This window comes from Thioalkalivibrio sp. ALE9 (assembly GCF_000377445.1).
Classification (GTDB): Bacteria; Pseudomonadota; Gammaproteobacteria; order Ectothiorhodospirales; family Ectothiorhodospiraceae; genus Thioalkalivibrio.
Window position 1 is genome coordinate 1 of record NZ_KB898129.1, and the last position, 57553, is coordinate 57553.

50 protein-coding genes, 3 tRNA genes, 1 other RNA gene and 1 pseudogene (1 of these 55 cut by a window edge) are annotated in these 57553 nt (G+C 68.4%); 13 read left to right on the forward strand and 42 right to left on the reverse strand.

What is annotated here, in order from left to right; genetic code table 11:
* The 4 genes from tuf to D106_RS0110300 all read right to left on the reverse strand — a co-directional run.
* Positions 1-1181, reverse strand: a 1181-nt coding sequence (tuf, locus tag D106_RS0110285) for an elongation factor Tu (RefSeq protein ID WP_018879975.1), incomplete at its 3' end; no start/stop codon positions are given.
* A gap of 66 nt (positions 1182-1247) precedes the next feature.
* A tRNA-Thr gene (locus D106_RS0110290) sits at positions 1248-1323 on the reverse strand.
* Between the two features lie 75 nt (positions 1324-1398).
* Positions 1399-1472: transfer RNA gene (locus D106_RS0110295), tRNA-Gly, on the reverse strand.
* 56 nt (positions 1473-1528) lie between these two features.
* A tRNA-Tyr gene (locus D106_RS0110300) sits at positions 1529-1613 on the reverse strand.
* A 216-nt stretch (positions 1614-1829) separates the two neighbouring features.
* Here D106_RS0110300 and pilB point away from each other — a divergent pair.
* The 5 genes from pilB to zapD are packed head-to-tail and all read left to right on the forward strand — an operon-like array spanning position 1830 to position 7148.
* Positions 1830-3545 carry a type IV-A pilus assembly ATPase PilB gene (gene pilB / locus D106_RS0110305; protein ID WP_018865668.1) on the forward strand — a complete coding sequence of 572 codons (1716 nt, stop codon included), beginning with the start codon at positions 1830-1832 and terminating at the stop codon, positions 3543-3545.
* Between the two features lie 43 nt (positions 3546-3588).
* Positions 3589-4800: a type II secretion system F family protein gene (locus D106_RS0110310; protein WP_018865667.1), complete on the forward strand. Its 1212-nt coding sequence runs from the start codon at positions 3589-3591 to the stop codon at positions 4798-4800.
* A 3-nt stretch (positions 4801-4803) separates the two neighbouring features.
* Positions 4804-5667, forward strand: a complete 864-nt coding sequence (locus D106_RS0110315; protein ID WP_018879976.1) for an A24 family peptidase — start codon at positions 4804-4806, stop codon at positions 5665-5667.
* A gap of 9 nt (positions 5668-5676) precedes the next feature.
* Complete coding sequence (gene coaE / locus D106_RS0110320; RefSeq protein ID WP_018865665.1) at positions 5677-6321, forward strand: dephospho-CoA kinase; 645 nt, start codon at positions 5677-5679, stop codon at positions 6319-6321.
* Positions 6322-6377: 56 nt separating this feature from the next.
* Positions 6378-7148: a cell division protein ZapD gene (gene zapD / locus D106_RS0110325; protein WP_018865664.1), complete on the forward strand. Its 771-nt coding sequence runs from the start codon at positions 6378-6380 to the stop codon at positions 7146-7148.
* A 33-nt stretch (positions 7149-7181) separates the two neighbouring features.
* Here zapD and D106_RS0110330 read toward each other — a convergent pair whose 3' ends face one another.
* The 4 genes from D106_RS0110330 to D106_RS0110345 form a co-directional block, all read right to left on the reverse strand.
* Complete coding sequence (locus D106_RS0110330; RefSeq protein ID WP_018865663.1) at positions 7182-8159, reverse strand: Nudix family hydrolase; 978 nt, start codon at positions 8157-8159, stop codon at positions 7182-7184.
* On the reverse strand, positions 8140-9351 hold the full coding sequence (gene argJ / locus D106_RS0110335) for a bifunctional glutamate N-acetyltransferase/amino-acid acetyltransferase ArgJ (RefSeq protein WP_018879977.1): 1212 nt from the start codon (positions 9349-9351) through the stop codon (positions 8140-8142). The genes D106_RS0110330 and argJ overlap by 20 nt, the downstream gene beginning before the upstream one ends.
* A gap of 12 nt (positions 9352-9363) precedes the next feature.
* Entirely contained in the window at positions 9364-12162 is a 2799-nt protein-coding gene (gene secA, locus D106_RS0110340) for a preprotein translocase subunit SecA (protein WP_018865661.1), read from the reverse strand.
* A gap of 429 nt (positions 12163-12591) precedes the next feature.
* A complete protein-coding gene (locus tag D106_RS0110345) occupies positions 12592-13482 on the reverse strand; it encodes a M23 family metallopeptidase (RefSeq protein WP_026280645.1) in 891 nt (296 codons plus the stop codon).
* A gap of 45 nt (positions 13483-13527) precedes the next feature.
* On the opposite strand from D106_RS0110345, the gene D106_RS0110350 reads away from it, so the two are divergent.
* Positions 13528-13968: a DciA family protein gene (locus D106_RS0110350; protein ID WP_018879979.1), complete on the forward strand. Its 441-nt coding sequence runs from the start codon at positions 13528-13530 to the stop codon at positions 13966-13968.
* A gap of 16 nt (positions 13969-13984) precedes the next feature.
* On the opposite strand, the gene lpxC is transcribed toward D106_RS0110350, so the two are convergent.
* The 19 genes from lpxC to rsmI all read right to left on the reverse strand — a co-directional run bounded on the left by lpxC (position 13985) and on the right by rsmI (position 34403).
* Complete coding sequence (gene lpxC, locus D106_RS0110355) at positions 13985-14905, reverse strand: UDP-3-O-acyl-N-acetylglucosamine deacetylase (RefSeq protein ID WP_231372871.1); 921 nt, start codon at positions 14903-14905, stop codon at positions 13985-13987.
* A 124-nt stretch (positions 14906-15029) separates the two neighbouring features.
* Positions 15030-16187, reverse strand: coding sequence for a cell division protein FtsZ (gene ftsZ, locus D106_RS0110360; RefSeq protein WP_017942791.1), 1158 nt, complete (start codon positions 16185-16187; stop codon positions 15030-15032).
* A 97-nt stretch (positions 16188-16284) separates the two neighbouring features.
* Positions 16285-17520, reverse strand: a complete 1236-nt coding sequence (ftsA, locus tag D106_RS0110365) for a cell division protein FtsA (protein ID WP_018879981.1) — start codon at positions 17518-17520, stop codon at positions 16285-16287.
* A gap of 23 nt (positions 17521-17543) precedes the next feature.
* Complete coding sequence (locus D106_RS0110370) at positions 17544-18266, reverse strand: cell division protein FtsQ/DivIB (RefSeq protein WP_026280317.1); 723 nt, start codon at positions 18264-18266, stop codon at positions 17544-17546.
* A gap of 65 nt (positions 18267-18331) precedes the next feature.
* The gene (locus D106_RS0110375; RefSeq protein WP_018865655.1) at positions 18332-19270 is read right to left on the reverse strand and encodes a D-alanine--D-alanine ligase; all 939 of its coding nucleotides are present in this window, start codon (positions 19268-19270) and stop codon (positions 18332-18334) included.
* Entirely contained in the window at positions 19267-20229 is a 963-nt protein-coding gene (gene murB / locus D106_RS0110380; RefSeq protein ID WP_018879982.1) for a UDP-N-acetylmuramate dehydrogenase, read from the reverse strand. Before murB ends, D106_RS0110375 begins: the two co-directional genes overlap by 4 nt.
* Positions 20226-21656 (reverse strand): UDP-N-acetylmuramate--L-alanine ligase, encoded by a 1431-nt coding sequence (gene murC, locus D106_RS0110385; RefSeq protein WP_018876475.1) that lies wholly within the window; start codon positions 21654-21656, stop codon positions 20226-20228. The genes murB and murC overlap by 4 nt, the downstream gene beginning before the upstream one ends.
* Positions 21653-22747 carry an undecaprenyldiphospho-muramoylpentapeptide beta-N-acetylglucosaminyltransferase gene (gene murG / locus D106_RS0110390; RefSeq protein WP_018879983.1) on the reverse strand — a complete coding sequence of 365 codons (1095 nt, stop codon included), beginning with the start codon at positions 22745-22747 and terminating at the stop codon, positions 21653-21655. The genes murC and murG overlap by 4 nt, the downstream gene beginning before the upstream one ends.
* Positions 22744-23949, reverse strand: a complete 1206-nt coding sequence (gene ftsW, locus D106_RS0110395; protein ID WP_019583714.1) for a putative lipid II flippase FtsW — start codon at positions 23947-23949, stop codon at positions 22744-22746. Before ftsW ends, murG begins: the two co-directional genes overlap by 4 nt.
* Complete coding sequence (murD, locus tag D106_RS0110400) at positions 23946-25289, reverse strand: UDP-N-acetylmuramoyl-L-alanine--D-glutamate ligase (protein ID WP_018876477.1); 1344 nt, start codon at positions 25287-25289, stop codon at positions 23946-23948. The genes ftsW and murD overlap by 4 nt, the downstream gene beginning before the upstream one ends.
* A 4-nt stretch (positions 25290-25293) precedes the next feature.
* Positions 25294-26376 (reverse strand): phospho-N-acetylmuramoyl-pentapeptide-transferase, encoded by a 1083-nt coding sequence (gene mraY / locus D106_RS0110405; protein WP_018879984.1) that lies wholly within the window; start codon positions 26374-26376, stop codon positions 25294-25296.
* Positions 26357-27727: a UDP-N-acetylmuramoyl-tripeptide--D-alanyl-D-alanine ligase gene (gene murF, locus D106_RS0110410; protein WP_018865648.1), complete on the reverse strand. Its 1371-nt coding sequence runs from the start codon at positions 27725-27727 to the stop codon at positions 26357-26359. The genes mraY and murF overlap by 20 nt, the downstream gene beginning before the upstream one ends.
* Positions 27724-29265 carry a UDP-N-acetylmuramoyl-L-alanyl-D-glutamate--2,6-diaminopimelate ligase gene (locus tag D106_RS0110415; RefSeq protein WP_018879985.1) on the reverse strand — a complete coding sequence of 514 codons (1542 nt, stop codon included), beginning with the start codon at positions 29263-29265 and terminating at the stop codon, positions 27724-27726. Before D106_RS0110415 ends, murF begins: the two co-directional genes overlap by 4 nt.
* The gene (locus D106_RS0110420; protein ID WP_018879986.1) at positions 29262-30977 is read right to left on the reverse strand and encodes a penicillin-binding protein 2; all 1716 of its coding nucleotides are present in this window, start codon (positions 30975-30977) and stop codon (positions 29262-29264) included. Before D106_RS0110420 ends, D106_RS0110415 begins: the two co-directional genes overlap by 4 nt.
* On the reverse strand, positions 30965-31249 hold the full coding sequence (ftsL, locus tag D106_RS0110425) for a cell division protein FtsL (protein ID WP_018879987.1): 285 nt from the start codon (positions 31247-31249) through the stop codon (positions 30965-30967). Before ftsL ends, D106_RS0110420 begins: the two co-directional genes overlap by 13 nt.
* Positions 31249-32175 carry a 16S rRNA (cytosine(1402)-N(4))-methyltransferase RsmH gene (gene rsmH, locus D106_RS0110430; protein WP_018879988.1) on the reverse strand — a complete coding sequence of 309 codons (927 nt, stop codon included), beginning with the start codon at positions 32173-32175 and terminating at the stop codon, positions 31249-31251. The genes ftsL and rsmH overlap by 1 nt, the downstream gene beginning before the upstream one ends.
* Before the next feature lie 5 nt (positions 32176-32180).
* On the reverse strand, positions 32181-32621 hold the full coding sequence (gene mraZ, locus D106_RS0110435) for a division/cell wall cluster transcriptional repressor MraZ (protein ID WP_017942776.1): 441 nt from the start codon (positions 32619-32621) through the stop codon (positions 32181-32183).
* 287 nt (positions 32622-32908) lie between these two features.
* Positions 32909-33254: RNase P RNA component class A (gene rnpB, locus D106_RS14430), an RNA gene on the reverse strand.
* Positions 33255-33566: 312 nt separating this feature from the next.
* Positions 33567-34403, reverse strand: coding sequence for a 16S rRNA (cytidine(1402)-2'-O)-methyltransferase (gene rsmI / locus D106_RS0110440; RefSeq protein ID WP_018876483.1), 837 nt, complete (start codon positions 34401-34403; stop codon positions 33567-33569).
* Positions 34404-34481: 78 nt separating this feature from the next.
* Here rsmI and D106_RS0110445 point away from each other — a divergent pair, with 78 nt between their 5' ends.
* The 3 genes from D106_RS0110445 to D106_RS0110455 are packed head-to-tail and all read left to right on the forward strand — an operon-like array spanning position 34482 to position 38120.
* Entirely contained in the window at positions 34482-36353 is a 1872-nt protein-coding gene (locus tag D106_RS0110445) for a penicillin-binding protein activator (protein WP_038045869.1), read from the forward strand.
* Entirely contained in the window at positions 36354-36710 is a 357-nt protein-coding gene (locus D106_RS0110450; RefSeq protein ID WP_018878160.1) for a YraN family protein, read from the forward strand.
* Between the two features lie 30 nt (positions 36711-36740).
* Complete coding sequence (locus D106_RS0110455; RefSeq protein WP_018879990.1) at positions 36741-38120, forward strand: FAD-binding oxidoreductase; 1380 nt, start codon at positions 36741-36743, stop codon at positions 38118-38120.
* Between the two features lie 67 nt (positions 38121-38187).
* On the opposite strand, the gene D106_RS0110460 is transcribed toward D106_RS0110455, so the two are convergent.
* From D106_RS0110460 to D106_RS0110485, 6 genes are all read right to left on the reverse strand, one after another.
* On the reverse strand, positions 38188-38616 hold the full coding sequence (locus D106_RS0110460; RefSeq protein ID WP_018878159.1) for a ClpXP protease specificity-enhancing factor: 429 nt from the start codon (positions 38614-38616) through the stop codon (positions 38188-38190).
* Positions 38613-39239: a glutathione S-transferase N-terminal domain-containing protein gene (locus D106_RS0110465; RefSeq protein WP_017942770.1), complete on the reverse strand. Its 627-nt coding sequence runs from the start codon at positions 39237-39239 to the stop codon at positions 38613-38615. The genes D106_RS0110460 and D106_RS0110465 overlap by 4 nt, the downstream gene beginning before the upstream one ends.
* Before the next feature lie 106 nt (positions 39240-39345).
* Positions 39346-40089, reverse strand: a complete 744-nt coding sequence (locus D106_RS0110470) for a cytochrome c1 (RefSeq protein ID WP_018876488.1) — start codon at positions 40087-40089, stop codon at positions 39346-39348.
* Positions 40089-41498: a cytochrome b N-terminal domain-containing protein gene (locus D106_RS0110475; protein WP_018865637.1), complete on the reverse strand. Its 1410-nt coding sequence runs from the start codon at positions 41496-41498 to the stop codon at positions 40089-40091. Before D106_RS0110475 ends, D106_RS0110470 begins: the two co-directional genes overlap by 1 nt.
* Positions 41499-42101, reverse strand: a complete 603-nt coding sequence (gene petA / locus D106_RS0110480; RefSeq protein ID WP_026279149.1) for a ubiquinol-cytochrome c reductase iron-sulfur subunit — start codon at positions 42099-42101, stop codon at positions 41499-41501.
* 322 nt (positions 42102-42423) lie between these two features.
* Positions 42424-43173, reverse strand: a complete 750-nt coding sequence (locus D106_RS0110485; RefSeq protein ID WP_018876489.1) for a Nif3-like dinuclear metal center hexameric protein — start codon at positions 43171-43173, stop codon at positions 42424-42426.
* 42 nt (positions 43174-43215) lie between these two features.
* On the opposite strand from D106_RS0110485, the gene D106_RS0110490 reads away from it, so the two are divergent.
* Positions 43216-44337 (forward strand): S1C family serine protease, encoded by a 1122-nt coding sequence (locus D106_RS0110490; RefSeq protein WP_018879991.1) that lies wholly within the window; start codon positions 43216-43218, stop codon positions 44335-44337.
* Between the two features lie 26 nt (positions 44338-44363).
* Here the strand turns inward: D106_RS0110490 and D106_RS0110495 are convergent, their stop codons facing one another.
* From D106_RS0110495 to pepN, 6 genes and pseudogenes are all read right to left on the reverse strand, one after another.
* Positions 44364-45272: a copper resistance D family protein gene (locus D106_RS0110495; protein ID WP_018879992.1), complete on the reverse strand. Its 909-nt coding sequence runs from the start codon at positions 45270-45272 to the stop codon at positions 44364-44366.
* 3 nt (positions 45273-45275) lie between these two features.
* On the reverse strand, positions 45276-45644 hold the full coding sequence (locus tag D106_RS0110500) for a copper resistance CopC family protein (protein WP_018879993.1): 369 nt from the start codon (positions 45642-45644) through the stop codon (positions 45276-45278).
* Between the two features lie 106 nt (positions 45645-45750).
* Positions 45751-47185, reverse strand: a pseudogene (locus D106_RS0110505) (multicopper oxidase family protein).
* Positions 47185-48735 (reverse strand): TolC family protein, encoded by a 1551-nt coding sequence (locus tag D106_RS0110510; RefSeq protein ID WP_018879995.1) that lies wholly within the window; start codon positions 48733-48735, stop codon positions 47185-47187. Before D106_RS0110510 ends, D106_RS0110505 begins: the two are co-directional and overlap by 1 nt.
* Before the next feature lie 146 nt (positions 48736-48881).
* Entirely contained in the window at positions 48882-49322 is a 441-nt protein-coding gene (locus tag D106_RS0110515) for a hypothetical protein (RefSeq protein ID WP_051077460.1), read from the reverse strand.
* Positions 49323-49564: 242 nt separating this feature from the next.
* Entirely contained in the window at positions 49565-52201 is a 2637-nt protein-coding gene (gene pepN / locus D106_RS0110520) for an aminopeptidase N (RefSeq protein WP_018879996.1), read from the reverse strand.
* Between the two features lie 164 nt (positions 52202-52365).
* On the opposite strand from pepN, the gene D106_RS0110525 reads away from it, so the two are divergent.
* Both D106_RS0110525 and D106_RS0110530 read left to right on the forward strand, forming a co-directional pair.
* Entirely contained in the window at positions 52366-53187 is an 822-nt protein-coding gene (locus D106_RS0110525; RefSeq protein ID WP_018879997.1) for a TatD family hydrolase, read from the forward strand.
* Positions 53188-53307: 120 nt separating this feature from the next.
* Positions 53308-53853 (forward strand): glycine cleavage system protein R, encoded by a 546-nt coding sequence (locus D106_RS0110530; RefSeq protein ID WP_018879998.1) that lies wholly within the window; start codon positions 53308-53310, stop codon positions 53851-53853.
* A gap of 39 nt (positions 53854-53892) precedes the next feature.
* Here the strand turns inward: D106_RS0110530 and D106_RS0110535 are convergent, their stop codons facing one another.
* The 3 genes from D106_RS0110535 to D106_RS0110545 all read right to left on the reverse strand — a co-directional run bounded on the left by D106_RS0110535 (position 53893) and on the right by D106_RS0110545 (position 57306).
* Entirely contained in the window at positions 53893-55377 is a 1485-nt protein-coding gene (locus D106_RS0110535; RefSeq protein WP_018879999.1) for a RimK family protein, read from the reverse strand.
* Positions 55370-56539, reverse strand: coding sequence for a GNAT family N-acetyltransferase/peptidase C39 family protein (locus D106_RS0110540; RefSeq protein ID WP_018880000.1), 1170 nt, complete (start codon positions 56537-56539; stop codon positions 55370-55372). The genes D106_RS0110535 and D106_RS0110540 overlap by 8 nt, the downstream gene beginning before the upstream one ends.
* Before the next feature lie 98 nt (positions 56540-56637).
* Positions 56638-57306: a haloacid dehalogenase type II gene (locus D106_RS0110545; RefSeq protein WP_018880001.1), complete on the reverse strand. Its 669-nt coding sequence runs from the start codon at positions 57304-57306 to the stop codon at positions 56638-56640.
* Between the two features lie 117 nt (positions 57307-57423).
* Between D106_RS0110545 and D106_RS0110550 the strand changes: the two genes are divergently transcribed.
* Positions 57424-57553 carry the 5' portion of an addiction module protein gene (locus tag D106_RS0110550; protein ID WP_018138966.1) on the forward strand. The gene runs 95 nt beyond the window's last position, so only the first 130 of its 225 coding nucleotides appear in the window; it begins with the start codon at positions 57424-57426; its stop codon lies off the right edge, out of view.

The following is a 57553-nucleotide window of genomic DNA, read 5'->3' on the forward strand; positions in this document are numbered from 1 at the left end:
ATCTTGGAGACGACGCCGGCGCCGACGGTGCGGCCACCTTCGCGGATCGCAAAGCGCAGCCCGTCTTCCATCGCGATCGGGTTGATCAGGGACACCGTCATCTTGACGTTGTCGCCCGGCATCACCATCTCGGTGCCTTCCGGCAGCTCCACCGAACCCGTCACGTCGGTCGTGCGGAAGTAGAACTGCGGACGATACCCGTTGAAGAACGGCGTATGACGACCGCCCTCGTCCTTGCCCAGGATGTACACCTCGGCCTCGAAATGCGTGTGCGGGGTGATCGAACCCGGCTTGCACAGCACCTGACCACGCTGCACGTCGTCACGCTTGGTGCCACGCAGCAGGATACCGACGTTGTCGCCCGCCTCGCCCTGGTCCAGCAGCTTGCGGAACATCTCGACACCGGTGACGGTGGTCTTCTGGGTGTCGCGAATACCGACGATCTCGATTTCTTCGCCGACCTTCACCACGCCGCGCTCGACGCGACCGGTCACCACGGTGCCACGACCGGAGATCGAGAAGACATCTTCCACCGGCATCAGGAACGCGCCGTCCACGGCACGCTCGGGCTCCGGAATCCAGCTGTCCATCGCCTCCACCAGCTTGTAGATCGCCGGGGCGCCCACTTCGCTCTCGTCACCTTCCAGCGCCTTCAGCGCGGAACCGGTGATCACCGGGGTGTCGTCACCCGGGAAGTCGTAGGAGGACAGCAGGTCGCGAACTTCCATCTCGACCAGCTCCAGCAGCTCCGGATCGTCGACCATGTCGGCCTTGTTCAGGAACACCACGATGTACGGCACACCGACCTGACGCGCCAGCAGGATGTGCTCGCGGGTCTGCGGCATCGGGCCATCGGCCGCCGACACCACCAGGATCGCGCCGTCCATCTGCGCCGCACCCGTGATCATGTTCTTCACATAGTCCGCGTGCCCGGGGCAGTCGACGTGCGCATAGTGGCGAATGTCGCTTTCGTATTCGACGTGCGCGGTCGCAATCGTGATCCCGCGCGCCTTCTCTTCCGGCGCATTGTCGATCTGGTCAAACGCACGGGCTTCGCTCCCGTACTTCTTGCCCAGCACCGCCGTCATCGCCGCCGTCAGCGTCGTTTTCCCATGGTCCACATGACCAATCGTCCCCACATTCACATGCGGCTTCTTACGCTCGAACTTTTCCTTGGACATTTCTCGCTTCCCCGGATCGTGACGCTAAAACTCAACAGCGACGCAGGTTGTACGCTGACATTAATATGGAGCTCATGACCGGATTCGAACCGGTGACCTCTTCCTTACCAAGGAAGTGCTCTACCGACTGAGCTACATGAGCCGGATAACTCTATTGCTATGGCTGCCAGGGCCTCGGCCGGGCCGCCCGCAAGGACGCACCACAACAGGCCAAACGTGGAGCGGGTGATGGGAATCGAACCCACATCATCAGCTTGGAAGGCTGAGGTTCTACCATTGAACTACACCCGCAGAACCCTGGCTTGCCTGACCACCGCCCACTATGGCCGCTGGCTTCAAAAACTCGATGGTGGAGGGAGGAGGATTCGAACCTCCGAAGGCTGAGCCAGCAGATTTACAGTCTGCCCCCGTTGACCGCTTGGGTATCCCTCCTCGATCAAGCCGCGTATTCTGAACCAGCGCGAAGCGCAGCGTCAAGCGCCTCGAGCATTCGCTTCCGGCCGCGGCGCAACAGCCTTGTCTTCTGCGGGGTTGATTCCTATGATCGGGGGCACAGCGGGGGGCGCCAGTGGTCCGCCAGGGCGTTTCCCTTCCGCCGCGGACGCACGTATTGTGTGGCCCATCACTGGTTTGTATACGCAGAGGCCCATGGCGAACACCACTACGGCACCGCGGCTCCCCGGGCTGGCCAAACGCCTGGTCGAGGCCGGCCTGATCGCGGAGGACATCGCCTCCCAGCTGGTCGAGGAGGCCCAGTCCCAGCAGACCCCCCTGATGACCCTGCTGGCCAGCAAGGGCCAGGTGGCGGAGGCCCGGCTCGCGGAGGCCGCCGCCGAGGAATTCGGGCTGCCGGTATTCGACCTCGCGACCTTCGAGCCGGAACTGCTGCCCAAGGATCATCTGAACGAGAAGCTGATCCAGAAGCATCACGCCCTCCCGCTGATGGTGCGCGGCAACCGGCTCTACATCGCCGTCTCCGACCCGACCAATCTCGGAGCCACCGACGAGTTCAAGTTCGCCACCGGCATGCCGGTGGAGGCCGTGCTGGTCGAGTCGCACAAGCTCGACCGCTTGATCGACAGCGCCCTGAGCGCCGCCTCGTCGCTGATGGACGACCTGGGGGACGACGGCCTCGACAGCCTGGCAATCGAATCGGGCGACGACGACAAGGACAGCTCGGACACCGCCGAGGGGGCGGACGATGCCCCGGTAGTGCGCTTCGTCAACAAGCTGTTGATGGACGCCATCAACCGCAAGGCCTCCGACATCCATCTCGAGCCCTTCGAGAAGGACTTCCGCGTGCGCTTTCGCATCGACGGCGTGCTGCACGAAGTGGCCCACCCGCCGAACTCCCTGGCACCGCGGATCACCGCGCGGGTCAAGGTGATGTCGCGCATGGACATCGCCGAACGCCGCGTGCCGCAGGATGGACGGATCAAGCTGAAGCTGTCGCGGACCCGGGCGATCGACTTTCGTGTCAGCACCCTGCCGACGCTGTACGGCGAGAAGATCGTGATGCGTATCCTCGACCCCAGCAGCGCGTCGATGGGTATCGACCAGCTGGGCTACGAGGAACATCAGAAGGAAGCCTATCTGCAGGCGCTCAGCCGGCCCTACGGGATGATCCTGGTGACCGGCCCCACCGGGTCGGGCAAGACCGTATCCCTCTATACCGGCCTCGGCATCCTGAACACCGCGGACCGCAACATCTCCACCGCCGAAGACCCGTCGGAAATCAACATGCCCGGGGTCAACCAGGTCAACGTGAACCCGAAGGTCGGCCTGACCTTCGCCAGCGCCCTGCGCGCCTTCCTGCGCCAGGATCCGGACGTGATCATGGTCGGGGAGATCCGTGACCTCGAGACCGCCGAGATCGCGATCAAGGCCGCGCAGACCGGCCACCTGGTGCTCTCTACCCTGCATACCAACGACGCGCCGCAGACGCTGACCCGCCTCGCCAACATGGGCGTGCCACCGTACAACATCGCGTCGTCGATCCTGCTGATCATCGCCCAGCGCCTGGCGCGGCGCCTGTGTCCGAACTGCAAGGAACCGGAACAGCTGCCGGAAGAGGTCCTGCGCAAGGAGGGCTTCACCGACGCCGATATCCAGGCCGGGGTGACTGCCTATCGCGCGGTGGGATGTGACCAGTGCACCAACGGCTACAAGGGCCGCCTCGGGATCTACCAGGTCATGCCCATCAGCGAGGAGATGCAGCGCGGCATCCTGGAGGGCTACAACTCCATGCAGCTGGCGGAACAGGCAGAAAAGGAAGGCATCGAGGACCTGCGCCGCGCCGGTCTGATGAAGGTAATGGCGGGGCTGACCAGCCTCGAGGAAGTCAATCGCGTGACCAAGGACTAGTGCCGCAAGGGGCACGGGTCACCAGCTACAGGGGGACAGGGGGATGGCCGATTCCGGGACGATCTACACCTGGGAAGGACTGAACAAGAACGGCGACCGGGTCAAGGGCGAGACCCCGGCCGACAACGAGGCCACCGCGCGCGCCGAACTGCGCAAGAACGGCATTAACGTCGTCAAGATCCGCAAGAAGCCGAAGTCGCTGTTCTCCGGCGGCAACAAGAAGATCGTGCCGGCCGACATCGCCTACTTCCTGCGGCAGATGACCACGATGCTGCAGTCCGGTGTACCTCTGGTGCAGGCGTTCGAGATCGTCGGCCGCGGGAACGAGAAACCCGCGATGCGCGACCTCGTTCTGAAACTGAAGGCGGACGTGGAAGGCGGCGAGACCTTTGCCAAGGCCCTGTCCAAGCACCCGCGTCACTTCGACGACCTGGTCACCAACCTGGTCGAGGCGGGCGAACAGGCGGGGACGCTCGAGACCCTGCTGGACAAGATCGCCACCTACAAGGAAAAGACCGAGGCCCTGAAGGCCAAGATCAAGAAGGCCCTGTTCTACCCCGCCGCGGTCGTCGTGGTGGCCATCGTGGTCACCGCGATCCTGCTGATCTACGTGGTCCCGCAGTTCGAGGCCCTGTTCCAGGGCTTCGGTGCCGACCTGCCGGTGTTCACACGGATGGTGGTGGACCTCTCGGAGTTCACCCAGAGCTGGTGGTGGGCGATCCTCGGGGTCATGGTGGCGATCGGCTTCGTCTTCGTGCAGGCCAAGCGGCGCTCGCCACGTTTCGCCCGCTTCCTCGACATCATCATCCTCAAGGCCCCGGCCTTCGGGCCGATCCTGCGCAAGGCCGCGATCGCGCGCTTCGCCCGCACGCTGTCGACCATGTTCTCCGCTGGGGTCCCGCTGGTGGATGCCCTGACCTCGGTCTCCGGCGCCACCGGCAACGCGGTCTACCGCGAGGCGACCCTGCGCATGCGCGACGAGACCGAGGCGGGTGGGCAGTTGCAATGGTCGATGCGCAACACCGGCGTGTTCCCCAACATGGTGGTGCAGATGGTCGCGATCGGCGAGGAATCCGGCTCACTGGACTCCATGCTGGCCAAGGTCGCGGACTTCTACGAGGACGAGGTCGACAACGCCGTCGACAGCCTGTCCAGCCTGCTGGAACCGCTGATCATGGTGGTTCTGGGCGTGCTGGTCGGCGGCCTGGTCATCGCCATGTACCTGCCCATCTTCCAGATGGGTCAGGTGATCTAGGGGATGCTGGCCGAGACCGGCGCGCAACTGGGCGCGTGGGCCCTGCCGATCGCCGGGGTCTTCGGGCTGCTGATCGGCAGTTTCCTGAACGTGGTCATCGCGCGCCTGCCGGTGATGCTGGAACGCGACTGGGAACGCGAGGCCCGCGCCATCCTCGAGCACGAACCGCCGGGCGCAGAGGAGCGTTTCGACCTGGTGCGCCCGCGCTCGCGCTGCCCGCAATGCCAGCGCCCGATCCGGGTGCTGGAGAACGTGCCCCTCCTCAGCTATCTGCTTTTGCGCGGGCGCTGCCCTGGCTGCGGCACCCGCATCAGCTGGCAGTATCCCTCGGTCGAGGCGCTCACCGCGCTGCTGTTCATCGTGACGATCTGGCACCTGGGGCCGACCGCCACAGGCCTCATGGCCCTGGTGTTCACCGGCGTGCTGATTGCGGCGGCCGGCATCGACGCCCGCACCACCCTGCTCCCGGACCAGCTGACCCTGCCCCTGCTCTGGCTGGGCCTGCTGGTCAATATCCCGGGGACCTTCACCGACCTGCAGTCGGCGGTCATTGGCGCCGTCGCCGGCTACCTGGTGCTGTGGCTGATCTTCCATGGCTTCCGCCTGCTGACCGGCAAGGAGGGCATGGGCTTCGGGGACTTCAAGCTGCTGGCCGCGCTGGGCGCCTGGCTGGGCTGGCAGGCCCTGCCGGTCATCCTGCTGCTGGCCTCGCTGGTCGGCGCCGTAGTCGGGATTGCGTTGATCCTGCTGCGCGGCCGTGATCGCAATATCCCGATCCCGTTCGGCCCCTATCTCGCCGCCGCCGGCTGGCTCGCGCTGATCTGGGGAGACGAGCTGCTGGCCCTCTACTTCCCCCAGGGATTCTAGGCGACGGGCATGCTGCGGGTCGGACTCACCGGGGGGATCGGCTGCGGCAAGAGCCGGGTCGCGGGGTTGTTCGCCAGCCTCGGCGTGCCGGTGCTGGATGCCGACGCCATCAACCGCGAGCTGCAGACACCGGGACACGACCTCTACGCTGCCATCGTGAACCGCTTCGGGCCCGGCGTCCTGGATGCCCGCGGGCACCTGGACCGCGGCGCCCTGCGCAGCCGGATCTTTGCCGACCCGGGGGAGCGCCAGGCGCTGGAGGCCCTGGTCCACCCCGCGGTGGAGGCCCGCATCGAGGAAGACCTCGCCGCGCTGCCATCCGACACGCCCTACGCCCTGATCGTGGTTCCACTGCTGTTCGAGGCCGGCTGGGAGAACCGCTTCGACCATGTGATCGTGGTCCACTGCGAGCCCCACGAGCAGATCGCCCGCGTCACCCAGCGTGACGGCCGCAGCAGCGCCGAGGTGGAGGCCATCCTGGCGGCCCAGATGAATCCCGAGGAGCGCCGCCTGCGCGGGGACAGCGAAATCCGCAATCGCGAAGCCACAACGGAGGCCGACTTGGCGAACCAGGTAGCAGAACGCGACGCCGCCCTGCGCGAGCTGTCCGCCACGACCGCCTCCCGGGTGGAAATCCGCCCCCCGAATACCTGATACTGCCGGGATTCCCGGGCCATGCACCTTCAGCCCTCCTGCCGAACGGGCACGCCGTGAGCCAGACCCTGACCTTCGAACAACCGCTGCATGAACGCGTGCGCCTCCTGCTGCGACTGGAGGCCCTGAACGCGCGCTTCGCCGACGCACTGGAGTCGGGGCGGCCGTTCGACCACCACGAGGCCCTGGTCTCCCTGGTCGATATCTACGCGCTGGTGACCCGCGTCGACATCAAACGCGAGCTGATGGGCGAGATCGAACGCCAGACGGTCAACCTGAACCGCCTGGCCAACCAGCCGGGCGTGGATGCCGAGCGCTTCCGCGAAACCATGGACACGCAGAAGCGGCTCCATGATGCGCTGGAGGAACAGGCCGGCGCCCTCGATCACCGCGTGCGCGGCAGCGAGTTCTTCTCCAGCGTACGCCAGCGCATGGCCCTGCCGGGCGGCGCCTTCGACTTCGACCTGCCGATCTACCACTACTGGCTCGCACAGCCAAGCCAGGCGCGCAGCGAACTCCTGCTGGAGTGGTTCGAGCCGCTCAATACCGTCGCCGAGGCGACCGCCCAGGTGCTGCGCTACATGCGCCGCTCGGGCCACGCGGAGCCGGTCACAGCGGAGGAGGGCTACTTCGAGCGCAGCCTGGACACCAGCCATGCCTGGCAGCTGATCCGGGTGACCGTCGACCCCACCCTCGGGGTCTATCCGGAGATCAGCGGCGGACGCCAGCGCTTTACCGTGCGCTTCTTCGCCCCGGGCGACTTCCGCGAGCGCCCGGTTCCGGCCAGTCGCGACGTCCCCTTCCAGCTCTGCTGCTGCGCGATCTGACACCGTGACCGGGCTCGTTGCCCGGCGACGGGATCAACCGTCCAGCAGCCCGCGAATGCCGGCAATCCCCTGCGCTCCCGCCCGGCGCGCCTGGGCCAGGTGCCCCGGGGTCATGCCTCCCAGCGCATAAACCGGTACGCCCGCACCGGCCGTCCAGGCAGTGAAGCGCTCCCAGCCCAGCACCTCGGCCCCGGGGTGGGTGGCGGTCACCTCCACCGGCCCGAGGACCACGAAATCCAGCCCCAGCGCGGCGACCCGCGCGAGCCCGGCCCGGTCATGCACCGACGCGCCGATCCAGCCACCCCGGTCCGGACGCGTCTCCAGTTCGCGCCAGCGCCGCTCCGGCAGATGCAGCCCCACCTCCGGGAACCCGGTCAGCCAGTCCGCCGGGGCGTTGGCCAGCACCGGGATACCCAGCGCGCCGGCGGGCCCGGCGATGGCCGCGAGGAAGTCGCGATAGGCCGACGCGTCCAGCGCCGGCGCCCGAACCTGGACCATGCCGGCCCGGCCCGCGCGCAGGGCCCGGACCACGCGCTCCGCGATCGCGTCGGCCTGGCCCGCATCGTCCGGGGACGGGGTGATCAGATAGCGCTCGGGGAGCCGCAGCGCGTTGAGCATCGCGCGGTTGGCCGCCGGGAAATCCGCCGGGTCGAGGGTGTCCGGGCGCAGCCACGCCATGGTCTGGCCCTCGCGCGGCGCGGGTTCGCCGGACCACGTGCTCACGCGAAACACGTGCAGGCGCACGGCGCGCTCCGAATAGCGGTGATCAATGGTCAGGCACTGAACCGCAGCGCCGACCCGGACGCCCAGTTCCTCATCCAGCTCGCGGGCCAGGGCCGTGGCCGGCGATTCCCCCGCGGCCACCTTGCCCCCGGGGAATTCCCGAAACCCGGCCAGGTGCTGCCCGCGCGCACGGCGCGTGACGAGCACGCGGCCCCGGGCATCCAGGATCAGCCCGATCGCGACCTCGACCGGCCGGGAGACAACCGGTTCAGGACCGGTATTCGGCATTGATGCGCACGTACTCGTGGGAGAAGTCGCAGGTGTACTTGCGCGCGCCCGCGGGGCCCCGGCCGAGGTCGATGCGCACATGAATCTCGTCCGCGCCGAAGGCCCGCTGGCCATCGGCCTCTGCATAGGCCGGGGCCCGGCCACCGTCGCGAACGATCTCCACATCATTCACGTGGATCGCGACCCGCTCGATCGCCAGGTCCGGCACACCGGCGCGCCCCACCGCCGCCAGGATCCGGCCCCAGTTGGGGTCCGAGGCGAACAACGCGGTCTTCACCAGCGGGGACAGCGCGACCGTCTCGGCCACCTGCGCCGCTTCTTCGCGCTCCCGCGCCCCGGTCACCTCCACGGTGACGAACTTGGTCGCGCCCTCGCCATCGCGCACGATCGCCTGGGCCAGCTCCAGACACACCGCCGCCAGCGCGGCGAGAAACGCCTCCCGATCCGCCGGCGTGGCGAGCCCAGCGCCGCTGGCGCCACTGGCCATCACCACGACCGCATCGTTGGTCGAGGTATCGCCGTCCACCGTGATCGCATTGAAGCTGTCGCGGTTGGCCACGCGCAGCAGGCCCTCGAGTTCGGCGGCGTCGATGGCGAGATCGGTCCCGATGAAGGCCAGCATGGTCGCCATGTCCGGGTGGATCATGCCGGAACCCTTGGCGATGCCCGTCAGGGTCACTTCGCCCTGCGACAGGGAGACGCGGCGGCTGCAGCCCTTGAGCACGGTATCGGTGGTCATGATCGCACGCCCGGCCTGCATCCAGGTATTGGGCGCCAACCCGGCGTACAGGACCGGCAGGGCCGCGACGATCCGCTCGACCGGCAGCGGCTCCCCGATCACGCCGGTGGAAAACGGCAGGACCGCATCCGCGACGGTCCCGGTAAGGCCGGCCACCGCCTCGCAGGAGGCGCGCGCGGCGGCCAGCCCGGGCTCGCCCGTACCGGCATTGGCGTTGCCGGCATTGATCAGCAGCCAGCGAGCGTGCCCCCGCGCCTGGTGCTCGGCGGCCACCACCACGGGCGCCGCGCGGAAGGCATTGGTGGTGTAGAGCGCGGCGATGGTCGCTTCCGGGCCGGCGTCGATCAGGACCAGATCGTCACGGCCGGCGTAACGGATGCCGGCTGCGGTCGCGGCCAGGCGGATGCCCGGCACGGGATGAAGGACCTCCGGGGCGATCAATCCAACGGCCATTGTGGGCGTCCCCTACAGCTTGCCGTGGCAGTGCTTGAACTTCTTGCCCGAACCGCACCAGCAAGGCTCGTTGCGTCCCAGCTTGGGCTCCTCGCGACGATAGGGGGCCTCGCCACTGGCGACCGGCTCGCGGCCCTCCGCCTCGCCTTCGGCATCGGGCTTCAGGGCGCTGTCGGGGTTCTGGTGCTGGAACTGCAGGTCGTCCTCGGCCGGCGCGGCCTTCTTCGGCTGTAGCGCCTCGACCTCCTCCGGCGACCGCAGCTGCATGCGCAGCAGGAACTTCACGACATCGTGCTTGATGCGTTCCAGCAGGGACTGGAACATGGCGAAGGCTTCCTTCTTGTACTCCTGCTTCGGGTTGCGCTGAGCGTAGCCGCGCAGCCCGATGCCCTGGCGCAGGTAGTCCATCGCGGCCAGGTGTTCCTTCCACTGGCTGTCCAGGACCTGCAGCATCACGTCACGCTGCAGCCGGTTCATGGTCTCGTCGCCCAGCTGCTCGCGCTTGCCGGCCAGCATCTCGCGGGCATGCCCCACGATGCGTTCGCGCAGCGGCTCTTCGTGGAGGTCGTCCTCGTCGTCCAGCCACTGCTGCACCGGCAGGTCCAGCCCGAACTCGCCGTTGAGGGCCTGCTGCAGGCCCTCAACGTCCCACTCGTCCTCGATCGAGCCCGGCGGGATGTACTGGCTGATCTGGGCGTTGACGACGTCCTCGACCAGGGTGTCGATGGTGTCGCTGATGTCTTCGGTGGTCAGTAGTTCGGCGCGCTGGTCATAGATCACCCGGCGCTGGTCGTTGGCCACGTCGTCGTATTCCAGCAGCTGCTTGCGGATATCGAAGTTGTGGGCCTCGACCTTGCGCTGGGCGTTCTCGATGGCGCGGGAGACCCAGGCGTTCTCGATCGCCTCGCCCTCCTTCATGCCCAGGCGCTGCATCAGCCCGCGCACGCGCTCGGAGGCGAACACCCGCATCAGGTTGTCTTCCAGCGACAGGAAGAAACGGCTGGAGCCCGGGTCACCCTGACGCCCGGAGCGCCCGCGCAGCTGGTTGTCGATGCGCCGCGACTCGTGGCGCTCGGAGCCGATGATGTGCAGACCGCCGGACTCGAGCACGGCATCATGGCGCTGCTGCCAGTCGGCCCGGATGGCCTCCTGCCGGGCCGTGTCCTCCGGATCCACCTCGGCCAGTTCGGCATCCAGCGAGCCGCCCAGGACGATGTCGGTGCCGCGCCCGGCCATGTTGGTCGCCAGGGTCACGGCTTTGGGACGGCCGGCCTGGGCAATGATCGAGGCCTCGCGCTCGTGCTGCTTGGCGTTCAGGACCTCGAAGGCGATGCCGGTCTTTTTGAGGGCCTGGGCCAGGCGTTCGGAGGCCTCGACGGATGCAGTGCCGACCAGCACCGGCTGGCCGCGATCCACGCACCACTGGATCTCCTTGATGATGGCGGTGTATTTCTCTTCCTGGGTCAGGAACACCAGGTCCTGCATGTCTTCGCGCACCAGCGGTTTGTTGCCGGGGATCACGACCACTTCCAGGTCATAGATGGTCTTGAACTCGTATGCCTCGGTGTCCGCGGTACCAGTCATGCCGGCGAGTTTGTCGTACAGCCGGAAGTAGTTCTGGAAGGTGATCGAGGCGAGCGTCTGATTCTCGCGCTGGATCGGCACGCCTTCCTTCGCCTCGATGGCCTGGTGCAGCCCCTCGGACCAGCGCCGCCCGGCCATGATGCGTCCGGTGAACTCGTCGATGATCTGGACCTTGTCGTCGCGCACCAGATAGTCGACGTCGCGATGGAACAGGGCGTGCGCGCGCAGGGCCGCGTTCAGGTGATGCAGGACCGCGATGCTCGCGGAGTCGTACAGGGTCTGGTGTTCTTCCAGCAGACCCGCCTGGCGCAGCAGTTCCTCGGCCTTCTCGTGACCCTCTTCGCTGAGGAAGACCTGTTTGGCCTTCTCGTCGACAAAGTAGTCGCCCTCGCTCTCCTCGTCTTCCTGACGAGTGAGCTGCGGCGGGATGGTGTTCAGCCGCTCGTAGAGTTCCGAGCTGTCGCCGCTGGGGCCGGAGATGATCAGCGGGGTACGCGCCTCGTCGATCAGGATCGAGTCGACCTCGTCCACCACCGCGAAGTTGAGCGCCCGCTGCACCCGCTGGTCGGCCGAGAAGGCCATGTTGTCGCGCAGGTAATCGAAGCCGAACTCGTTGTTGGTCCCGTAGGTGATGTCCGCCGCGTAGGCCTCCCGACGGGTGACCGGGCGCAGGTGCTCGAACCCGCCCTCCTCGGCGTGATAATCCGGATCGAAGAGATAGGAGGCGGAGTCCACGCCCAGGCCGCCGGAGCTGTTGACCACGCCCACCGAGAGCCCCAGCGCGTGATAGAGACGCCCCATCCAGGCGGCATCGCGCCGGGCCAGGTAGTCGTTCACCGTGACCACGTGCACCCCGTCGCCGGTCAGTGCGTTGAGATAGGCCGGCAGGGTCGCGACCAGAGTCTTACCCTCGCCGGTACGCATCTCGGCAATGCGGCCGTCGTTCAGGACCATGCCGCCGATCAACTGCACGTCGAAATGGCGCAGGCCCATCACCTGCGCGCTCATCGCGCGGCACACGGCAAAGGCTTCCGGCAGGAGCTTCTCCAGGTCCTCGCCCTCGCCCAGGCGGCGCTGGAATTCCCGGGTCTTGTGGCGCAGCTCGTCCCGCGACAGCGCCTCGGTGGAGTCGGCCAGGGCATTGATGCGTTCCACCGCGCGGGTATAGCGCTTGAGGATGCGATCGTTGCGACTACCGAAGATCTTCTGAACGAGCTGCTTGACCATGGGGATCCGTAAGGGTTGGCTGAAACCCGCCTAGGATAAACGATCCGCCGGGGAAACGCTGTGCCGGGAAAACGGCTTTCCGGGAGGCCACCGACGCCGAATCCCGCGCCGCGCAGCCACTAGGGAGACGCTGATTGAATCGCACGTCCGCATTGGTGCCCCCTGTTTTCCGAGACAAGGCGCGTCGTGCAGCGGGTAGTGGTTCTACCCGCAAGGGGCGCAACGCAGGGTCGGGGAATAGGGGGCACCAACCCCGCAAGCGATTGAATGCAGGGGCTCGGGCGCCCGTTGCTGATCAAAAACGGGCGCGCGCACGGCGTTGCGGTTGTTCCCTTGTGCAGAGTGACTGCACGGCAGTCACCGCGCCTTGTTCGCACGCAAAAGCGACTCGAGCGCGGACGTGCGATTCAATCAGCGTCCCCCTAGGTGTCAGTCCCGATCGGGAAGGAAGTTGTAGGGGTTGAGGGCCTTGCCGGCATCCACCACCTCGTAGTGCAGGTGGGTGTCGGTCGCGCGGCCGGTGCGGCCCATGGTCGCGATCACCTGGCCGGCCTCCACGCGCTCGCCAGCCTCGACCAGGATCTCCGCATTGTGGGCGTAGCGCGTGTTCAGGCCGCCGCCGTGGGCGATCTCGACCAGGTTGCCGAAGCTGCTGCGCCGCCCCGCGAACACCACCAGACCGCCACCCGCCGCGCGGATCTCGGAGCCGGGCCGACCGGCAAAGTCCATCCCTGAGTGGAACCGCCGATTGCCGGTGAACGGATCCTCGCGGTAGCCAAACGCCGAGCTGATCCAGGCATCATCCTCGACCGGACGAAGCCGCGGCGACAGGGCCTCGCGCGAGGCATCCAGGCGCAGCTCGGAGCCCACGAGGTCCACCGCGGCGCTGTGCCGGCCCAGCAGGTGCTCCAGCGCCTGCAGGCGGTCGTGCACCTCCAGCGGCGAATCCGGTCCTTCCAGCAGGGGCCCGCCCTGCCCCCCGGTCTCCGGCGCCAGATCGGCCACGTCGAGCCCGAGGGAGTCGCCCACCGAGCGGATGCGCAGATCCACACGCGACAACTGGCGTTCCAGCGCCACGACCCGTTCGACCAGATGATTCAGGCCCTCGCGGGCGGCTTCGCGCTCCACCGTCTCGACGGCCACAGGATCCAGGGTATTGGTCACCGGAATCCGGACCACCTCGCGCTGGCTCTGGCCGACCAGGTAGGCCGCCACCACCGCGGCCGCCATCAGCAGCACCAGCACGCCCCCCGACACGGCCATCGCCCACAGGGGCAGGCGTGCACAAAGGCCGTCCGGACGTAGTACGATCAACTGCATGCGAATCCTCTTGTTCTCTCCGCCTTGCGCCACCGGGTTACCGGGATGACACCGCAGCGGATCACCCGTTTCATCGCCCGCGACTGGTCCGCGCACTCCGGCCGCGACCGCGGCGTGGAGCGCGCCCTCGAGGGCCTCGCCGGCAATGCGCTGAAGGCGCGGCGACTGGCGTTCACCCTGCGCGAGGACACCCTGGTCGCGATCTGCGCGGACCGCGGCCTGGCGACCGAGCTGCGCTTCCAGCAACGCGAACTGCTCAAGACCCTGCGTGCCGCGGGCTTCGAGGGCATCGAGCAGATGCGCATCCGGCTGTCCCGGGTGCCCCGCCCTGCCGAACCGGCCGCGCGGCTGCAACGGCGCGAGATCCCGGAAGCCGCCCGGCAGATCCTCGCCGACACCGCCTCTCGCATTGAGGATCCCGAACTGGCCGGTGCGCTGGATCGGCTCGCCCGCGCGGCGCGCCCGTCCCCGCCGAAGCCGGACTGAACCGGCGCCGCGGTATTCAGCCTGCCGGCGTCGGTGCCAGCTGGCCGAAGGAGATCGGCAAGCGCTCGCTCGGGTCCTCGAAGGTGACCTTTTCCCAGGCCGTCTCGTCGGCCGCGAGTTGGCGGATCAGCTGATTATTCAGTGCATGCCCGGACTTGTGCCCGGTGAAGGCGCCGATCAGGCTGTGGCCGAGCAGGTACAGGTCCCCGACCACGTCGAGGATCTTGTGCTTGACCAGCTCGTTGTCGTAGCGCAGACCGTTCTCGTTCAGGATCTTGTAGTCATCGAGCACCACGGCATTGTCCAGGCTGCCGCCCAGCGCCAGCTGGTTGGCCCGCAGGGCCTCGATGTCGCGCATAAACCCGAAGGTTCGGGCACGCGAGACCTCCTTCACGAAGGAGGTGGACGAGAAATCCAGCTCGGCGCGCTGGCTCCCGTCGGTGAACATCGGGTGTTCGAAGTCGATGCAGAAACCGACCTTGAACCCCTCGTAGGGATCGAAGCGCACCCATTTGTCGCCCTCGCGGACTTCCACGCTGCGCTTGACCCGAATGAATTCCTTGGGTGCGTCCTGCTCTTTCAGCCCGGCGGACTGCAGCAGAAACACGAAGGGACCGGCACTGCCGTCCATGATCGGCACCTCGGCGGCGCTCACGTCGACGTGCAGGTTGTCGATGCCCAGTCCGGCTATGGCCGAGAGCAGATGCTCTACGGTCGAGATCCGGACATCACCATTGACCAGCGTGGTCGAAAGCCGTGTGTCGCCGACATTGTCGGCGCAGGCGCGAATCTCCACGAAGGGATCAAGATCGCAGCGATGGAACACAATCCCGGTGTTCACCGGGGCCGGCCGCAGGGTCAGCACCACCTTTTCTCCGGTATGCAGTCCTACCCCGGTCGCCCGAATGCTGTTCTTGAGCGTTCTTTGCCTGATCAACGAATTGAGCCTCTCTCTTTCAGGAGAGCGCATAAGGGGAGCCCGGGCCCTCCCGGGCTCCTCATGCACACAACGATTGCCGCATTATTGCAGGATTCCGCTCGTCCTGCATGTGCCGGCGCTCTCAGTCCGCCTGTTTGCGCAGAAAGGCCGGAATATCCAGCACATCAATGCCTTGCTGCTGGTTGTAGTCCACCGCCAGATTGTCGCCACCGCGGCGCTTGACGGTCGGCTGGTCGAGGTCGACTTCGACGTCGGAACCGACCGCCTTCTTCGGCTGGGCATCAACCACCCGCACCTGCGGACGTTCGGACTGCGAAGCCGGGGCCCCCAGGCCGGTCGCCACCAGGGTGACCCGCAGCTCGTCGGTCATCTCGGGGTCGATCACCGTCCCGACGACGACGTTGGCGTCTTCCGAGGCCAGGGCCTTCACCGCCTCCCCGACTTCCTCGAACTCGCCGATACCGACATCCATGCCGCCGGTCACGTTCACCAGGATGCCGCGCGCGCCGGAGATATCGATGTCCTCCAGCAACGGGCTGGCGATCGCGGCTTCGGCCGCCTCGCGGGCACGGTCCTCGCCGGAACCGGAGCCGGTCCCCATCATCGCCATGCCCATCTCGCGCATCACGTTGCGCACGTCGGCGAAGTCGACGTTGATCAGGCCCGGGCGGGTGATCAGCTCGGCAATGCCCTGCACCGCGCCGAACAGCACGTCATTGGCGGCCTTGAAGGCGTCCAGCAGCGTGGTGTTCTTGCCCAGCACCGTCAGCAGCTTCTCGTTGGGGATGGTGATCAGCGAGTCGACCTGCTCGGTCAGGGCCTTGATCCCGGACATGGCCACCTGCATGCGGCGCTTGCCCTCGAACGGGAACGGCTTGGTGACCACCGCCACGGTCAGGATGTTCATCTCCTTGGCGATCTGCGCCACCACCGGCGCGGCCCCGGTACCCGTACCACCGCCCATGCCGGCGGTAATGAAGACCATGTCCGCGCCCTGCAGCAGGTCCTGGATGCGCTCGCGATCCTCCAGCGCGGCCTCGCGGCCCACGGAGGGATCCGCCCCGGCCCCCAGGCCCTTGGTGATGTCGCCACCCAGTTGCAGCAGCGTCTTGGAATCCAGGCTCTTCAGGGCCTGGGCATCGGTATTGGCGCAGATGAAGTCCACGCCCTCAAGTTGCGAGTTGACCATGTGCTGCACGGCGTTGCCGCCGCCGCCCCCGACGCCGACGACCTTGATCGTCGCGTTCTGGCTATAGGTATCCATCAGTTCGAACGTCATGATTGCGTCCTCTCGTTGCGTGTGTACAGGTACTTCTGTTGGCCTGCGTCATGGCCGGAGAGCGGTCCGACCCCCAAAGATTCCGGTGTCCCGATCATCAGAACTGCCCGGAAAACCAGCGCTTCATGCGCGCCCATACGCCCTGGAACCCGCTGCTCACGGGCCGGGCCTCCTGCTCCGCACGCGACTCGCGGGCGTAGAGCAGCAGCCCCACTCCCGTCGCGTGGATCGGATTCTTCACCACATCCAGGAGCCCGGTGACGCGTTGCGGCACCCCCAGGCGTACGGGCATGTGGAAGACCTCTTCGGCGAGGTCCACCACACCTTCCATTCGAGACGATCCGCCGGTCAGCACGACCCCGGCGGCGATCATTTCCTCGGTGCCGCTGCGGCGCAGCTCCGCCTGCACCAGCTGCAGCAGTTCCTCGTAGCGCGGCTCGACCACGGAGGCGAGCGTCTGGCGCGACAGCCGGCGCGCGGCCCGATCGCCCACCCCGGGCACCTCGATGCTCTCACCCGGGTCGGCCAGCGAGCGCAGCGCGCAGGCGTACTTGATCTTGAGTTCGTCGGCGTACTGGGTCGGCGTGCGCAGGGCGACCGCGATGTCGTTGGTCACCTGATCCCCGGCAATCGGGATCACCGCGGTGTGCATGATCGCGCCATGGGCAAACACCGCGATGTCGGTGGTCCCGCCGCCGATGTCCACCAGGCAGACACCCAGGTCCTTCTCGTCCTCGCTGAGCACCGAATAGCTGGAGGCGAGCTGTTCCAGGATGATGTCGTCCACCCGCAGCCCGCAGCGCTCCACGCACTTGACGATGTTCTGCGCCGCGGACACCGCGCCGGTGACCAGGTGCACCTTGGCCTCCAGCCGCACCCCGGACATCCCGATCGGCTCGCGGATGCCCTCTTGCTCGTCGATGATGTATTCCTGCGGCAGCACGTGGAGGATGCGCTGGTCGGCCGGGATCGCGATCGCGCGCGCGGCGTCGATCACCCGGTCGACGTCGCCCGCGACCACCTCGCCGTCCTTGATCGCCACCACGCCGGTGGAGTTGTAGCTCTTGATGTGAGAGCCGGCGATCCCGGTGTAGACCGAGTGGATCTCGCAGCCGGCCATCAGCTCGGCCTCCTCGACCGCGCGCTGGATCGACTGGACGGTGGACTCGATGTTCACCACCACACCCTTCTTCAGCCCGCGCGAAGGGGAGGACCCGATCCCGATGATCTCGATCTCGCCTTCCTCGGTCAGCTCCCCGACCACCGCCTCGATCTTCGAGGTCCCGACGTCCAGGCCGACGATCAGACCGAGTTCCGACTTCTTTGCCATCATCTTTCTGCGTCCTGTCGTTCGTGTCATCGGGCGTCCCCCGCACCGTCATCCGCCGCATCCGCCCAGGCCACCGCGAGCCCGTGCGGATAGCGCAGGTCGATCCGTTCCACCGGGGCATCGCGATAATCGCGAATCGCCGGCACCGCGCGGACCAGCTGACCCAGGCGGCTCAGATCGGCATCCCGGCCCATCAGCACGCGCACGCCGTCCGCCAGGTGGATGCTCCAGTCATGGCGCGCCCCTTCCTGCAACCCGGTGACCTCCAGCCCGGCATCGGCCAGGCGCGCGGAGACCTCCAGGTAGCGATGCATCAGCACCACCTGCCGCCCATCCGTCCCTGCGAGGGCCGGCAGCCCCTCCCAGTCATCCAGCGCCACCGGCCCGAACAGCCGGCCGTGGCGGTCGACCAGGTGGTCGTCGCCCCATTGCGCCACCGGCACCGGCTCGCGGATCTCGACCACCAGCGTGTCCGGCCACTGGCGGCGCAGGCGCACCGTGTCCACCCAGGGCTGGGCCTCCAGCGCCGTGCGCAGGCGCTCCAGCTCGACCCCGACAAAGCCCGATGCATGGGCGCGGGCCAACTCCTGCACGGCCGCGACATCCGCGTGCTGCGGGTTGCCGGTCACCTCGATGCGCTCGATCGGCAGCCAGGCATCCGGGTCGAACTGCAGCCAGGCCAGCGCGCCCAGCACCAGCATCCCGGCGAGGCCCATGCCGGCCATCAGGCGCAGCCCCGGGCCAGCCAGGCGGCGCAAGGGCGATGGCCCCTGCGACTGCGGCCGGCGCGCGGGTCGGGTTGTGCGGCGTGCGTTCAACGCAGCCCTCCACACTCGAAACTGGAATCGAGGATGCGCAGGCACAGCTCGTCAAAGTCGATCCCGGCCTGCGCGGCCGCCTTGGGCACCAGGGAGTGATCGGTCATGCCCGGGATGGTGTTCACCTCGATCAGGAAGTTCTCGCCGTGCTCGTCCTGCAGGATGTCCACCCGGCCCCAGCCGCAGCCCTCCAGCGTCGCGAAGGCCGCGATCGCCAGGGACTGCAGCTCCAGCAGCGCGCTCGAATCCAGCGGGGGCGGGCAGACGTAGCCGGTATCATCGGCCTCATACTTGGCGTGGTAGTCGTAGAAGCCACCCGGGGTACGGATCTCCACCACGGGCAGCGGCTCGTTGCCGAGGATCGCGACGGTGTACTCGCGCCCGCGGATCCACTGCTCGGCGAACACCTGGCCCGGCTGCAGCCGGGCCGCCTCGAACGCCGCCGGCAGATCCGCGACGCGATCGACCCGCGTGATGCCGAGGCTGGAGCCCCCGCGGGCCGGCTTCACGATCAGCGGCAGGCCCAGGGCCTCGGCGACCGCCTCCGGATCGAAACCGGGTGTCAGCAGGCGGTAGGGCGCGCTGGGCAGATTGCTGCCCGCCCACAGCCGCTTGCAGGCCAGCTTGTCCATGCCCAGCGCGGAGCCAAGCACGCCGGTCCCGGTGTATGGCACACCCGCCATGTCGAGGCAGCCCTGCAACGTGCCGTCCTCGCCACATTCGCCGTGGAGCACGATAAACACCCGGTCGAAGCCCTCCAGCGCCAGGCAGCGGGCACTCTCGCGGGTCAGGTCCAGCGGGTGGGCATCCACGCCCTGGCGCTGCAGGGCCGCCAGCACGGCCTGGCCACTCTGGAGCGAGATGTCGCGCTCGCCGGACCAGCCACCCATCAGGACCGCGACCCGGCCGTAGTCTTGTGCGCTTCGCTTGCTCATGCCGTTCCCTCGCTTGTCTCGTTCGCACCCGCGGCGCGTCCCAGCACCCGGACCTCCGGCTCCAGGTGCACCCCGAAGCGCCGCTCCACCGCGTCCTGGGCGTGGCGCAACAGCCATTCGATATCGGCGGCGCGGGCCGTCCCGTCGTGGGTGATGAAATTGGCGTGCTTGGGCGAGATCTCCGCCGCGCCGCGGCGCAGGCCCTTCAACCCGGCCGCCTCCACCAGACGCGCCGCGTGATCCCCCTCCGGATTACGGAAGACCGAACCGCAGGACGGCAGACCCAGCGGCTGCTTCGCCGAGCGCTCGCGCAGGAGTTCGCGGATGCGTCGGGTTCCGGCTTCGGGGTCGCCCGGGGCCAGCCGCAGCACGCAGCCGGTGAACCATTCGTCTTCCGGGCCCCGGACACTGCGGTAGCCGATGGAGTAATCCGCCGGCGTGCGGGTATGCAGTTCACCGCGCACATCCACCGTGGCCACCGATTCCACCAGCGGCCAGATCTCGCCGCCCCAGGCCCCCGCATTCATGTACAGCGCGCCCCCCACCGTGCCCGGGATGCCGGCCAGGAACTCGGCCCCGACCAGCCCCTCGCGGGCCCCGAAGCGCGCGGCCTGGGCACAGGCCAGCCCGGCGCCCAGCAGGAGACGATCACCGTCCAGACGCCGGCGCTCGTTGAGGACACCCGACAGGTGCACCACCAGCCCCTCGACACCCCCGTCGCGGATCAGCACGTTGCTGCCAAGCCCGAGGAAGGTCACCGGCATCTGCGGGGCGTGGGTCGCGTGGTCGCGCAACGCGGCCACCAGGTCGTCGAGGTCGACCGGCTGGAACAGCCAGTCGGCCGGCCCGCCGACCCGCCACGACGTGAGCCCGGCCAGCGGCACCCGGGCCTGCAGCCGCCCGCGCGGCTCCCCGGCGAACGGCGTCGCCATCGGCTCGATCTCGCGCGCCGCCATCATGTGCCCCCCTCGCCGGACGCGCTCAGCTGTTCGGGGAGCAGACCGGCCAGGCGGCCAATGTCGCCGGCGCCCTGGGCAATGACCACGTCATCCGCGCGCAGCATGCGCCCGAGGACATCGACGACGTCGTCGGCCCGCTCGACAAACACCGGTTCGACCTGACCGCGCAAGCGGATGGCCCGCGCCAGGCTGCGGCCGTCGGCACTGGGGATCGGCTCCTCGCCGGCGGCATACACCTCCAGCAGGATCAGCACATCGGTCTCCGACAGCGCCTCGACAAAGTCCTCGAACAGGTCGCGCGTGCGGGTATAGCGATGCGGCTGGAAGATCGTGATGCGCCGCCGATCCGGCCAGGCATCGCGCGCGGCGGCCTGGGTCGCGGCGATCTCCCGCGGGTGATGGCCGTAGTCGTCGACCAGGGTCACCGGGCCGCTGGGGGCCTGCCAGGACTGGACCTGGAAGCGCCGGCCGATGCCCTGGAAACGCTCCAGCGCGGCCTGGATCGCGGTCGGCGCCACCTCCAGCTCGTGCGCGACCGCCGCCGCGGCCAGGGCGTTCAGCACGTTGTGGCGGCCGGGCAGGTTGAGGGTCACGGGGAATGCGGCCTGCCCCGGCAGGGCCAGATCGAAGTACATGCGCACGCCTTCCTGGCGCACATTCAGGGCGCGCACGTCGGCCGGCTGCTCGATGCCGTAGGTCAGGCGCGGGCGCTCCAGTTCCGGATACAGGTCGCGCACCTGCGGGTCGTCCGCGCACAGCACGGCGATGCCGTAGAACGGCAGGTGATGCAGGAACTCGAGGAAGGTGGCGCGCAGCTTGCCGAAGTCGTTGCCATAGGTCCCCAGGTGATCGGCATCGATGTTGGTCACGATGCTGATCATTGGCTGCAGATGGAGGAACGAGGCATCGCTCTCGTCGGCCTCGGCCACGAGGTAGTCACCGGCCCCGAGGTTGGAGTGACTGGCCGTGCTGTTCAGGCGCCCGCCGATCACAAAGGTCGGATCCATGCCCGCCTCCGCCAGGACACTGGCGACCAGGCTGGTGGTGGTCGTCTTGCCGTGGGTGCCGGCCACCGCGATGCCGTAGCGAAAACGCATCAGTTCGGCGAGCATTTCGGCGCGGCGCACAATCGGGATACCCCGACGACGGGCCTCCTGGACCTCTGGGTTGGACGGGTTGATCGCGCTGGAAACCACCAGCACGTCCGCGTCCGCCACATTCGCCTCGGTATGGGCCGCCACCACCGGGATGTCCATCGCCTTCAGGCGCTCGACCATCGCCGACTGCCCCAGGTCGGAACCGGAGACCCGGTAACCCAGCTGGTGCAGGACCTCGGCGATCCCGCTCATGCCGGAACCCCCGATCCCGACGCAGTGGATACGGCGAATGCGGCGCATTGCGTGACGCGGCAGGCGCGTGGCGTTCATGACGATCCCTCCGGGCGGGCACCCGCCATCTCCATGCAGGCGTCGGCCAGGCGCTGCACCGTGTCCGGGCAGGCCTGCTCGCGCGCCAGGACCGCGCGGGCCCGCAGGGCCTCGCGATCCAGCGGCCCGACCCGGTCAAAGATGGCCTGGGCCGTCAGTTCGGCATCCGCGATCATCCAGGCCGCGCCCGCGCGCACCAGGGCCTCGGCGTTCGCGGTCTGGTGGTCATCCACCGCATGTGGATAGGGGACGAAGATCGCCGGCACCCCGGCGGCGGCCACCTCGGCCACGGTCAGGGCCCCGGCGCGACAGATCACCAGGTCCGCCCAGGCGTAAGCGGCGGCCATGTCCTCGATAAAGGCGGAGATCTCGGCCGCCAGCCCGGCTTCGGCGTAGGCGGACCGGGCCTCCTCCAGGGTGCGTTCGCCGGCCTGGTGGCGGATGTTCAGGGGCTGTTGCGCCGCCACCATCGCCAGGCCCGCGGGCAGGGTCCGATTAAGGGAGCGGGCACCCAGGCTGCCCCCCAGGACCAGGATGTTCAGCGGGCCTTCGCGCTCGTCGAAGCGGACCTCCGGGACGGGCAGGCCGGCGATCTGCGCGCGCACCGGGTTGCCCACGACCGTGACCGCCACCCGTTCGGGAAAACTGTGCTCGAAGCCGGAGTACACCCGGTCGGCGACCTTCGCCAGCCAGCGGTTGGTCAGGCCGGCCACCGCGTTCTGTTCGTGGATCGCCAGGGGGCGCCCCAGCGCGGCCGCCATCAGGCCGCCGGGCCCGGCCGCGAAGCCGCCGAAACCGATCACGGCGTCCGGGCGCAGGCGCGTCATCAGGCCCAGCGCCGCCCACAGCGACAGACCCAGCCGCCACGGCGCCAGCGCCAGCCCGATCACGCCCTTGCCGCGAATCCCGGCGATGGGGAGGGTTGTCAGTTCGATGCCGGACTCCGGTACCAGCCGCGCCTCCACGCCGCGGGTGGTACCCAGCCAGCGCACCTCGGCGCCGCGGGCACGCAGCTCCTCGGCCACCGCCAGCCCGGGGAACACGTGGCCTCCTGTGCCGCCAGCCATGATCAGGATGCGCGGGGCGTTCATGCCGCACCTCCCCGCCGGCGACGGGACGGCTGCGCCGCCCGGGGAGCGGGCACCTGGGCCTCGCGGTAGACGCGCATCACCAGGCCGATGGCCGCCAGCGAGACAATCAGCGAACTGCCGCCGTAACTGAGAAACGGCAGGGTCAGCCCCTTGGTCGGGAGCAGCCCCATGTTCACGGCGAGGTTCAGGAAGGCCTGCAGGCCCATCCAGATCGCCACGCCGAACGCCAGATGGGAGGCGAAGGCATGGCCGGCGCGCTCGGCATACAGGCCGATACGGATGCAGCGCCAGACCAGCACCCCGAACAGCGCGATCAGGGCGATAACGCCGACAAAGCCGAACTCCTCGGCAAAGACCGCAAACAGGAAATCGTTGTGCGCCTCCGGCAGGTAGAACAGCTTCTGCACGCTGTTGCCCAGCCCGGCCCCGAACCAGCCGCCGGAACCGATCGCGATCAGCGACTGGGTCAGCTGAAAGCCGGTGGCGAACGGGTCCTGCCAGGGGTCGAGGAAGGCCGTCAGGCGCGCCACGCGGTAGGGTGCCGCGACCGCCACCACCGCCATACCGGCGCCGATCGTGACCCCCAGCGCGGCGAACTGCCACAGCTTGGCACCGGCGAGGAACAGCATGCCCATGCCGATCGCCAGCATGATCGCCGCCCCCCCGAAGTCGGGCTGCAGCAGCATCAGGATGGTGCCCACCCCGAGCACAATCAGCGGACGGATGAAGCCGAGGAAATGCAGGCGCAGCGTCGAGTAGTGGCGCACGATGTAGCCGGCGAGGTACATCACCACCAGCAATTTCACCAGCTCCGCCACCTGGAGGTTGAACATGCCCAGCGGGATCCAGCGGGTCGCCCCGTTCACCGTGCGGCCCACCCCGGGGATCAGCACGGCGATCAGCAGCACCATCACCAGGATCAGCAACCAAGGCCCCGCGCGCTCCCAGCGCGCCAGCGGAACCGACCACAGGAAGGTCGCCACCGCCAGACCGATAGCGGCGAAGATCACCTGGCGCTGGAAGAAGTGCCAGGTATTGCCGAAATAGCGCTCGCCCAACCCCATGGAGGCCGAGGCGACCATCACCAGCCCGATCCCCAGCAGGGTCGCCGCGACCGCCAGCAGAGGCAGGTCCACGTGATCGCGCAGGCCGGCCACCAGGCCGCGATCCGGCAGTCCGAGGCGGCTACTCGAGACACTCATGCCGCGAGCCCCCGCACCGCGCGGGCGAAGTCGTCGCCGCGCGCCTGGTAATTCTCGTACATGTCCAGGCTGGCACAGCCCGGCGACAGCAGCACGGTATCCCCGGGCTCCGCCCAGGCGGCGGCCTGGGCGACCGCGGCGGCCATGTCGTCGACGCGCTGCACCGGCACCACTGATGCCAGGGCGCGGGCGATGGCCGGCGCGTCTTCGCCCAGCAGGACCACCCCGCGGACCTTGCCCGGGATGTAATCCGCCAGCGGGGCGAAGTCCTGGCCCTTGCCCTGCCCCCCGGCAATCAGCACCAGCGGCCCCGGCGTACCGCGCAGCGCGGCCAGGGTGGCGCCCACGTTGGTACCCTTGGAGTCGTTGATGTATGCGACCCCGTCGACCTCGGCAATCCACTGCGAGCGGTGCGGCAGCCCGGGGAACTCGGCCAGCGCCGCCAGTGCGCGGGCCCGGGGCGCGCCTGGCTCCAGCCACGGCCAGGCCAGCGCCAGCGCGGCCAGGGCGTTGGCCCAGTTGTGCTGCCCCCGCAGGCGCAGGCGACCCGTGGCGAGAAGGCCCTCGTCGCCATGCACCAGCTCGGGGCCATCCTCGGGGGCCGGACGCACGCCGAAGTCGACCGCACGCGGCGGGGCGTCGAGACCGAAGGAGATCACCTGCAGGTCCTGCGGCAGCGCGATCTCGCGCAGCCAGGTGTCCTCGCGATTCAGCACGCCGCGCTGGGCGCGATCCAGGATCCGGGCCTTGGCGCGTACATAGGCGTCCAGATCGGCGTAACGGTCCAGGTGGTCGGGGGAGATATTCAGGATGGCGGCGGCGGCCGGCGCCAATGTGTGGCTGCGCTCCAGCTGGAAGCTGGACAGCTCCAGCACGTACAGATCGGGCGCCGATTCCAGCAGGTCCAGCGCCGGGGTCCCGAAGTTGCCGCCGACCGCGACACGGTAGCCAGCGGCCTGGAGCAGCTCGCCCACCAGGGCGGTCACGGTGCTCTTGCCGTTGGAGCCGGTGATCGCGATCACCGGGGCGGTCGCCTGCTCGGCGAACAGATCGATGTCCCCGATCAGGCGGGCACCGGCCGCCTGCGCCTGCTGCAGGACGGGGTGTTCCAGGGCGACACCGGGCGAGACCACAATTCGGGCGAAGGCCGTGGCATCCAGATCGTCCAGCGGCCCCACCCAGGCGGCGTTCACCCAGTCCGCGCCCGTAGCCAGCGCCGCGGGGGCCGCCCGGGTATCGGTGAGCGCAAACGACTGGCCCTGCGCGCGCAGGAAGCGGGCCACCGACAGTCCGGTCGCCCCCAGGCCCACGATCAGGTTGTCGCCGCTGGCTCGCATCATGGGATCAGCGCACCTTCAGGGTCGCGAGACCGATCAGCACGAACACCACGGTCAGGATCCAGAAACGCACGATCACGCGCGGCTCCGGCCAGCCCTTGAGTTCGAAGTGGTGATGCAGCGGCGCCATGCGGAAGATGCGCCGCCCGGTGAGCTTGAACGAGGCGACCTGCAGCATCACCGACAGCGTCTCCAGCACGAAGATGCCGCCCATGATCAGCAGGACGATCTCCTGCCGGGTCAGAATCGCCAGCATGCCCAGGGCCGCGCCCAGTGCCAGCGCCCCGACATCGCCCATGAATACCTGGGCGGGGTAGGTGTTGAACCACAGGAACCCGAGCCCGGCGCCGACCAGCGCGGCGGTGAAGATCACGACCTCGCCCACCCCGGGCACCGCCGGGATGCCGAGGTAGTCGGCGAACACCGCATGACCCGCCGCGTAGGCAAACACGCCCAGGGCGCCGGCCACCAGCACCGCAGGCATGATCGCCAGGCCGTCCAGCCCGTCGGTGAGGTTCACCGCGTTCGAGGAACCGACCACGACCAGCCAGACCAGCGGGATGAACAACCAGCCCAGGCTGAACTGGATGTCCTTGAACACCGGCAGGTAGAACGTGGTCTCCACCGGGCCCTGCGCGGTGTACATGATCACGCCGGCCGCGATCAGGGCGAACAGGGTCTGCCACAGGATCTTGGCGCGCGCCGACAGCCCCTTGCTGTTGCCATAGCGCAGCTTCAGGTAGTCATCCCAGCCGCCGACCGCACCGAACGCGAGGGTCGTCAGCAGCACGAGCCAGACGAAGCGGTTGGTCAGGTCGCTCCAGAGCAGGGTGGCCATGGCCACCGCGACCAGAATCAGCGCGCCGCCCATGGTCGGGGTGCCGGCCTTGGTCAGGTGCGACTCGGGGCCGTCGTCACGGATCTGCTGGCCGACCTTGCCGACAGTGAGGCGGCGAATCATCGCCGGGCCGATCAGCAGCGCGATCGCCAGCGCCGTGACCACCCCGAGGATGGCGCGAACGGTCAGGTACTGAAAGACCGTGAACGCGGAATAGAACTGGCTCAGGTACTCAGTCAGCGCGTAGAGCATCCGCCACCTCCGGCGCTGCCGAGGCCAGATCCAGCCCCTCGATGATCCGTTCCATGTGCTGGCTGCGCGAGCCCTTCACCAGCACCGTCGTACCCTCGGCCAGGAGCGCCTCCAGGCGCGCCTGCAATGCGCCGTGATCGGCAAACCATTCGCCACCGTCACCGAACGCCTCGGCACTGTCGCGCGCGGCGTCGCCCAGGGCGAGGCAGTGGTCGATGCCCATGGCCCGGGCCAGCCGGCCCGTTTCGCGATGCAGTTCGCGGGTCTCCGAGCCCAGCTCGCCCATCGCGCCCAGCACCAGGATGCGCCGGCCGGGCATGGCCGCCAGCACCTCCAGCCCGGCCCGCAGCGAGTCCGGATTGGCGTTGTAGCTGTCGTCCCACAGGCGTGCGCCAGTGACATGCCACAGTTCCTGCAGGCGCCCGCGGACGGGCTTCCAGCGCGCCAGGCCCTCGACGATGCGGTCGATCCCGATGCCCACCGCGTTGGCCGCGGCGGCCGCGGCGACGGCGTTCGCCGCGAGATGGCGCCCGGGGCCGGCCAGGCGCAGGTCGCGCCCGGCGCCGAGGATCGCCAGCCGCAGCCGGTCCGGGGCCTGCCACATCCCCTCGACCTCGCCGCCGCCCTCCAGCGAGAAGCGCTGGCAGTGGTGGTGCTCGTTCAGGGACAGCCAGTAGTCGGCAAACGGGTCGTCCAGATTGATCACGGCGGTACCGCCCTGGGCGGGCAGCCCGGAGTAGATCTCGGCCTTGGCATGCGCCACGCCCTCGAGGCTCCCGAAGCCCTCCAGATGTGCGCGCCCGGCATTGGTGATCATGGCCACCTGCGGCTCGACCCAGCGCACCATACGGCCGATCTCGCCGGCGTGATTGGCGCCCAGCTCGATCACCGCGTAGTCCACGTCCTGCGGCATGGCCAGCAGCGTCAGTGGCGCGCCGATCTCGTTGTTCAGATTGCCCGCGGTGGCATGCACGGAGCCTGCGCCCTCGAGGATGCAGCGCAGCATCTCCTTGGTGGTGGTCTTGCCGTTCGAACCGGTCAGGGCGATCACCCGCGCCCGGCTCTGGCGGCGCCAGTGGCGGCCGAGTCGCCCCAGGGCCTCCCGCGTATCGGAGACAATGACCTGCGGCTGCGGGACATCCAGGGCGCGCTCCACCAGCAGCACCGGCGCCGGCAGATCGGCGGCCACCTGCGTGTGGGCATCGAAGTTGGGCCCTTTCAGCGCGATAAACAGCGCCCCGGGGCGGGGCTCGCGGGTGTCCGTGAACACGCCCTCGAAGGCCACGTCGCCCGCCCCCTGCAGGCGCCCCTTCACGGCCTCGGCCAGTTCCTGGCTGGTCATGCGAATCATTCTCCCTCCTCCCCGGTCGCGCGCTGCGGGTCGCGCGTGTCCTGCAGATGCCGGCGCCCCACGGTTCGCACCTGCTCGCGGTCGCTGAACGGATACCGCTGCCCGCGAATCTCCTGAGTGGTCTCGTGGCCCTTGCCGGCCACCAGCACCACATCGCCCGCGCCGGCCTCCGCCAGGGCACTGGCGATCGCGGTGGCGCGGTCACCAATCTCGTGGCATTCGGCGGCCGCGGCACAGCCGGCAAGAATCTCGGCTCGGATCTCGGCCGGGTCCTCGCCGCGCGGGTTGTCGTCGGTCACGAAGACCACGTCCGCACGCTCGCAGGCCACCCGTCCCATCGCCGGACGCTTGCCGCGGTCGCGCTCGCCACCGCACCCGAAGACCACGCTCAGGCGTCCCTCGGTGTGAGGCCGCAGGGCGCGCAAGGCGGCGTCCAGCGCCTCGGCGGTGTGGGCATAGTCGACCACCGCCAGGGCCCCGTTGGGCAGCGGGAGGCGCTCCATGCGCCCGGGCACGCCGGGCAGCCGCGCGAGGGCGGCGATGGCCTGTTCACGCTCCAGGCCCAGCGCCTGCAGCGTGGCAAGGGTCGCGAGCAGGTTGCCCACCTGGAACAGGCCGAACAGCGTGGACTGGACCGTGCGGGTCTGGCCCTCGGTCTCGAGCGTGAAGCACAGCCCGTCCGGCGTCGCCGCCACGTCGCGGGCGCGCAGGTCGGCCGGCGCCCCGGTCGCGCTGTAGGTCAGGGCGCGAACACCCGGCGGCAGTCCCCCGGCGATCCGGCGCCCGAAGGCGTCGTCGACATTCAGCACCGCCGTCTGCAGGCCGGGCCAGGCGAACAGGCGGGCCTTGGCCTCGGCATAGGCCTCCTGACTGCCGTGGAAATCGAGGTGGTCGGAACTCAGGCAGGTCAGCACGCCGACCGTGATCGGGGCCCCGGCAAGGCGCCCCTGCGCCAGACCGTGCGAGGAGGCCTCCAGCGCCACGGCCTGGCAACCGGACCCCGCCAGATCCGCCAGATGACGATGCAGATCGAGCACCCCGGGCGTGGTGTGCCCGGTCGCCTCCAGCTGCCCGGGACGCCCAACGCCGAGGGTGCCGATCAGGCCGGTGGGCCGGCCCAGGGCCTCCAGGGCGAGCGCGATCAGGTGGGTCACCGTGGTCTTGCCATCGGTGCCGGTCACCGCCACCAGGGGGGCCGCCTCCGGCCACGCCCCGAACAAAGCGCGCGCCATCTGCGGCAGCCGGTCGCGCAGGCCCGGCACATGGATCAGCGGGACCTCCACGGCGGATTCCGGGGGCTCGCCCTCGTCCCAGAGGATGACCCGGGCGCCACGGCCAGCCGCATCGGCGGCGTGCGCCAGACCGTGCCCGTGGGTGCCGGCCAGGGCCACAAAGACCGCGCCGGGGCCGACCTTGCGGCTGTCCTGGACCAGGTCGGCGACCGGCAGGGCCGCCTGGTCGGGGCGCAGGGACCCGGCGGGCAGCAGATCGCCCAGCACGGGTGCAGCCTCGCCTCGGGTATCGCGGGCGGCCATCATGTGGCCCCCTCGTGTTCCGCCGCCACCCGCATCGGGATTTCCGGCATCGCGTCCGGACGCACATTAAACATGCGCAGGGCCGAGCCCACCACCTGCCGGAACACGGGGGCCGCGACGGCGCCGCCGTAGTAGACCCCGGCATCGGGTTCGTCGATGACCACGGCCATCACGAAGCGCGGATCGGAGGCCGGGGCCAGTCCGACAAAACTGGAGAAATAGCGGTCCTCGGTATAGCCGCCCGGGCCGCTCTTGCGGCTGGTGCCGGTCTTGCCGGCCACCCGGTAGCCATCGATCGCCGCCTGGCGGGCCGTGCCCTCGGTGCCGATCACGTGTTCCATCATCGCCAGTACCTGGCGCGCGGTGCGCGGGGACATCACCCGCGCCGGTTCGCGCAGGTCGTCGGCGGTGCGCACCAGCCGGACCGGCACGCGCTCGCCGTCGTTGGCGAAGGCGGTGTAGGCGGCCGCCATCTGCAGCGGCGACAGCGACAGGCCGTAGCCATAGCCGAGCGTGGCCTGCTCGACCTCGCGCCAGGTGGTGAAGTCCCGCAGGCGCCCGCGGGCCTCGCCGGGGAAATGGGTGCCCGGCGCCTGCCCGAATCCGGCCTGGTGGAGGGTCTGCCAGAAGCGATCCGCCGGGGTTTCCAGCGCCAGCTGCGTGGCCCCGACGTTGCTGGAGCGGGCAATCAGGGTGGTCAGGTCGATGGTCCCGTAATCGCGCAGGTCACGAACGGTCAGGCGCCCGACACGCATGGTACCGGGGCCGGTCTCCAGGGTGGCGTTGGCATCCACCACCCCGGCATCCAGGGCCGCCGCGACGGTGAAGGGCTTCATCACCGAGCCCGGCTCCATGGTATCGGTGATGGCGCGGTTGCGAGCGCGGTCGGAACGGATGGCACCACGGTTATTCGGATTGAAGCCGGGCTGGTTGACCAGCGCGAGCACCTCGCCGCTGCGGGCGTCCAGCATCACCGCGGAGCCGCCCCGCGCGTTGTGTTCGGCGACCGCGGCCTTCAGCTCGCGGTAGGCCAGGTACTGCAGGCGCTGATCCAGGGTCAGCGCCAGCGTATTGCCGTCCCGCGCGGGGCGAATGCTGGCGACGTCGCGGATGGTGCGGCCGTGGCGATCGCGCAGCACGCGCTTGGCTCCCGGCTGGCCCGAGAGCCACTGATCGAAGGCCAGCTCGACGCCCTCCTGGCCCTGATCGTCGATGTTGGTGTAGCCGAGTACGTGCGACGTCGCCTCGCCGTGCGGATAGTAGCGACGGAACTCGCGGGTCAGCCCCACCCCCTGCATGCGCAGCGCGGCCACGCGTTCGGCCTGTTCCGGCAGCATGTGGCGGCGCAGATAGACGAACTCGCGCGAGGACCGGCTCTCGATCCGCTCCGCCAGCCACGCAGGCTCCACCTCCAGCGCCGCCGCCAGATCCGACCAGCGATCGCGCTGTTCCATCAGGTCCTGCGGATTGGCCCAGGCGGTCTGCACCGGGGCCGAGATCGCCAGCGGTTCGCCATGGCGATCGGTGATCATGCCGCGATGGGCGGACTCGGTCAGGGTGCGCACCTGGCGCTGTTCGCCCTGCGAGGTCAGGAAGTCCCGCTCCAGCACCTGCAGGTCGACGGCGCGCAACAGCAGCGCGATGCCCGCCAGCGCGAACACGCCGATCACGACCTTCAGGCGACCGCCGCTGATCTGCCGCTTCAGCGCGCCCACGCATCACCCCCGATCACCACGATGCGGTCGGAATCCGGCTGGATCATGTCCAGCTGCCGGCGCGCCTGTTCCTCGACCCGGCCCTGGGTCGCCCAGGTCGACTGCTCGATCTGCAACTGCGTCCATTCCAGATTCAGGACATCGCGCTGGGCGAGCGCCTGCTGCTGGTCGACGAAGGCCTGGCGGGCCTCGTGCTTCGCCGCGACGACCCCGATCGCCGAGGCAAACACGCCGGTCGCCAGCGCCACTGCCAGAAGTCCGCGCACGACCATCAGAGTCGCTCCCCGACACGCAGCACGGCCGAGCGCGAGCGCGGATTGATGCGCTGTTCCTCGCGATCGGCGTGCACCGGCTTGCCGACCGGCCGCAGCTTGCGCTCCGGCTCCTCCGGCATCACCGGCAGGCCCTTCGGTAGCCGCACGTCGGACACCGGCTTGCGCAGGGCCTGCTTCACCATGCGGTCTTCCAGCGAATGAAAGCTGATGACCACCAGCCGCGCGCCGGGCGGCAGGACGTCCGGGATCGTGGCCAACCACTGCTCCAGTTCGGCCAGCTCCCGGTTCACAAAGATGCGCAGGGCCTGGAAGGTGCGGGTCGCCGGGTGCTTGCCCGGCTCGCGCTTCGGCACGGCCCGGCGCACGATCTCGGCCAGCGCGGCGGTGCGGGTGATCGGCGCCTCGGCCCGCGCGGCCACGATGGCGCGGGCGATACGCCGCGAGTGGCGCTCCTCGCCATAGTGGTAGATCACATCGGCGATCTCGCCCTCGTCGGCGCGCGCCAGCCAGTCCGCGGCGCTCTCGCCACTGGCGGGGTCCATGCGCATATCCAGCGGACCATCATGCTGAAAGCTGAAGCCGCGCTCGGGCGTATCGAGCTGCGGCGAGGACACGCCCAGATCCAGGAACACCCCGTCCGGACCGCGTTCGGGAAAGCGCCGGCGCAACGTGTCCGCCATGGTCGAGAACGGCCCGGCCTCGAAGGCGAAGCGGGGGTCGTCGGCCAGCGCCTCGGCGGACGCCGCGGCTTCCGGGTCGCGGTCCATGGCCAGCAGCCGGCCCTCCGGCCCCAGCCGCGCCAGGATGGCCCGGCTATGGCCACCGCGGCCGAAGGTGCCATCGACATAGAAGCCGTCAGCTCGCACGGCCAGGCCCTCCAGCACCGCGTCGCGCAGCACCGGAATATGGGAGACGGATTCCATGCCCGTCACAACGCGATGGACTCGAGCGCTTCGTCATCCACGTCACCCCCCAGCACCTGGGCGCAGGTCTCCTCCCAGGTGGCCTCGTCCCAGATCTCGAACTTCTTGCCCTGCCCCAGCAGCACGACCCGCTTTTCCAGGCCGGCGTACTGACGCAGGGGAGTGGGCAGCAGCAACCGACCGCTGCCATCCAGCTCGCATTCGGTGGCGTGACCCACCAGCAGGCGCTGCAGGTTGCGCACCTTGGGATTCATGTTGGGGCGGGACATCAGGTTCTGCTCGATGCGCTCCCATTCCGGAAACGGGTAGAGGAGGAGGCAACGGGAGGGATCAACGGTAATCACCAGCTGGCTGTTGCAGCTCGCAGCGAGGTCGTCGCGATACCGCGCCGGCATGGCCAGGCGGCCCTTCGCATCCAGATTGAGCTGGCTGACGCCTCGAAACATGGCTGGTAGCGGTGGTTACCCACCTTTCCCCACTTTGACCCACTTTTCGACACTATAGGTACGGGCATCCTCCAGAGTCAAGAAAATCGACCCCGAAAAACAAAAAATAAGCGTTGAATCACAGAGACTTAGCGCGACCGACGCGAGGGCGCCGAAAGAGCTGGAAGAAGGGTATTAAAAGCCTTGCGTTGAGGCCCAAACTTCATGCATCACTTTACAAGTTTGCCGCGGACACAGCGGGACCGGCCCGAACCGGCACGGCGGCGGGAGACTCGCAGGTGGGAAAAAGTGGGAGCCGGCCATAAGCCGGGTTCTGTCGTGGACAGTCATTCATCTGGGACGTCCGTCACCGGACGCCTCGTGCAGCCTACCCGGGTGCGATGCGGGCCACACCATGCACCCCTATTTGGCCTTGCTCCGGACGGGGTTTACCCTGCCACGAACTGTTACCAGTCGCGCGGTGCGCTCTTACCGCACCATTTCACCCTTACCTGTGCCCGAAGGCCATCGGCGGTGTATTTTCTGCGGCACTTTCCGTCGGCTCGCGCCGCCCAGGTGTTACCTGGCGTCCTGCCCTGCGGAGCCCGGACTTTCCTCCACATCCGAGGATGCAGCGACTGCCCGGCCGACTCCCGCGCTCCTTGTACGCCGCCCCGCCCCGGAACGCAAGGCTTTTCAGGGGCCTGGCCGCCGACGCCCCCCTTTTGTTCACCACGAAGCACACGAAGGCACGAAGAAGGGCAAGGTCAAAAGCAATGACAGGAAGGCTGGAAGGATAGAAGGGCGTTACTGCTGGCAGGATTGGCCGGACACTCATTGCTACACCGTCCGAGCCCAGTGGGTTCAACCCGCATTCATTCCTTCAAACCTTCGCGACTTCCTCTGAAGCGCCCTTGACCTTGCCCTTCTTCGTCCCTTCGTGTGCTTCGTGGTGAAAAACAGGCCTTAGCTTTGGGCGTCCTTGAGGGCCAGGGCGCGGGCGTAGACGCGGTTGCGTGGCAGGTCGGTCGCATCGGAGAGCAGGCGCGCGGCACGCTTGAGGGGGAGCTCCTGCAGCAGCGCGGTGAGCAGGCGCTCGTGTTCGGCCGCCAGCGGCTCGTCGGCCTCGCCGCCGGTTTCCGGGGCCGGCGCCGCCCCCAGGATCAGGACAAACTCGCCGCGGGTGCGGTTGGCATCCGCATCCAGCCAGGCCGGGAGGTCCGCAGCGACGCCCCGGTAGTGCTCCTCGAACTGCTTGGTCAGCTCGCGCGCCAGGAATACCTCGCGCTCGGGCGCCAGTCCGGCAAGGTCCCCGGCCGCAGCCCGGATACGATGAGACGACTCGAATACGATCGTGGTAACCGGCTGGGCCAGCAGCACCTCCAGCTGCCGCCGACGCGCCCCGGCCGCGTGCGGCAGAAAGCCCTCGAAACAGAAGCGGTCGGATGGCAACCCCGCCACGGCCAGCGCCGCCAGCGGGGCGCTGGGGCCCGGAACGGCCCGCACCGGCGCGCCCACCTCCCGCGCCGCGCGCACCAGACGGAAGCCGGGATCGGACACCAGCGGCGTGCCCGCATCCGAGACCAGGGCCACCGACTCCCCCGCCTGCAATGCCTCGAGCAGCGCCGGGATTCGCTCGGCCTCGTTGTGCTCGTGCAGGCTGACCAGCGGCGTATGCACACCCAGGTGGGCCAGCAGTCCGGCGCTGTGTCGCGTATCCTCCGCGGCAATCCGCTGCACCCGGGCCAGGATCTCGCCCGCACGCGGGCTCATGTCGCCGAGATTACCAATCGGCGTGGCCACTACCCACAACGTGCCCCAGTTCGTTGACACGGCCTGATGCGCTTTCAATACTGACTCCTCATTCGCCAGGGAAACCTCGTGACCACCATCGTGCCCCGACCCCTTCATCGCGCCGGACACGCCCGGCCCCTGTCCCGCCTTGCTCTGTTGCTACTGGCCTCGGCCATTGTGGTCGGGTGCGCCACGCCGCGCCCGGACCCGGAGCCGGCCCCGGAACCCGAACCCCGCGCGGACCTGGCTGAACTCCCGCCGGAGGTCCGCGCCAGCCTGCTGCTGAGCGAAGCGCGTTCGCGCCCGGAACCCGAGACGGTCCGGGGTGCGATCGAAGCCGTCCTGGCACTGGACCCGGCGACGCCGGATCAGCTGGAGCGGGCCGACACCCTCTGGGCCGAGCTGCCCGACGCCGAACGGGACTCCCAGGCCGGCCGCCTGCTGGGCGCGCGCCTGGCGGCGGCCCAGCGTGACTGGGACCTGGCCCGCGAGCGTCTCGGGGCGGACGATCCGGACGATCCGACGCGTTCACCGGAGGTCTATCGTGAAGGCCTGTCGCTCCACGCCCGGCTGCTGGAACACGAAGGCCAATGGTATCAGGCCCTGGACGCCCGCCTGCGCCTGGACGGGCTCCTGATCATGGAGCCGGATCTGCACAGCGAGAACCAGCAGCGCCTGTGGGGTCTGCTCGCGGCCCTGCGCCCGGCCCAGCGCGAACGAGTGATCGGCAACCACCCGCCGGATGGCGATGCCTGGGTCAGCCTGTTCCGGTTGCTGCGCGGCGCCGGCACGCAGGACGCAGCACGCCAGGCCGCTGGCCAGTGGCGGGAACGCCATCCCTCGCACCCGGCCAACAGCCTGCTGCCGGAGCTGCTGGCGTCCCATCCCCTGACGCCGGACGCACCGGGCGACACTCTGGTGCTCCTGCCCCTGTCGGGCGATCTCGGCGAACTCGGCAATGCGGTCCTGGACGGGATCACCCGCGCCTACTACGCAGAGGGGGCCAGCAACGGGCGCCTGATCGTGCGCGACACTCGCGGGGAGCCGGATGCCGCGGCCGCGCTCTACCGTCGCGGCGTAGAATCGGGCGTCGCACGCATCATCGGCCCACTGCGGCGCGAATCGGTTCAGCAGGTCGCAAACAGCGACCAGGCCGTTCCATCCGTGCTGCTGAACCGGGCCGGCACCATTGTCCACGAAGCGATGACCACGCTGGCCCTGAACCCGGAAGAGGACGCCCGGGCGGTGGCCGATCGCGCCGCGCGCGCCGGCTGGCTGCACCCGCTGGTGATCCTGCCGGAGGGGGCCTTCGGCGATCGCGTGGCGAGCGCCTACCAGGCGACGCTCGCCGAGGACGACCGACGCCCACGCGACGTGATCCGGGTCCAGCCCACTGCGGGCGAACTGAACGCCACCATTGGCAATGCCCTGGGTATCCCACAAAGCGAATCCCGCATTCGCGAGGTGGCGCGCCGGACCGGGCTGGAACTGGAGGCGGATCCGCAGGTACGTGCCGATGTGGACCATCTGTTCATCGCCGGGTCGGCCCCGCAGGTGCGGCGTATCGTGCCGCACGTGCACTTTCACCGCGCGAGCCACCTGCCGATGATGGCGACGGCCCATGTCTATTCGGGCCGTCCGGATGCCAATCGCGATGCCGACCTGAACGGGATCGTGTTTCCCGACGCGCCGCGCCTGTTCGACCGGGTACGCCCGCTGGACGAAGAGGCAGACGCCGGCGACGAGGCACTGCCTCGCTTTGTCGCCCTGGGGATGGATGCGCTGCGCCTGAGCCTGCGCCAGGAAGCGGTGCGCGCCGCCCCGCATCACCAGCTGGTCGGCGCCACCGGGACCTGGGGACTGAACCCGTTCAATCACGAATGGGTGCGGGAACCGGCCTGGGCGCGCTTCGAGCGCGGCGAACCCCGGCGCATCGACCTCCCCGCCGGAGGCTCCTGAGTGTTTCGCCCGGGCGTCTCGGGGCAGGCCGCCGAGGACCGGGCCGCCGCCTACCTCGAGACGCGCGGCCTGGAGATCCGGGCGCGCAACGTCCGCCGTCCGTATGGCGAGCTCGACCTCGTCGCCCAGGAGGGCGACACGCTGGTGCTGGTGGAGGTACGCAAGCGCAGCCACCCGGGATTCGGCGGCGGCGCGGAGAGCATCGACCGACGCAAGCAGGCGCGCCTGCTCCGGGTCGCCGAGGCCTATTTGCAGGAGCATGCCTGGAACGGGCCGGTGCGTTTCGATGTCATGACCCTGGATGGCCGCGACCGGATCGAGTGGCTGCAGGACGCCATCCAGGCACCCACCGATTAAACCGGCTCCCTTGAATCCAAAGCCCGCCCCATGACTCCACTGACCCGCGAACTGGAACAACTGCTGGCACCCGGCGATCGGCTACTCGATCCGGCGGACTGCTGGACGTATGGCGCGGACAACTCGAAGCTCCACGCGGTGCCCGACGCGGTGGCCTTCCCGCGCGACGCGGATACCGTGCGCGAGCTGGTACGGCTGTGCCGGCGCCTGGGCGTCGCCCTCACCTGCCGCGGACGCGGGACGGGCACCACGGGTGCCGCAGTGCCGGATCACGGGGGGCTGGTGGTGTCCTTCGAGCACATGAACCGCATCCTCGAGGTGGACCCGGACAATCGCTGGCTGATCGCGGAACCCGGCGTCACCAACGGCGAAATCCAGGAGGCCGCGGGACGCCATGGCTTCTTCTGGCCACCGGATCCGACCAGCAGCGCCTACTGCACCCTGGGCGGCAACCTGGCGTACAACTCCGCGGGGCCGCATGCGGTGAAGTACGGCACCCCGCGGGACAACACCCTGGGCCTCGCCGGCGTGGCCGGCACCGGAGAGGCCTTTCGCACCGGGGTCCACACCACCAAGGGTGTCGTGGGTTACGACCTCACCCGGCTGCTGATCGGCTCCGAGGGCACGCTGGCCGTGATCGCGGAGGCCACGCTGCGCCTCACCCCCAGGCCGGAGGCGACCCGCCTGATCCAGGCGGTATATCGCAATGTCGGCGACGCTGCCCGCGCCGTCTCGCGCCTGATGGCCCGAGCGGAAGTCCCCTCGGCGCTGGAATTCATGGACCACTCCGCCATTGCCATGATTCGCGACTATGATCCGGACTGCCCCCTGCCCGCGGGCGCCGGCGCCATCCTGATGATCGAAACGGATGGCACCGAGGCCGGTATCGACGCCACCACCGCCGGCGTGCGCACCGCGGCCGAGGGCCCCGGTTGCCTCGAGACCCACAGCGCCGACACCCCCGAGGCGGCACAGGCCCTGTGGGCCGTACGCAAGGCCCTGTCCCCGGCGCTGCGGACGGTCGCGCCCAAGAAGATCAACGAGGATGTGGTCGTGCCGGTCTCGCGCATCCCCGACCTTATCGCGGGCCTGGACCGCCTGGCCACGGAGCACGCGATCAAGATCGTGAATTTCGGCCATGCCGGCAACGGCAACATCCACGTGAACCTGCTGGTCAACCCGGACGACCCTCAGGAACTGGCGGCGGCCGAACGCTGCCTGGACGGGGTCTTTACGCTGGTCCTCGCGCTCGGCGGCACCCTGTCCGGGGAACACGGCATCGGTCTGGTCAAGCGGCCCTATGTGGCGCGCGAGTTGGACCCGGTGGCTCTGGGGCTGATGGCGGGCATCAAGCGCGAGTTCGATCCCGACAACATCCTCAACCCCGGCAAGGCACCCGGCCCGGCCTGAGGCGACGCCCCCTTCGTCCGGCACACATCCCCGGAAAAGAAACGGGCCCCATACGGGGCCCTGCGCACTACTTGACGACCTTTAGCGACGGCCCCTTGCGCCTGGGCGCCGGGGCATCCTCTCCGCCCCCGCCATCACCGGACCCATCCGGCGGCGCGCCTGGACCATCGTCCTCGGGGCCGGGCCCCGGCTCACTGCCGAACATCATGCCCTGCCCGTTCTCGCGGGCGTAGACCGCCAGGACCGCTGGCATCGGCACAAACACATCCATCGGGTTGCCGGCGAAGCGGGCCGAGAAGGCCACGGCGTCGTCCCCGATATTCAGCGCCTGTACCGCGGAGGGACCAACGTTCAGGGTGATCTTGCCCTGATCCACAAAGGCCTCGGGCACGACCACACCCTCGACCGTGGCGTCGACCAGGATATGCGGCGTGAAGCCGTTATCCGTGACCCACTCCCACAGCGCACGGAGCAGATAGGGGCGCGACGAAGTCACAGGCGCAGCTCGCGCTCGGCCTCGGTCAGACTCACCTGGAAAGACTCGCGCTTGCACACACGGTCGGCGTATTCCTGGATCGCCTGCGGCAGCGAGGCCAGGTCGATACCGACCGCCGGAAGCCGCCACATCACGGGCGCGATGGCACAGTCAACGATGGAGAACTCGTCACTCAGGAAGTACGGCTTGAGTTCGAAGATCTCCGCCGAGCTCACCAGGCTCTCGCGCAGGATCTTGCGCGCCTTGGTCAACCCCGAGCCGGAGGCCTTGTAGACCGCGTCCAGCCCCTCGTACCAGTCGCGTTCCACGCGATAAAGCGCCAGCCGCGCGGCCGCCCGCGAAACCGGATCCACCGGCATCAACGGCGGATGCGGAAAACGCTCGTCCAGGTATTCGGTGATGACATGCGTCCCGTACAGGGCCAGATCGCGATCCACCAGGGTCGGGACCTCGTTGTACGGATTCAGATCGGAGAGATCCTCGGGCAGCTCGTCCGGCCCGAGATTCACGACATCCACGGCGATGTCCTTCTCCGCAAGGATGATGCGCACCCGGTGGCAGCGCACACAGTCGTGAGCAGAAAACAGGGTCATAACGGAACGACGGTTGGCGACCAGCGCCATGGCTTTCTCCCTAGCCCGGCCAGGCACGAGGCCACGCCGGGCAGACGGTCAATAACACCGGCGCGCGATCATCCTTGATCAGTGCGCCGGCGACGGTTCAGGCCGCCTAGTGTACGTCTTTCCAGTACTCCTTTTTCAAGAAGTAGGCCAGGATCGTGAAGATCCCGAGGAAAATCAGGACGTACAGGCCGATCCGCTGGCGGTCCAGCTGCATCGGCTCGCCCATGTAGGAGAGGTAGGTGACGATGTCGCGCACGGCGCGGTCGTATTCGCTGGGCGTCATGCTACCGGAGCGCACCAACTCGAGACGCTCGTTGCCGTCCTCGTCGACAACCTTCTCCTGCCAGCCCTGGAGCTCCCACAGCACGTGCGGCATGCCGACGTTGCTGAACACGGTATTGTTCGCGCCCAGCGGACGCGACTCATCCACATAGAAGCTCTTCAGGAAGGTGTAGACCCAGTCCTCGCCATGGATGCGGGTGGTCATGGTCAGGTCGGGCGGGACCACGCCGAAGGCCTCTTCGCCGTAGTCGTCGCTCATGGCGTTCTTCATCAGCGAACCCACGCCGACCGGATCACCGGCTTCGTCGGTAATGAAGATGAAGTTCTCTTCCATGTGCTGCTCGGTCAGCCCGATATCCCGCGCGACGCGGTTGTAGCGCATGTACTCCGTGGAGTGGCAACCCATGCAGTAGTTCATGAACAGGTTGGCACCGCGCTGCAGCGAGGCCTCATTGGTCACGTCAATATTGGCTTTCTCCAGGTCACCGTCGTACCCGGCCGCCGAGGCGGCCGGGACGGTGAACAGGGCCGCAGCGGCCAGGAACGTAGTTGCAATCAGCGTTTTCATTACGAAGTCACCCTTTCCGGAACGGCACGGTCACGGCCCAGGCCACGCGCGAAGGCGGGGGCCACCATGGTCACGAACAGATACACGGTCGGAATCAGCCAGGACCACATGATCAGACTCGCGTCACTCGGATCGAAACGCAGGATGTCGTAGATCGTGTAGATGCCCACCACCACGGCGAATGCGATCAGGCTGAAGACCGCGGAGCGTTCCTTGCTGAGGAACCACAGCAGGAAGAAGAACGCGAAGTAGACCGTGGAGAAGCGCAGGCTCATCTCGCTCACTTCCGTGGTGGCCTGCTGCAGACCCAGCCAGCCGAGGATCACGAAGGCCACCACGAACACCGCCAGGTTGAACTTGGCCGCGAACGAGCGGTAGCGCATCGACAGTACCGGATTGCGATCCAGCCACGGGATGAAGAACAGCATCACCACCGCAAGGCCCATCGCGACCACGCCGAGGAACGGATCCGGCACGGATCGCAGCACCGAATACATCGAGGTGAAGTACCACACCGGCGGGATGAGATCCGGGGTGACCAGCGGGTCGGCCGGGATCATGTTGTCCGGCTTCAGGAACAGGCCGCCACCGGTCGGGAAGAAGAACATGATCACGGCAAAGACCATCAGGAACACGCCGACACCGACCAGATCCTTCACGGAGTAGTACGGGTGGAACGGGATGCCATCCTTCGGGATGCCGTTCTCGTCCTTGTTTTCCTTGATGTTGATGCCGTCCGGGTTGTTGGAGCCCACTTCGTGCAGCGCAATGATGTGCGCGGCCACCAGCATGATCAGCACCAGCGGCAGGGCAATCACGTGCAGCGCAAAGAAGCGGTTCAGCGTGGCATCGGAGAGCAGGAAGTCACCGCGAATCCAGGTCACCAGATCCGGCCCGATATACGGGATGGTCTGGAACAGGTTCACGATCACCTGCGCGCCCCAGTAGGACATCTGGCCCCACGGCAGCAGGTAGCCGGCGAAGGCCTCGGCCATCAGCACCAGGTAGATCAGCACACCGAAGATCCAGATCAGCTCGCGCGGCTTCTTGTAGGAGCCGTACAGCAGCGCCCGGAACATGTGCAGATAGACGACCACGAAGAACATCGAGGCGCCGGTGGAATGCATGTAGCGGATCAGCCAGCCCCACTCCACGTCGCGCATGATGTACTCGACCGACGCGAACGCGAGTTCCGCATCGGGCTTGTAGAACATGGTCAGGAAGATGCCGGAGACGATCTGGATGACCAGCACCAGCAGCGCCAGGGAGCCGAAGAAATACCAGAAGTTGAAGTTCTTCGGCGCGTAGTACTGCGCCAGATGCTCGTTCCACATCTGGGAGAGCGGGAAGCGGGCATCGACCCAGCCCAGCAGACCGCCCTGGATCTTGGTATCAGGATTGCTGGCCATTTAGATCGCCTCCCCGTCTTCGTCTTCACCAATGACAAGCAAGGTGTCCGTGCGGTACATGTGGCGCGGGATCACCAGGTTGGTCGCCGCCGGCATGTTGCGATACACGCGGCCGGCCAGGTCGAAGCGGGAGCCGTGGCAGCCGCACAGCCAGCCACCCTGCCAGTCGGAACCCATCTCGGGGTCGCCGATCTCCGGGCGGTAGGTGGGCGAGCAGCCCAGATGGGTGCAGATGCCGATCACGACCAGGAACTCGGGATTGCGCGAACGGTGCTCGTTCTGCGCGTATTCCGGCTGCTGGCTCTCGACCTCGGACTCCGGATCACGCAGACGGTCGGTCACCTCGGACAAACCGGCGATCATCTCTTCGGTGCGTCGCACGACCCAGATGGGCTGGCCGCGCCATTCGACGCTGACACGCTGGCCCGGCTCGACAGCGGACACGTCGAACTCGACAGGGGCCCCGGCCGCCTGAGCGCGCGCGCTGGGCTGCAAGGACGCCAGGAACGGGGCCGCGACAGCGGCGACCCCGGCTCCGCCTACGACAGATGTCGCGGCGACGAGGAACCGGCGCCGGCCTCGGTTTACGCCTTGGTTTGCCATGTTTGTCTCTCCAAACAACGTGTTGAAATCGTATTCCCGCAGCCACGCAACCAAGGCGCAGCCTGAACGCGAGGGGCCTTGGCCGCACGCGCGAATACCCATCTGGGCGGGCTGTAAAATCCGATAGAATTCCCGAACACGCTAATAAGGTCAAGTAGATTACTGCCTTAAGACCGAGCATTGCGCTTGGTCACGCGCGCCAAAAACCTCTATAACCAACTGATTACAGAAGGGCGCGGACGGGGCATCCGGCACGCCCCCAAAGCGAACAGGCTGCACTGCAATCTCGCACGCGGTCGCGTGCGGGCGGGATCGCCCCCGCTCAGGCGGGATTGTCGATCTCGATAAACTGGTGTTCGAGACCGAAGCGCTCCGCGCACCACTGGCCCAGGGCCGGGGCCCCGTAGCGCTCGGTCGCATGATGTCCGGCAGCGAAGTAGTGCACCCCCAGCTCGCGCGCCTCGTGGGTGGTCTGCTCGGAGATCTCGCCACTGATATAGGCATCCACTCCCTGTGCCGCGGCCTCGGAAAGCAGGGACTGGGCCCCGCCGGTACACCAGGCGATGCGGCGGATGGGATGGTCACCGGCCTCCACGCACAGCGCCTCGCGCCCCAGCACGTTGCTGATATGCGCCTGCATGTCGGGCGCCGACATCACCCGCGCCGGGCTCCCCACCTGGCCGACGCCGTCCTCGCGCAGTACACCATCGATCGCGAATCCCAGGCGCCCGGCCAACTGGGTGTTGTTGCCAAGCACCGGGTGGGCATCCAGCGGCAGGTGGTAGGCGACCAGGTTGATGTCATGGGCCAGCAGCAGGCGCATGCGCTCGCGCTTCATGCCGGTCACCTCCTGCGGTTCGCCCTTCCAGAAGTACCCGTGGTGCACCAGGATCAGGTCGGCCCCGGCCTCCACCGCCGCCTCCACCAGTGCCAGGGAGGCGGTCACCCCGCTGACGATCCGGCGGATCTCGCGGCGCCCCTCCACCTGCAGGCCATTCGGGCAGTAATCGCGGAAGCGCTCCGGCTCGAGCTCCGCATTCAGCGCCTGCATCAGTTCATCGCGATTGACCACGGCGGGATCCCCTGTTGAACGCTGATTCGGTATATTCGACATATGGTGAATTTCTCTCGCTTTCTGCTGCAAGCCGCGCTGACCGGCATTGCCCTGGCCGTGGTGATCGCGGTGTTCTTCCCCGAGATCCTCGGTCGCGACGAATCCGGCGCCGATCTGCAGGTCGCCGCACCCGTGCCGGCCCCGGGCGCCACGGGTGCGCCGGCCAGCTACGCCGACGGCGTACGCCGCGCCGCGCCCGCGGTCGTCAACATCATGACCTCGCGCACCATCGACCGGCCCTCCGGCCTCGGCCTGCATGAATTCTTCGGCCAGCCCCTTCCGCCGGGTGAACAGGAGCAGTCCAGCCTCGGTTCCGGGGTCATCATGACCGAACAGGGGCACATCCTCACCAATCACCACGTGATCGAGGAGGCTGATGCCATTGCCATCATGCTCCCCGGCGGCGAGGCCCACCCCGCCGAGATCATCGGCATCGATCCGGATACGGACCTCGCCGTGCTGCGCGTGCGCGCGCCGGGGCTCGGTGTGGCCACGGTGGGGCACTCCAGCGACCTGCGGGTGGGTGACGTCGTGCTCGCCATCGGCAACCCCTTCGGCGTCGGCCAGACGGTGACCCAGGGGATCGTCTCCGCCACCGGGCGCAACCAGCTCGGGATCAACACCTTCGAGGACTTCATCCAGACCGACGCGGCGATCAATCCGGGCAATTCCGGCGGCGCGCTGATCAATGCGCGCGGCGAGGTCGTCGGTATCAACACTGCGATCTTCTCGCGCTCCGGCGGCTCCCACGGCATCGGCTTCGCGATCCCGGTGGATCTGGCGCGCAGCGTGATGACCGAGATCATCGAACAGGGCTTCGTCGCCCGCGGCTGGCTGGGGATCGAGGTCCAGGCAATGAACCGCGAACTGGCCGAATCCTTCGGCCTGGACACGCCGCGCGGCGTGCTGGTCGCCGGCATCCTGCGCGAGGGGCCTGCGGAAGAAGCTGGAATCCGACCGGGGGACATCATCACCCACCTGGACGGCAGCAGCGTGAACACCCCGCGTGAAGCGCTCAACGTGATCGCCCGCACCTCGCCCGGCGCGACCCTCGACATCCGTGTCCAGCGCGAGGGCGAGGACGTCGAACTCGCCGCCACGGTCGCCCAGCGACCCATCTGACGACGAACCGCTAGCGCCCGCGTCGCCTATCCACCGGCCGGTGAACTGACCGTGGTCAGTACCGCGGTCAGCAGCAGGATCGACGCGACCAGGCCGCCCTCCAGCGCGATACTGCGGCGCAGCCGTCCGGGAGCCCCGGGTTCGCCGCGCTCGAACGCCGGTACCAGCCGCCACTTGTTCGCGGCGGCCAGCAGCAGGAGCAACCCGACGATCAGGACCTTGCCGATCAGGAACTGCCCATAGCCCGAGGTGAGCAATGGCGTGACACCGCCCAGCAGCAAGGCCGCCAGCACCACACCGGCAAGCACCAGCAGCCCGACCCCGAACACCGCCACCTGGCCGAAGCGCGCCAGGATGCGCGCGGCATCACGACCCGCCGGCGGGTGCCCCGCCAGGCGATACAGCGGCCACAACGAACCGATCCAGAAGGCCGCGGCCAGCAGATGCAGCACCAGCAGCCCTCCCAGCAGGGCGCGCGGCTCGTCCACCGTGTGCCCGACCTGCACGAAGGCGAGCATCACCAACAATACGCCGGCAAGGCTGAGACCGTAGCCCAGCCCCGGCAGCCAACGGGCATCCAGCAGGATCGCCTGCACCAGCAACAAACCGCTCACGGCCAGGACCAGCCGGGTTCCCTGCGCCCCCTCGAACACCATGCCGAGCAGCATGGGGTCGAAGGCGGCCGCACCATTGCCACCCCCGAGGTATCCGGCCTGCAGCGGCCACTGGACCAGCGCCAGCACGATCGCGACCCAGGCCGCGATCGCACCCATGCGGCTGGCCGCCCGACGTTCCGGATCGGGCAGATCCGGAAACGCCAGGCGAAACAGCACCGCCCCGGCCGCCAGCAAGGCACCGGCATAGAACCCGGCCGCCACCAGCATCATGGCGACCGTCCAGGCATCCACATCGGACAGCGCAGACAGCCAGGCCACGGCCTAGTTCTCCACCGTGAAGCGGAAGCTCCCGGACATCATGTGGCCGTCGCGGGCCAGACCGCGCCAGCGCACCTCGTAACGACCCGGTTCCAGGTCGCCGGCCGGGCGCACATGGTACTCCTCGGTCGGATCACTGCCCGGCTCGTTCTCCAGAGACACGCGGCCTTGCGGGCCGATCACGTCGAACTGGGTGATGCGCATCGCGCCATCGAAGTGAATCCCGATCTCCTCCGGGGTGCCCTGCACCGTGGAGCCATCCTCCGGGACCTGTCCTATTTCGCCCTCGTGGGCCAGCAGGGGGCTGGCGAAGGCCAGCAGCAGGGCCGCAAGGGCGGAACGCAGGATATTGCGGTTACCAATCGTCATCATGTAGTCCTCAAGTTGTTCAAGTGCAGTCGTGTCGTGTCAGAGTCCGCCGGCCACAGGCCACCGGGGGCCGCCTTGCGGCGGTCCCGGCGCCCGCGCCGGAGGAAGCTCAGTGGTTGTGGCCTCCGTGGCCGTTATGTCCTCCATGCCCCCCCGTGGCCGCCATGGCCTCCGTGCCCGCCATGCGCATCGCGGCTGGGGGTCGGGAGCCCGTCGGAATCCGCATCCGCGACCTTGCCGCGGCGTACCGGATTGCCGAAATCGGGGTCGCTGCTCACGCGACGGGCGACCTCCCCCTCCGGGTGCCAGTACCAGCCGGGATCTCGGAAGTCCCCGGGTTCCAGGTCGTCGCGCACCTTGATCAGGGTGAACATGCCGCCCATGCCGATGTTGCCGAACGGCCCCTGGCCCATACCCATCGCCAGGGTGTTCTCCGGCCCGCGCATATGCCCGCCGTCGGTGTGGTCCTGGTGATCCGCCATGCCGTGTTCGCCCATCGCCATGTAGCCGGGCAGCAGCGTACGGATCTCCTCCTCGAGACCGGACTGGTCCACGCCCAGGGTGTTGGCGATGCCGTGCCCCATCGGGTTCATGGTGTGGTGGGTCATGTGGCAGTGGAACGCCCAGTCGCCCGGCGGTGCGACGAACTCGATATCGCGGGTCTGGCCGACCGCGACGATCTCGGTGGTCTCCTTGCGCCACTGGTTGCGCGGCCAGCGCCCGCCATCGGAGCCGGTCACCTCGAACGACACCCCGTGCACATGCATCGGGTGGTTCCACATCGACAGGTTGCCCATGCGGATGCGCACCCGCTCGCCGGTCTTCGCCACCAGCGAGTCGATGGCCGGGAACACCTTGGAATTCATCGACCACAGGTCGAAGTCGACCATGATCGACGGGTCCGGCGTGCGCGTGCCCGGGTGCAGCCCCCAGTTGTGCAGCAGGATCGCGTAGTCACGGTCCACCGGCTCGATCTCGCCGTCCTTCGGGTGGATGATGAACATCCCCATCATCCCCATCGCCATCTGCACCATCTCGTCGGCATGCGGGTGGTACATGTGCGTGCCGTGCTGGTTCAGCTCGAACTCGTAGACGAAGGTCTCGCCCGGATGGATCGGCGGCTGGGTCACGCCCTTCACCCCGTCCATGCCCGAGGGCAGATGGATGCCGTGCCAGTGCACCGAGGTGTATTCCGGCAGGCGGTTGGTTACGTAGATGCGGACCCGGTCGCCCTCCACCGCCTCGATGGTCGGCCCCGGGGTGGTGCCGTTGTAGCCCCAGCACTTGGCCACCGAACCGGGCGCGAACTCGTGCTCGATCTCCTCGGCGACCAGGTGGAACTCCTTCACGCCGTTGTTCATCTCGTACGGCAGGGTCCAGCCGTTCGGCGTGTGCACCGGCATGTAGCCCTGTTCGGTGCGCTCGCCGGGCGTGGCGTCGCCCTCGTTGTGGTGCTCGTGACCCGTTTCGGCCATTACCCGGGTCAGGGTAGTTGCCGGCAGCATTGCCGCGCCGGCGGCCAGCAGGAAGTTACGCCGTTTCATCAGTGATGCCCTCCGTGACCGTCGTCGCCGTGGTCACCGTGATCCCCGTGGTCCCCGTGGTCCCCGTGATCCCCGTGGTCCCCGTGGTCCCCGTGGTCCCCGTGGTCCCCGTGGTCCCCGTGGTCCCCGTGGTCCCCGTGGTCCCCGTGACCGCCGTGACCGCCGTGACCGCCATGGTCTCCGTGATCCATCGCGGACGGGTCATGCTCGAGCGCGTCGGTTTCGAGATAACCCTCGTCACCCGGCGCCCCGCCCGGCAGCTCGCCAGCCACCGTAAAGGCCAGGTCCACGCGGGCCCGCCAGTAGTCACCCAGAGCGGCCACGGCGCGCTGCCAGTCGGCCAGCTCTTCCTGCTTGGTCACGAGCAGGTCGAAGACATCGTCGAACATGAAGTTCACGCGCTCCTGCACGCGCTCCAGTGCGATCTCCCGGGCCGGCAGCAATTCATAGCGCTTGGTGCTGAACTTGTCGCGGTGGTGGGCCAGGCGGACGAAGTGCTGATGCACATCGGCGGTGACCGCCTGCTCCAGCTGGGCCCGGCGGGCCTCGCCGTCCTCCAGCCGCGCCTCGGCGCGGACGATGCCGGCCTGGTTCTGGTTGAAGATCGGCAGGGAGAAGGAGATGCCACCGCCCCACAGGCGGGTGCCGTCCGTCTCGCGTTCGAACTCGATACCGGGCTCGATGTCGCCCAGCCAGCGATAGCGGCGCACTAGGGCCACACCCTCGGTCAGCCCCTCCAGGGCGTGATCCAGGGCCCGCAGGTCCAGACGCTGCTCCAGGGCCTGCGCGACCAGGGCATCGCGATCGTCCACACCGGCCAGCGGCAACGGCAGCTTGCCGGGGACCTCCCAGCCATCCACCTGGCCGGGCAGACCCATCAGGTGAGCCAGGCGCAGACGGGTTTCGCGCTCGCGCTGCCGCGCATCCTCGAGCTTCAGCCGGGCCTCGGCCGCACGGATGCGCAGCTGTGCCCGCTTCAGGTCGGGGATGTTGCCGGCGTCATAGAAGCGCTCGCCCAGCAGCGAGCCGAGATCCGCGGCGCGGGTCTCCAGCGCCTGCACCTGCGCCCGCTGGCGCGCGGCCACCGCGTCATACCAGGCACGCTCGGTGTCCGAGGCCAGGGCCACCATGCCTTCGGCCAGCTGCAGACGTGTGGACTCCCAGTGGGATTCCGCAATGTCCTGACGCGCACTGCGCATCAGCAGGCCGGAAATGCCCCAGGCCAGGCCGACCCCCGTCTCGTTGCCGCCACCGCCCTCGGGGCGCATCACCGACAGCGACAGGGTGGGATTGGAAAACTGGGCGGCCTCGACCACGTCGGCGGCCGTCAGATCCAGCTTGGCGTAGGCCTGCTGCATGCGCGGGTTGCGCCACAGGGCCTGATGAATGGCCTCCTCGAGCGTCAGCTCGCCGGAGGGGCGGGGCATCTCCGACTCGGGCAGGTCGATCCCCTGCACCGAGATGTCCTCCGCCAGTTCGGAGCGGTCCAGCTCGGGCGCGGTGACCGCGCAGCCGGCGAGGAACAGCACCGATACGACGGGGAGCAGCAATCGGGTTGCTCGCATCGTGAAAATCTCCTTGATCGGACTTCGATTCCGCATCCCGCGCGAACGCGCGACACGGCCTTGCCGCCCGCCGGCACCGAGTGGAACCCGGACGTGCGGACAGCCCCGGCGCTCGGGCCGGTACAGTCAGATCAGGAGAGGATCGGGGGTCGGTATAACGCGGCCGCGGGCGGGCCGCTCTGGAAGGAATACAGGCGCATGGCCTGCGTGACCGGGGTCAGCAGATGCATGCCGGTGATGGACGGCATGCCCTGGCAGTGGCTGCAGGCCGAGCAACTCGCCAGGCAGGCGCCATCCACGCAATCCGCGTGCACGATCACCCCGCTGGCGTCGGAGGAATCCGAAGTGTCTTGGGTGTGATCGTCGGCATGCCGAGTATCGGCGTGATCGTCCTGCGCATGGTGATCGTGGTCGTCACCGTGCGCGTGATCATGGGAGTGGTCGTGGGCCGCGTGATCCGCGGGCTTATCGCCATGCGACTGGGCCCCATGCATCGCATGCCCAGCGTGACTGCCTCCCTCGCTCGCGACGGCCGCAAGTGCCAGCAGGCCGGCAATCGCCAGCACCAGCATCCAGCACAGCAGTCGGTGGAAGACCCGTTTCACGTCGGCCAAACCCTCATCTCAAGAGGCATCACCCCGATAACCCCCCGATACGCTACCACAGCCCGCACACATCAGCGCACCCCTGTGGGCTTGTGGGAGCGTGCCTGCACGCGAATGCCCCTGCCCGCGTCCGGCTTTGGCGGGGGCTTCGCGGGCAAGCCCGCTCCCACACACATTACCGTCGCCCCATCGGCCAGGGGGCTGGCCTCCTACGCCAGCGCGCGCTCGATCACATCGCGCAGGTCGCGCGACAATTCGAGCGCGGCGAGGCGTTCGAGTTCCGCCCGCATCTGTTCGCCGCGAACGCTGTCCACCTTCTGCCAGCGCGTCAGCGGCTGGGCCAGGCGCGCGGCGGTCTGCGGGTTCATCGCGTCCAGCTTCTCGACGAAGCCGCCCATGCGGCGATAGCCCGCGCCGTCTTCCTGGTGGAAGTGGCGTTCGTTGCGCGCCATGAACGGCCCCAGCACCGCACGCACCCGGTTCGGGTTGGTCCAGCGGAACCCGGGGTGCTCCAGCAGCGCGTCCAGGCGCTCGAAGCCGCCCGGGACCTGGCTGCCGGCCTGCAGGCCGAAGTACTTGTCCAGCACCAGCGGGTCGTCGCGGTAGCGCTGCTCGAAGTCCGTCAACAGCACCTCGCGGGCCTCGTGATCCAGCTCGTTCACCGCGTTCAGCGCACCCATGCGCATGGTCATGCTGCGCGCCTTCTGGTACTGCGCCAGGGCCTCGGGCACCGCGGCCTCGTCGCGGGCCGCCACGCGCAGCGCCAGCAGACGGTTGCGCAGCTGGCGCAGGCCCATCGCCTCGGCGGTGAAGGCACCATTGTCCACGTCGTCCAGCTTCGGCTGGATCTGCTGCATCGCGCCGGTCAGCGGGGCATAGAGGCGCTTCTCCAGGTCGTCGCGCTCCATGCGCAGGCGCACCGGATCGACGCGCTCGAACAACTCGGCCAGCTCGCGCGTGGGCGGCAGCTGCAGGATGGTCGCCAGCAGCACCGGCTCGATCGCCGGATCCTCGATCAGGGCGTGCAGGGCGTGCTCGATGGCGGCCTCCAGCGCGGAGTCGGCGGCGTCGTGCTCGATGCGCGCACGGATGGCGCGACGGAACAGGGTCTGCGCGGCCTCCCAGCGGGCGAAGGCATCATCGTCATGCGCCAGCAGGTGCGCCAGTTCGTCCACGCCCTGGTTGGCGTTCAGGATCACCGGGGCGGAGAAGCCGCGTAGCCAGGAGATCGCGGCCACCTCGGCGGACAGGTCCTCGAAGCAGAAGGTGTGCTCGGCGGCGTCCAGCTCCAGCACCCATTCGTCGCGCGCGGCTTCGTCGCCGTCCCGGCGCGCGCGGATGCGCTGGCCGTCGGCATCGAGAAAGGCCATGCGCACCGGGATCACCACCGGCTCCTTGTGCGCCTGGCCCGGGGTCGGCGGGGTCTCCTGCGCGAGTGTGATACGGGCCGGTCCGCCGGGGCCGTCGAACGCGGTGCCTGCGGTCACATGCGGCGTGCCGGCCTGGGTATACCAGCGCTTGAAGCGGGAGAGATCGCGCCCGCTGGCCTCGGCCATCACCGCGACAAAGTCGTCCGTCGTCACGGCCTGACCGTCGAAGCGCTCGAAGTAGAGGTCCAGCCCGCGACGGAAGGTCTCGCGCCCGATCAGGGTGCGCAGCATGCGGATCAGCTCCGCGCCCTTCTCGTAGACGGTCAGGGTGTAGAAGTTGTTGATCTCGGCGTAGTGGTCCGGGCGCACCGGGTGCGCCAGCGGTCCGGCGTCCTCCGGGAACTGGAAGGCGCGCAGCATGGCGACATCGTCGATGCGCTTGACGCCGAACAGGGTACAGTCGGTGGTGAACTCCTGGTCGCGGAAGACCGTGAGCCCTTCCTTGAGCGACAGCTGGAACCAGTCGCGGCAGGTCACGCGGTTGCCCGACCAGTTGTGGAAGTACTCGTGGGCGATCACCGATTCGATGGCGACAAAGTCGCTGTCGGTGGCGGTGTCGGGGCTGGCCAGCACGTACTTGGCGTTGAACAGGTTCAGACCCTTGTTCTCCATCGCCCCCATGTTGAAGTCGTCCACTGCGACGATCATGTACACGTCCAGATCGTATTCGCGGCCGAAGACCTCCTCGTCATAGCGCATCGCGCGCTTCAGCGAGGCCAGCGCGTGATCGCAGCGATCGGCATTGTGCGCTTCGACATACAGCTCCAGCGCGACCTCGCGCCCGGACATGGTGGTGAAGCTGTCGCGCTGGCAGGCCAGATCGCCCGCGACCAGCGCAAACAGGTACGACGGCTTGGGGAACGGATCCTCCCACACCGCATAGTGGCGCCCGCCGTCCAGCTCGCCGGCCTCCACGCGGTTGCCGTTGGCCAGCAGCACCGGGTACTGCGCCCGGTCCGCCTCCAAACGCACGCGGTAGGTGGTCAGCACATCCGGGCGGTCGGGGAAGAAGGTGATGCGGCGAAAGCCCTCCGGCTCGCACTGGGTGCACAGCATGCCGCTGGAGGCGTACAGGCCTTCCAGCGCGGTGTTCTGCTCCGGGTGACAGCGGCCGATGATCTCCAGCCGCGCCGACTCCGGCAGGCCGTGCAGCAGCAGACCATCGCCATCCTGCTCGAGCAGGCCCTCGCCCGGCTCCGCACCATCCACGGTCAGCGACACCAGCTCCACGCCATCGCCGTAGAGCCGCAGTGCCCCGTTCGACTCCGCCGCCTGCGGATTGCGCCGCACCGCCATGCGCGTGGTCACCTCGGTGGTCGCCGCGGCCAGATCAAAGTCCAGCTCCAGGCTCTCCACCACAAACGCCGGCGGCTGGTAATCGCTCAGATAAACCGCCTGGGGACTCGCATCACGCATTCCAAACTCCAAATCAAAGGCACTGCAAAAGGTTTAACACGCTGCCGCGGTGCCGACGTCAAACCCGGACCATGGCCCTGTCATTGCCACGACGGCTCCGGCCCCTCGCCGTGATAACGGCCCGGAAACTGGCACCACACCACCAATCCGTTAGCATACCGCGCATGGAATGGATCGATATCTGCTTCAACCTCACCCACGAATCCTTCAACAAGGAACGCGACGAGGTCCTCGAGCGCGCCCGCGAGGCCGGCGTCTCCTGGATGCTGATCACCGGCGCCGACGCCCACCAGAGCGAGAAGTGCCTGGAGATCGCCGACCAGCACCCGGACTGCTGCCGCGCCACGCTGGGCGTGCATCCGCACCTGGCAAAGCAATGGACCGACGCGATCGCCGCGCGGTTCAGTGACCTCGCCCGCGCGGACGCCAACGTCGTCGCCATGGGCGAGATGGGGCTGGACTACAACCGCGACCACTCGCCGCGCCCGCAGCAGCGCATCGCCTTCGAGGCCCAGCTGGAGCTGGCCGCGGATCTCGGCCTGCCGGTGTTCCTGCACGAGCGCGACGCCCACCACGACTTCGCCCAGATCCTGCGCCGCTGGCGCGACAAGCTGCCGGCCGCCGTGGTGCACTGCTTCACCGGCGAGGCCGACGCCCTGGCCGAATACCTCGATCTCGACTGCCACATCGGCATCACCGGCTGGGTCTGCGACGAGCGCCGCGGCACCCACCTGCACCCGCTGGTCCCGCGCATCCCGCGCGGCCGCCTGATGATCGAGACCGACGCCCCCTACCTCCTGCCGCGCACCCTGCCCAAGGGCTCCGGCAAGAAGATCGGCAACGGCCGGCGCAACGAACCCGCCTTCCTCCCCCACATTGGCGAATACGTGGCCCAACTGCGCGACGAGACCCCGGAAGACCTCGCCGCCCACACCACCGCCACCGCCCGCGCCTTCTACAACCTCCCCGAAACCGCCGACGCCTGAGAGCAGCGATGGTGCCGTTCCTCGAGCGGTGGCGCAGTGAGCAACATCCAGCGCATTGTCATGGCCTGCAAGGGCGCGCAGGATGGTTGGTCCGATAGCGATTCGTGTGAGGAAGTGCGTATGAAGACTTCGGTGATTCTGACGGTGATCGGGCCGGACCGGCCGGGGCTGGTGAGCGCGGTGGCGGCGCGGGCTCGGTCGGCGGGCGGCAACTGGCTGGAAAGCCGGATGGCGCAACTGGCCGGACAGTTTGCCGGAGTGGTACTGCTGGAGGTGGATACCGAGAATGCCGACGCGCTGGAGGCCGCGCTGCGCGGGCTGGAAGGCGACGGGCTGCAGGTACAGATCCAGCGGGGCAGCGAGCTGCCATCGGCGGCGCGGCATCCGGTGGTGCTAGACCTGATCGGGCACGACCGGCCGGGGATCGTGCAGGACATCACCGCCGTGCTCTCGCGCCACGGCGTGAGCGTCGAGACGCTGGAGACGGCCTGCGAACCGGGCTCGATGACCGGCGAGCCGATGTTCCGCGCGAAGGCCCGCCTGGGCGTGCCGGAAGGCCTGGACCTGAACACCCTGCAGGACGACCTCGAGGCCCTGGCCAACGAGCTGATGGTCGACCTCGAACTCCACGACCCGCTGCAGGAACCACCCGAGGCCGTGGCCTGACCGCTTCCCGACGCGGCGACGGGCAGACTCCCGTTCCAATCAGGGTGCGGCGCGGTGGCGGCGGGCGGCGTCGAGGCGGCGGACGAAGTCCTGCATCAGGGTGGTGTAGAGGGTCTCGCCGAGGACCTTGTCCTCGATGCCGGCGTCGAGGTTGGGGTTGTCGTTGACCTCGATGACCATCACGCCGCGCGGGGTCTGCTTGAGATCGACGCCATAGAGGCCGTCGCCGATCAGGTTGGCGGCCTTCACGGCCGTCTTGACCACGGCGGCGGGCACGTCCGCCAGTGCCAGGGTGCGGAAGCCGCCCTCGCGCGGGCCACCCTTGGCGTCGTGATTGACGATCTGCCAGTGCTTGCGCGACATCAGGTACTGCGAGGCATACAGCGGCTGGCGGTTGAGCACGCCGATGCGCCAGTCGAACTCGGTGTAGACAAACTCCTGGGCGAGGATCAGATCGCTCTCCTTCAAGAGGCGTCGGGCGATGGATTCCAGCTCGGCGCGGGCGTTCGCCTTGAACACCCCGCGCGAGAAGCTGCCGTCCGGGATCTTGAGCACCACGGGATAGCCGATCTGTTCCTCCGCGCGCAGGATGGTCTCGCGGGTGAGGATCACGGTCTTTGGCGTCGGCACGCGATGGGCGGCCAGGCGCTCAGCCAGATAGACCTTGTTGGTGCAGCGCAGGATGGAGTCGGCATCGTCGATTACCACCATGCCCTCGGCCTCGGCCTTGCGCGCGAAGCGATAGGTGTAGTGGTCGATGGCGGTGGTCTCGCGGATGAACAGGGCGTCGAACTCCGCCAGTCGTGGCAGATCGCGCGCCTGGATCAGCTCGACATCCATCCCCTGTTCCTGCCCGGCGCGGGCGAAGCGCTTGAGCGTGGCCGGCGTGGACGGGGCCATCGCCTCGTCCGGGTTGTGCAGGATAGCCAGCTCGTAGCGCGCGCTGCGTGCCCCGCGGCGGCGCCGCCAGGGCTTGGAGAGGTAACGCTCCAGCGCGGCGAAGAAGGCCGGCTCCTGCTCGGGTTCCAGCGTGTTCAGCGCGAATGGGCGCAGGGCGTGGATCTGCCAGCGGCCCTGCAGCCGGAACTCCACCCGGAACATCGGCGCGGGGAACAGGGCGAACAGCTGGCCGGCGATCTCCTGCAGCGCCGGCTCGTCGCACTGGCCGAACAGCACGGTCAGCTCCAGGCGCTCGGGCTGCGCGCCCTGGCGGCTGCGGCCCAGAACGCGTGCCACGCGCTCGTCCAGTTCCTCGGTATCCAGGCTGTAGATGGACTTGCGCGACAGGTCCTGCAGGGTGCGTACGCTGGGGATCACCCGGTGCCCGCGCGCCTCCGCCAGCAGCGAGCCGTAGTACCCGGCGGACAGGTAACGCTGGCTGCGGCACAGGTTGATCACACGCAGGTTGGCCGGGTCGTCGGCAGCGGGGCCACGCAGGTAGTCGTCAATAGCCATGACCGGAAGGTCGGGGAAGTGCGACTTCCAGTCCGCCCGGCGCTCGACCAGGATGCGGTGCTCAGGCATGCGCGCCCTCCGCCGTACGGCGCGGGCCGACGATCACCGCCGCCTGCAGCCCCGCGCGGCCGTAGCGCACCATGCGCTCGAAGTCCGCACGCGCGATCGGCATGTTCACCGAGTCCACCGCGCGCCCCCCTTGCTCCACGTCCACGAACGGGTCATGCACGTAGACAAAGCGCTCGTCGAAGCCCGTCACCGTGACCCAGTGCGGGAAGCGCTCGGCATACAGCCGCACGCTGCTGATCAGCACCACCGGCACCCCGCCCTCGGCAAAGCGCGCCTCCAGCTGGGATACGTTCACCGGACCGTGCACCACCGGCACCCCCAGCTGTTCCAGCTCCTCGACCATGTCCTCCTGCACCAGCTGCATCACCTCCTTCTTCTCCGCGCTGCGCACGGAATCCGCGAACGCCACGCCGCGATCGCGCACCAGCAGTTCCACCTCGAACCCGCGATGGGCCGCGGCCAGCGCGAGCCCGTACGGCCCGCAGCCGCCGTGGCCCGAGGTCATAAAAATCGTGGTGGCGTCGCGCCACAGGCGCAGCTCCAAGCGCCGGTCCAGCTTCAGCGCCGGGTCCACCGTGCGCATCGCCATCATCAGCGCGGCCGGGCCGCAGGTGAACTCCAGCGTCTGCGCATAGTAGGGCGCGCGTACCAGCGCCGGATCGGGGCCGATCGCCAGCGACTTCTGCAGCCGCAGCGCATCCATGTGGTCCTCGTAGTAGTCGTCAATGGTGCCGAAGTCGCGATAGCCGAGCCCGCGGAACAGGGCCAGGCTGGCCGCATTGTCGCGCCGCACCTCCAAGCGCAGATCGGTCCGCCCGTGCTGGCGCGCCGCGTCTTCCGCCGCCTCCACCAGACGCCGTCCCAGCCCCTGGCCGCGCGCCCGCGCGCTGACCGCAATCGAGTACAGCCGCGCCAGCGACGTACCGCGGCTGAACAGCAGCATCACGTAGCCGAGCAAGCCCTCCCCGCCGGCATCCTCCGCCACCAGCGTGACCGCATGCCCACGCGTGAGCAGGTAGCGAAATTGCCGCCGCGAGATGCGATCGATCTCGAACGCCGCATCTTCCAGCGCGACTAGCGCCTCCAGATCCTCCACCGTGGCCGGACGGATCAAGGGCGATTCTGCGGCGGGCGCGACCCGTTGCTTGACCTGCTGGCTCACGCTCCTCTCCCGGCGGCGGACCGATCTCCATCGTAGCGCAACCACCGGGCGCCAATAGCCCGCTCCAGCAGGAATATTTGCCGACGGCAAGACCCCGGCTAACGCAGTGCCCTGGCCAGTTCGTCCAGGCTGCCGATGGTGGCCGTGGGCTCCCCACCCCAGGGGTCGAACAGCCGCTGCCGCGCCCGGTCGAGCCAGACCGTACGCATGGCCGCAGCCTGCGCACCGATCACGTCGAAGGGGTTGCCTGAAACCAGCCATGCCTGCTGGGGCAGCACATTCGCCCTCTGCAGGAAATGCCGGTACACGCGCGGGTCCGGCTTGAAGCAGCCGATCTCGTCCACGCTGACGAGATCCTCGAAGCGATCCTCCAGGCCGGCGTTCCGCAACAGCCCGCTGACCGTCTCAGCCGTCCCGTTGGAGAACGCAAACAGGCGGTGTCCGTCCGCGCGCAGCTCGTCCAGGGCCGGCCCTGCATCGGCGAAGGCCGGGAGCTCTCGGTAGCACCGCAACAACTCCGCCTCCTGCTCCGCTTCGAGCGCGATACCCAGTGCCTCGCAGCAGTACCGCAGCGCCTGCTCAGTGCAGGTATCGAAATCCGCGTACGCCCCCATCAGCCCGCGCCGGAAGGTGTACTCCAGCTGCTTCTCGCGCCAGGCACGTGCCAGCACCGGTGCCCGCTCGCCAATCCACCCTTCGAGCGTCGCCGTAACCCCCTGGGTATCGATCAGCGTCCCGTACACATCAAACGCCAGCGTCTGCCGCATAGCCCCTCCCGGATATAACCACCAAACCGCCATCTCGCACTACCGGCCGCAAGATGCCAGTATGAGAATTCCGCTTGCGCCGGTCATCGCCCCCAGCGATACCAGGAAGATGGTGACATGAAGATCAAAGACCTTATTGACGAAGCCGAGTCCCTGCCCGTGGAAGAGCGCGCTCTGGTGGTCGATTCCCTCCTGCGCAGCCTGAACCCGCCCGATGCGGGCGTGGACCGCAAATGGGCGGAGGTCT

Bases quoted from the DNA above. Each gene is read 5' to 3' on its own strand.
- D106_RS0110535 (WP_018879999.1), bottom strand. From the start codon at position 55,377: ATGCCTGAGCACCGCATCCTGGTCGAGCGCCGGGCGGACTGGAAGTCG.
- D106_RS0110500 (WP_018879993.1), bottom strand. From the start codon at position 45,644: ATGATGACGATTGGTAACCGCAATATCCTGCGTTCCGCCCTTGCGGCC.
- ftsA (WP_018879981.1), bottom strand. From the start codon at position 17,520: ATGATGGCAAAGAAGTCGGAACTCGGTCTGATCGTCGGCCTGGACGTC.
- ftsZ (WP_017942791.1), bottom strand. From the start codon at position 16,187: ATGACGTTCGAACTGATGGATACCTATAGCCAGAACGCGACGATCAAG.
- D106_RS0110515 (WP_051077460.1), bottom strand. From the start codon at position 49,322: ATGCTGGTGCTGGCGATTGCCGGCCTGCTGGCACTTGCGGCCGTCGCG.
- D106_RS0110455 (WP_018879990.1), top strand. From the start codon at position 36,741: ATGACTCCACTGACCCGCGAACTGGAACAACTGCTGGCACCCGGCGAT.
- D106_RS0110315 (WP_018879976.1), top strand. From the start codon at position 4,804: ATGCTGGCCGAGACCGGCGCGCAACTGGGCGCGTGGGCCCTGCCGATC.
- D106_RS0110345 (WP_026280645.1), bottom strand. From the start codon at position 13,482: ATGCAGTTGATCGTACTACGTCCGGACGGCCTTTGTGCACGCCTGCCC.
- D106_RS0110330 (WP_018865663.1), bottom strand. From the start codon at position 8,159: ATGCCGAATACCGGTCCTGAACCGGTTGTCTCCCGGCCGGTCGAGGTC.
- pilB (WP_018865668.1), top strand. From the start codon at position 1,830: ATGGCGAACACCACTACGGCACCGCGGCTCCCCGGGCTGGCCAAACGC.
- rsmH (WP_018879988.1), bottom strand. From the start codon at position 32,175: ATGGAATCCGTCTCCCATATTCCGGTGCTGCGCGACGCGGTGCTGGAG.
- mraZ (WP_017942776.1), bottom strand. From the start codon at position 32,621: ATGTTTCGAGGCGTCAGCCAGCTCAATCTGGATGCGAAGGGCCGCCTG.
- D106_RS0110415 (WP_018879985.1), bottom strand. From the start codon at position 29,265: ATGATGGCCGCCCGCGATACCCGAGGCGAGGCTGCACCCGTGCTGGGC.
- ftsL (WP_018879987.1), bottom strand. From the start codon at position 31,249: ATGGTCGTGCGCGGACTTCTGGCAGTGGCGCTGGCGACCGGCGTGTTT.
- secA (WP_018865661.1), bottom strand. From the start codon at position 12,162: ATGGTCAAGCAGCTCGTTCAGAAGATCTTCGGTAGTCGCAACGATCGC.
- murG (WP_018879983.1), bottom strand. From the start codon at position 22,747: ATGAACGCCCCGCGCATCCTGATCATGGCTGGCGGCACAGGAGGCCAC.
- D106_RS0110490 (WP_018879991.1), top strand. From the start codon at position 43,216: ATGGTGAATTTCTCTCGCTTTCTGCTGCAAGCCGCGCTGACCGGCATT.
- ftsW (WP_019583714.1), bottom strand. From the start codon at position 23,949: ATGAGTGTCTCGAGTAGCCGCCTCGGACTGCCGGATCGCGGCCTGGTG.
- murB (WP_018879982.1), bottom strand. From the start codon at position 20,229: ATGATGGCGGCGCGCGAGATCGAGCCGATGGCGACGCCGTTCGCCGGG.
- coaE (WP_018865665.1), top strand. From the start codon at position 5,677: ATGCTGCGGGTCGGACTCACCGGGGGGATCGGCTGCGGCAAGAGCCGG.
- pepN (WP_018879996.1), bottom strand. From the start codon at position 52,201: ATGCGTGATGCGAGTCCCCAGGCGGTTTATCTGAGCGATTACCAGCCG.
- D106_RS0110545 (WP_018880001.1), bottom strand. From the start codon at position 57,306: ATGCGGCAGACGCTGGCGTTTGATGTGTACGGGACGCTGATCGATACC.
- D106_RS0110375 (WP_018865655.1), bottom strand. From the start codon at position 19,270: ATGAGCAAGCGAAGCGCACAAGACTACGGCCGGGTCGCGGTCCTGATG.
- D106_RS0110470 (WP_018876488.1), bottom strand. From the start codon at position 40,089: ATGAAAACGCTGATTGCAACTACGTTCCTGGCCGCTGCGGCCCTGTTC.
- D106_RS0110525 (WP_018879997.1), top strand. From the start codon at position 52,366: ATGGAATGGATCGATATCTGCTTCAACCTCACCCACGAATCCTTCAAC.
- D106_RS0110475 (WP_018865637.1), bottom strand. From the start codon at position 41,498: ATGGCCAGCAATCCTGATACCAAGATCCAGGGCGGTCTGCTGGGCTGG.
- argJ (WP_018879977.1), bottom strand. From the start codon at position 9,351: ATGGCCGTTGGATTGATCGCCCCGGAGGTCCTTCATCCCGTGCCGGGC.
- D106_RS0110465 (WP_017942770.1), bottom strand. From the start codon at position 39,239: ATGGCGCTGGTCGCCAACCGTCGTTCCGTTATGACCCTGTTTTCTGCT.
- murF (WP_018865648.1), bottom strand. From the start codon at position 27,727: ATGATTCGCATGACCAGCCAGGAACTGGCCGAGGCCGTGAAGGGGCGC.
- murD (WP_018876477.1), bottom strand. From the start codon at position 25,289: ATGATGCGAGCCAGCGGCGACAACCTGATCGTGGGCCTGGGGGCGACC.
- D106_RS0110310 (WP_018865667.1), top strand. From the start codon at position 3,589: ATGGCCGATTCCGGGACGATCTACACCTGGGAAGGACTGAACAAGAAC.
- D106_RS0110530 (WP_018879998.1), top strand. From the start codon at position 53,308: ATGAAGACTTCGGTGATTCTGACGGTGATCGGGCCGGACCGGCCGGGG.
- D106_RS0110350 (WP_018879979.1), top strand. From the start codon at position 13,528: ATGACACCGCAGCGGATCACCCGTTTCATCGCCCGCGACTGGTCCGCG.
- murC (WP_018876475.1), bottom strand. From the start codon at position 21,656: ATGAACGCCACGCGCCTGCCGCGTCACGCAATGCGCCGCATTCGCCGT.
- mraY (WP_018879984.1), bottom strand. From the start codon at position 26,376: ATGCTCTACGCGCTGACTGAGTACCTGAGCCAGTTCTATTCCGCGTTC.
- petA (WP_026279149.1), bottom strand. From the start codon at position 42,101: ATGGCAAACCAAGGCGTAAACCGAGGCCGGCGCCGGTTCCTCGTCGCC.